Source organism: Brotomerdimonas butyrica (assembly GCF_025567305.1).
Lineage (GTDB): Bacteria > Bacillota > Clostridia > Peptostreptococcales > Anaerovoracaceae > Lentihominibacter > Lentihominibacter butyricus.
On sequence record NZ_JAOQJP010000004.1, the window covers coordinates 1 to 57,671 of the forward strand.

The window sequence follows — 57,671 nt, forward strand, 5'->3', positions numbered from 1 at the left end:
GTTGTGATAGCTGCTGTAAGTGTTGTCTTACCGTGGTCTACGTGACCGATTGTTCCGATATTGATATGCGGTTTAGTTCTTTCAAACTTCTGTTTTGCCATTTTTATTCTCCTCTCTTTTCAAATCCGCTCATGCGGATCAAAAGACTTCCGCTGAAACAGTCATGCTGCTTCAGATATGGAAGCATTACTTATTGATAGAATCAAGTAAGCTGTCCGGTAATTTTTCAAAGTGGTCAAACTGCATAACGTATACACCTCTGCCCTGTGTCTTTGAACGCAGGTCTGTAGCGTATCCGAACATCTCTGACAATGGCACATAGCCTCTTACAGCTACAGCACCGTTGTTCATGTCTGATCCTTCTATTCTACCTCTTCTTGAGCTGATGTCTCCGATTACATCTCCCATATATTCTTCAGGAACAGTAACTTCGACCTTGAATATAGGCTCAAGCAGTACAGGTTTTGCTTTCTTTGCAGCTTCTCTGAATGCCATTGATGCAGCGATCTTGAATGCCATTTCGGAAGAGTCGACTTCGTGATATGAACCATCGTACAGCTCTACACCGACATCTACAACCTGGTATCCAGCTACTGGACCAGTCTGCATCGCTTCTTTGATTCCTTCTTCGATCTTTGGTATATATTCCTTAGGAATAGCACCGCCGACGATGGAGTTCTTGAACTCGAATCCTTCTCCCGGCTCTCTCGGATATACCTTGATCTTAACATGTCCGTACTGACCACGACCACCTGACTGCTTTGCATACTTGTGATCGATATCTGCTTCTGAAGTGATCGTTTCCTTGTATGAAACCTGTGGCTTACCAACATTGGCTTCTACCTTGAACTCTCTAAGGAGTCTGTCCACGATGATTTCAAGATGCAGTTCGCCCATTCCGGCGATGATCGTCTGACCTGTATCTTCGTTTGTATAAGTCTTGAATGTAGGGTCTTCTTCTGCAAGCTTTGCAAGAGCTATACCCATCTTTTCCTGTCCTGCCTTAGTCTTCGGCTCGATAGCGATCTCGATTACAGGATCAGGGAATTCCATTGACTCTAATATGATCTCATGTTTTTCGTCACAGAGAGTATCACCTGTTGTTGTGACCTTAAGACCTACTGCAGCTGCGATATCGCCTGAATATACCATTTCGATATCTTCTCGCTTGTTGGCATGCATCTGAAGTATTCTTCCTACTCTCTCTTTCTTGCCTTTTGTTGAGTTGTATACATAAGAACCTGATTCCAGTGTTCCTGAGTAAACTCTGAAGAATGCGAGCTTGCCCACAAACGGGTCAGCCATGATCTTGAAGGCTAAAGCTGAGAATGGACCATTATCATCTGCAGGTCTTTCTTCTTCCTCTTCTGTACCCGGTACGATTCCCTTGATTGGCGGGATATCTAACGGTGACGGCATATAATCAAGTACTGCGTCAAGCATCATCTGTACGCCCTTGTTTCTATATGCCGAGCCACATGTCATAGGGATCATTTCCCCTGCGATAGTAGCCTTTCTGATAACCTTTTTGATTTCAGCTTCTGTGATCTCCTCACCTTCGAGGAATTTCATCATAAGCTCTTCATCCATTTCAGCAACAGACTCGAGTAAAGATTCCCTCCATTCATCTGCCAGATCCTGAAGATCTGCAGGGATATCAGTTTTCTCGAATTCCTTGCCCAGGTCATCCTTATATATCTCTGCTTTCATTTCTACCAAGTCGATGATTCCTATAAATGAGTCTTCTTTACCTATTGGTAACTGGATAGGTACAGCGTTAGCCTTTAATCTATCCTTTACCATGTTTACGACCCTGAAGAAATCAGCTCCCAGGATATCCATCTTGTTTACGAATATCATTCTTGGAACACCATACTTTTCTGCCTGTCTCCAAACAGTTTCGGACTGAGGTTCCACCCCACCTTTTGCACAAAGTACAGTAACGGCTCCATCTAATACTCGGAGTGAACGTTCTACTTCTACGGTAAAATCCACGTGTCCCGGTGTATCTATGATATTAATTCTGGTATCTTTCCATTGGGCTGTAGTAGCAGCAGAGGTAATTGTGATACCACGCTCCTGCTCCTGTTCCATCCAGTCCATAGTTGCCGCACCCTCGTGAGTCTCGCCAAGCTTATGAGTTCTTCCCGTATAGAACAGTATTCTCTCCGTGGTAGTCGTTTTTCCGGCATCTATATGTGCCATGATTCCTATATTTCTAGTCTTTGCTAACGGAAAACTTCGTTTTGACATATTATCCTCCTTTCTGCTCTGTATCTTTCTGTCAATCGAATCATAAGATTACCAGCGATAGTGTGCAAACGCCTTGTTCGCTTCTGCCATCTTATGAGTGTCTTCTTTCTTCTTAACTGATGCACCTGTATTGTTTGCTGCATCGATAAGTTCTTTTGCCAGTCTGTCTGACATAGTCTTTTCGCCTCTTGCTCTTGTGTACTTAGTAAGCCATCTGAGTCCCAGTGTCTGACGTCTGTCAGCTCTTACTTCGATAGGAACCTGGTAGTTTGCACCACCTACACGTCTTGCTTTTACTTCAAGAACAGGCATGATGTTGTTCATAGCTTTTTCAAATACTTCCAAAGGTTCTTCGCCTGTATCGTTCTTTACTTTTTCAAAAGCATCATAAACGATTTTCTGAGCGACTCCCTTCTTTCCATCCAGCATAACACTGTTGATAAGCTTTGTAACTACAACGCTTCCGTATACCGGATCTGGAAGAACTTCTCGCTTTGGTACGTTTCCTTTTCTTGGCACGTCTCTTCCCTCCTTGTTTGATTTTAAGTCGGTACTCGTCAGCAGTATGCGGTTTTACTTCGGACAGCTGATACCGCTGCCTTACTCCGTATACTGTTTCCGTGGTGCCCTTGTATTTATCTATATTCCGGATCATCGATCCGTTCAATTCATAAAAAGGGCACTTAAAATTTACCGATTACTACTTCTTAGGTCTCTTAGCTCCATACTTGGATCTAGCCTGCTTTCTGTCTGCTACACCTGCAGTGTCTAATGTTCCTCTTACGATGTGATATCTTACACCTGGCAGGTCCTTGACTCTTCCGCCTCTGATGAGTACAACACTGTGCTCCTGAAGGTTGTGTCCGATTCCAGGGATGTATGCTGTTACTTCGATACCGTTAGTAAGACGAACTCTCGCAACTTTTCTCAGAGCTGAGTTAGGCTTCTTAGGAGTAACTGTCTTTACAGAAGTGCAAACGCCTCTTTTCTGCGGCGAATTAACATCTGTAGCAACTCTTCTTATCGAGTTCATACCCTTGTTAAGAGCTGGTGCAGTTGACTTCTTCTCACTGCTTGTTCTGCCCTGACGTACTAATTGGTTAATTGTAGGCATCCTTTTTCTCCTTTCCTGTTAAAATAAAATATGTTAGCTTTGAACAATAAAGCCCAAAGCTAACATCTATTCTATCACGCTTATTATCAGTATGTCAACAATAATCCATTTCAGATCATTGAATACTTTTTCCTATTTTTCATAAGGGTGCAGTCTGTCTTTGAATGAAGACTCAGTAGCACCTCTCTGGTCTTTTCTTGCGATAAATAAGCTTCCTGTAGCCTTGCCGCACAGTACAGGCGGTTCACAAGCTGTTGCGGCAGTTTCAGGTGTCGCGATGCTTGTGAGATCAGCATCAGTTCTGTCTAACTGAGTAGCGACCTTCCATGCTTCAAACTGGCAAGTGTATGACTGGTTGCCTACTTTTTCGATCCAGCCATGATATTCCATGAAGTCTCCAACGTATACAGGAGCCAGGAATTCGATTTCCTTGTATCCTAAGAATAAGCTGATATCTCCATCAACATATACCATCAGTTCCGTACCAACGTCGCCCCACTGGTCAACTATTCTCGCGCCGTTTACTAATCCGCCTACATAATGTGCATCTTTTGCACTCATCATAAGATGATGAACTACTTTCTTACCAACCATGATTTTTTCCTTCTCTTTCCTCTGTAAAGAATATTATCAAATAAGTCCGTCAGCTGTCTTATTATATTAATAAAGCAGTTTCATCCCTTGATATTTGAGACAAAACTGCTTTACATTCTAAGTTTTTATAAAGCTAAAGTCTGCTTAAAGTTTCATATAAAACTAGTCAGCGAATACTTTTGCAGGATCGAGCGGTTCTACGTCCAGCTTCTTAACGATCTTTGAAACATTTACCATGTGTATGTAGTCAACGTTTCCAGCTAAGATGTTGTTACCCCAAGTTCCGCATCCTTCTGATACTGCAGGTGATAATGCGTTAGTTTCAGGACCCCAAGCATCAGGTGTAGGCTGGTTAACCAGTACACGTGCTACAGGAATCTTTTCTCCGAAGTAAAGGATGTGATCTTCATCGTTTGAGTAGATACCAGCTGTGTGACCTGTACCGCCATCTTCTTCCATGTTTCTGATAGCCATGTCAACAGCGTCTTCAAACTTGTCATAGCTCTTTAATACTACAACAGGTCCCATGATTTCCTTACCGAGGATATCATCTTTACCAACGCCTTCTATCTTAAGGCCGATAACCTTAGTTCCTTCTGGGAGGTTATATCCAGCAGCTTCTGCGATAACGTTTGTGTCTTTACCAACTAAGCCCGGTCTAACTTTTCCGTTTTCGAATAAAGCATCTCTGAACTTAGCAACATCGTCAGCGTTGTCAAATACTACAGCGCCAGCTTTTCTGAATTCTTCGAAGAATTCAGCTTCGAGATCCTGTGGGTAAAGTAATAAGTTGTCTCCGTCGCAAAGGATTCCGTTGTCACTTGCTACAGCGATGATTGAATTCTCAGCAGCGTCCTTAAGGTCATATCCTCTGTCGATGATTACAGGAGGGTTTCCTGGTCCTACGCCGTATGCAGGAGTTCCGCTTGAGTAAGCAGCCTTAGTGAGTCCGGATCCGCCAGTAGCGATAACCAGATCACAGTTAGCCATTAATTCCTGTGATTTTTCGATAGTAACGTCGTTAACGATCTGGATAAGGTCTTCAGGAGCACCGTTCTTAGCTAATGCTTCACGAATGAGATCAACAGTCTTTGTTGAAGTCTTTTCTGCACGTGGAGCAGGTGAGATGATGATAGCATTCTTACCCTTTAATGCGTGCATGAAGTTTCCTAAAGGTGTAACTGTAGGGTTAGTTGCTGGAGTGATAGCTCCGATAACACCGATTGGGTGAGCAGCTTCAATGAGACCGATTGAAGGATCTTCATTGATGATACCTACAGATTTCTTGTCTTTGAGATAATCCCAGAAAGCAGCAGCTGTTCCTGTGTTCTTGCCAATTTTGTCTTCATAGCTTCCAAGTCTTGTTTCTTCAACAGCCATTTTTGCTAAAGGCTCTGCGTTTTCATAAATGATTTTTGCACTCTCGTAAACAAGTTTATCTACCTGTTCCTGAGTGTAATCGCTGATCTGTTCGAACGCTGCGCGCGCTCTGTCAATTTTGTTTTGAATAGTCATACTTATCAATCTCCTTTTTCATTCTTACTATTCTCGAAACTACTAAAAACCAAATTAGCTGTATCTGGTCTTTGTATTATCTCAATATTGTCTTTATTTTAGCATTTAGCCATCTTACTGTCAAGGTGTATGGAATGTATACATGCAATTTTTCTAACAAATCAAAAACCTCTGGAAATTTCTTTTTGAATTCCCAGAGGCCTGATTTTTCAACGTTTATAGCGTTTTTTATAATTTGGTCTTATGGGCCTGCAGCCGGTGACTACTCCCAATCTATGCCGTCATCAGCACTCGCCATGCCGCCTTCGGCTTCTGCCGCAAATTCCTCTGCAGCTGCTGCATTTTCATCCGTCTCCATAGCCGGAACGATATCTTCCATATCCTCGTCTTCCTCTTCCTGAAGCTCCATCTCACGCTGCATAGCCTTGTATGCATCAATGAGCGCAGTATTTACACCGTAATCCAGATCGATGGATCTGTACTTCTTCATGCCGGTTCCTGCAGGTATCAGCTTACCGATGATAACGTTTTCCTTAAGGCCCTGCAGCTTATCGTTCTTGCCCTTGATGGCTGCGTCCGTGAGAACTCTCGTAGTCTCCTGGAATGATGCTGCCGACAGGAAGGAGTTCGTTGCCAGCGAAGCCTTTGTGATACCGAGAAGCAGCCTTTCTGCTTCAGCCGGTCTTCCGCCGTTCGCGATCGCAGCTTCATTCGCCTCATCGATCTCGATCTTGCTGTACTGCCCTCCCGGAAGAAGTCCCGTGTCTCCTGCATCGTTGACCTTGAGCTTCGAAAGCATCTGTCCGACGATGACTTCGATATGCTTGTCATTGATATCTACACCCTGCTGTTTGTATACGCGCTGTACTTCCTTGAGGAGGTACTGATATACACCTTCAACGCCGTTCAGCCTCAGGATATCCTTAGGGTCGAGAGGGCCCTTGGTGATGTTGTCACCAGCCAGGATATATTCTCCTTCTGTAACGCATATCCTTGCGCCGTAAGGGATCTCGTATATCCTTTCTTCCTCGCCTCGCACCTTGACCTGCGTCTTGTTATCCATCGTAGGATCTATCGAAACTACAGTTCCGTCAGCTTCACATATCACAGCAAGACCCTTAGGCTTCCTTGCCTCGAACAGCTCCTCTACTCTAGGCAGACCGTGAGTGATATCCGATCCGGCAACGCCGCCTGTGTGGAAGGTTCTCATCGTCAGCTGAGTACCAGGTTCACCGATCGACTGAGCTGCAGTTATACCTACAGCTTCACCGATATTAACACCTTCGCCTGTAGCAAGGTTTCGTCCATAGCACTTAGCACATACACCTGTTCTGCTGTGGCAAGTCATTACCGATCTTATAGCAACGGATTCTATTCCCGCAGCCTCTATGGCTCCTGCAGCATCCTCGCTGATCTCGCAGTCCTGCTCTACCAGAAGTTTGCCTGTCTCAGGATGATAGATGTCAAGCAGTGCTGTTCTTCCGATTATACGATCCTTCAGCTTTTCTATGACTTCCTTGCCGTCAGTGAATGCTTTTACTTCTATACCTTCATCCGTTCCGCAGTCATCTTCTCTTACGATAACGTTATGCGAAACGTCTACCAGTCTTCTCGTCAGGTAACCGGAATCGGCTGTTCGCAGAGCCGTATCGGCCAGACCTTTTCTGGCTCCGTTCGTCGAGATGAAGTATTCCAGTACGGAAAGCCCTTCTCTGAAGTTCGCCTTGATAGGGATCTCGATAGTCTTACCTGTAGCATTTGCCATCAGACCACGCATTCCGCCGATCTGTCTTATCTGATTCTTACTACCTCTCGCTCCGGAGTGTGCCATGATAAACAGATTGTTGAGCGAATCCAGTGAATCCATCAGCGCATCTGCCACATCATCAGTAGTCTTGTTCCAGATCTCTATTACTTTTTCATATCTTTCTTTATTGGATACGAGACCTCTTCTGTAAGCCATCTCGTATTTGTCTACCAGTTTTTCAGAAGCATCTATGATCTCTTTTTTCTTTTCAGGGATCTCCATGTCGGAAATACTGATCGTGATCGCTGCTATAGTCGAATAATGGAAGCCCATATCCTTTATATAGTCGAGCATGATCGCAGTCTCCGTATTACCGTGTATTCTGTAACATCTGTCGATGATCTGTCCGAGCTTTTTCTTGTCGCACAGGAAATCGATCTCAAGCGAATACGGATCAGCCTCTCTGTCTTCTACATAACCGAGATCCTGAGGTATCTTCTGGTTGAATATGAATCTTCCTACTGTCGATTCTACCAGTTTTCCTCTCGTGTCATTTTCGCCGGCATACATCCTTACCTTTACTCTTGCATGGAGTCCGACCATACCTGTCTGGTATGCCATCAGCATCTCCGCGATATCTGTAAACACCTTGCCGTCGCCTTTTTCAGCATCTGACGTTCTCTTGCCTTCTTCCTGTCCCGGATGCGTCAGATAGTAGCTTCCCAGGATCATATCCTGTGTAGGCGTCGTGATCGGAGATCCGTCCTTAGGCGCCAGGATGTTATTTACGGAAAGCATCAGGAATCTCGCTTCAGCCTGAGCTTCTACAGAAAGAGGTACGTGTACAGCCATCTGGTCGCCGTCAAAGTCGGCATTGAATGCCGTACAAGCCAGCGGATGCAGCTTTATAGCCTTACCCTCTACCAGAACAGGCTCGAACGCCTGTATACCGAGTCTGTGAAGAGTCGGGGCACGGTTGAGCATTACAGGATGTTCCTTGATGACTCCTTCGAGCACGTCCCATACCTCAGGTCTTACTTTCTCGACCATTCTCTTGGCACTCTTGATATTGTGAGCGTTGCCGTTTTCCACGAGCTTCTTCATGATGAACGGCTTGAACAGTTCGAGCGCCATCTTCTTAGGCAGACCGCACTGATAGAATTTCAGCTCCGGTCCTACTACGATTACCGAACGTCCCGAGTAGTCTACACGCTTTCCGAGAAGGTTCTGTCTGAATCTCCCCTGTTTTCCCTTGAGCATATCCGACAGAGACTTGAGCGGTCTCGATCCCGGACCTGTCACAGGTCTTCCTCTTCTGCCGTTATCTATGAGAGCGTCAACAGCTTCCTGGAGCATTCTCTTCTCGTTTCTTACGATGATGTCCGGAGCTCCCAGTTCAAGGAGTCTGTTGAGTCTGTTGTTTCTGTTTATAACACGTCTGTAAAGGTCATTCAGGTCTGAAGTGGCAAACCTTCCGCCGTCGAGCTGTACCATAGGTCTCAGATCAGGCGGGATAACAGGAATGACTTCAAGTATCATCCACTCAGGCCTGTTGCCTGACATCCTGAGAGCTTCGATGACTTCAAGTCTTCTCACGATCCTGACTTTCTTCTGACCTGTTGCATTCACAAGGTTTTTGCGGAGTTCTGCAGAAAGTTCGTCAAGGTCTATCTGCGTCAGCAGCTCTCTGACTGCTTCCGCACCCATTCCTGCCTTGAATTTGTTTTCAGGATTGTCCTTTGCCTCTCTGTACTGGTTCTCCGTCAGTACTTCCTTGTATGCGAAGTCCGTGTTTCCCGGGTCAGTTACTATAAAGTTTGCAAAATACAGTATCTTCTCCAGCGTTCTCGGTGAAATGTCGAGGACAAGTCCCATTCTCGACGGGATGCCCTTGAAATACCATATATGAGAAACGGGTGAGGCCAGTTTGATATGGCCCATCCTCTCTCTTCTGACTTTCGCTTTTGTTACTTCAACACCGCACTTGTCGCACACGATGCCTTTATATCTTATTCTCTTGTATTTTCCGCAGTGACATTCCCAGTCCTTTGTCGGTCCGAAGATCCTCTCGCAGAAAAGTCCGTCCTTCTCCGGCTTGAGGGTTCTGTAGTTTATAGTTTCGGGTTTCGTAACCTCTCCGTAGGACCAGTTCAATATCTTCTCTGTAGATGCCAGCCCGATCTGCAGAGACTCGAAATTATTCAACTCATAATTATTGTTATCACTCATCGGTCACTTCCCCTTTCCTATGCTTCTTCCGACGGTTCTGTTTCAGCCGTTTCATCTTCTTCGGCGTCTTCATAGTCGTCATCATCTTCTTCGACGATCATGATCTCCTCATCATCGTATGCTTCATCGTCTTCCGGTTCTGCCCCCTCTATGTCGACATCTACCATGTTCTCTATATCAGGGATATCTTCCATCTCACTCGTTTCCTTGATCTCGATCTCTTCATTGTCTTCTGTGAGGACTTTGACATCGAGGCATAGACTCTGCATTTCCTTGATGAGTACCTTGAACGACTCAGGAATACCAGGCTCAGGAATGTTCTCGCCCTTGACGATAGCTTCGTAAGTCTTTACACGACCCACTATGTCGTCGGATTTTACAGTGAGTATTTCCTGAAGAGTATAAGCTGCTCCGTATGCTTCCAGAGCCCATACTTCCATCTCTCCGAAACGCTGTCCGCCGAACTGCGCTTTTCCGCCCAGAGGCTGCTGCGTTACAAGTGAGTACGGACCCGTACTTCTCGCATGGATCTTGTCGTCAACGAGATGGTGGAGCTTGAGCATATACATGTAACCTACCGTTACAGGATTATCGAAATACTCTCCTGTTCGTCCATCTCTAAGACGCAGCTTACCGCTCTTGTCATATCCGTTTTCCTCAAGAAGCTGTATTATATCTTTCTCCGTCGCACCGTCGAATACAGGCGTTGCGATGTACCAGTCTTTTGTCTTTGCAGCGAGACCGAGATGCACTTCGAGTACCTGACCGACGTTCATTCGCGAAGGTACGCCGAGAGGATTCAGCATGACCTGAAGTGACTGGCCGTTTTCCAGGAACGGCATATCTTCCTCAGGAAGTATCCTCGAGATTACACCCTTGTTACCGTGTCTTCCCGCCATCTTGTCTCCGACGCTTATCTTTCTCTTTGTTGCGATGTAGCATCTTACGAGCTTGTTGACTCCAGGAGGCAGCTCATCGCCGTTTTCTCTGGAGAACACTTTTACATCCACTACTATACCTGTCTCGCCGTGAGGCACTCTGAGCGAAGTATCTCTTACTTCTCTTGCCTTTTCACCGAAAATAGCTCTGAGAAGTCTTTCTTCCGCCGTAAGCTCCGTCTCGCCCTTAGGTGTGACTTTACCTACCAGTATATCTGACGAATTTACTTCTGCACCCTTTCTGATGATACCTTCTTCGTCGAGATCCTTGAGTGCATCCTCGCCCACGTTAGGTATTTCTCTAGTTATTTCTTCAGGTCCGAGCTTCGTATCTCTCGCTTCTGCTTCATATTTCTCTATATGGATCGAAGTGAGCACGTCTTCCATAATAAGTCTTTCATTGAGTATGATAGCGTCCTCGTAGTTGTAGCCTTCCCATGTCATGAATCCGATGAGCAGGTTCTTTCCGAGAGCGATCTCTCCGTTTTCTGTAGACGGACCGTCAGCAATGACTTCTCCCTGCTCTACATGTTCGCCGTTGTATACGATAGGTCTCTGATTGATACATGTACCCTGGTTCGAACGTTTGAACTTGAGGAGTGTGTACTCGTCTTTCCCCTCTCCGTCGTCTCTGAGCACAACGATCTTGTCTGCATCGACAAAATCGATCGTTCCTGAATGCTTTGCTATTATAACTACGCCTGAGTCCTTTGCAGCTTTATGCTCCATACCTGTTCCTACTATAGGCGCTTCTGTCACGAGAAGAGGCACTGCCTGTCTCTGCATGTTGGCACCCATCAGGGCTCTGTTAGCGTCGTCGTTTTCGAGGAACGGTATCATCGCAGTCGCAACAGATACTACCTGTTTAGGCGATACGTCCATGTAGTCTACAGCTTCTCTAGGTACCAGGTCGATTTCTCCGCCTTTACCTCTGGCTGCAACCTTGAGGTTCACGAAATGCCCTTCTGAATCGAGCGGTTCGTTCGCCTGTGCCACGATCTTGTCCTCTTCATCATCCGCTGTGAGGTAATGGATCTCCTCTGTTACTCGGCCTGTCGCCTTGTCGACTACTCTGTACGGAGTTTCGATAAAGCCGTATTCATTGACGATACCATATGTCGTCAGCGAGCCGATCAGACCGATATTCGGACCTTCCGGCGTTTCTATAGGACACATTCTTCCATAATGTGAATGATGTACGTCTCTTACTTCGAATCCGGCTCTTTCTCTGGAGAGTCCTCCAGGTCCGAGTGCCGAAAGTCTTCTCTTGTGTGTCAGTTCAGCCAGCGGATTGTTCTGGTCCATGAACTGTGAAAGCTGTGAACTTCCGAAGAACTCCTTTACAGCTGCAGTTACCGGTCTTATGTTCATAAGTCCCTGCGGAGTGACCTCAGAGATATCCTGAGTCGTCATTCTCTCTTTGATAGTTCTTTCCATTCTGGAAAGGCCTATCCTTATCTGATTCTGCAGCAGTTCTCCTACAGTTCTCAGTCTTCTGTTGCCCAGGTGGTCTATATCATCTATGTTTCCTATGCCGTAGTTGAGGTTGAGCAGGTAGCTCACCGACGCTATCACGTCTGCAACCAGTATATGCTTAGGAGACAGCTCATTCTTCCTATATCTGATAGCCTCTTTTACAGACTCCTGATCTTCGTTCTCGCGAAGTATATCCATCAGTACAGGGTAATAGACCTGTTTAGGCATTTTGATATCTGAGATATCAAAATCTATATATGAATCGATATCAACGAATTGATTTCCTATTACTTTGGTCACTTTTCCGTCATCTGCAGGACTCTTGACCATTACAAATTCAACTCCGGCATTTTCTATCTGTCTTGCCAGTTCCTTGTCTACCGTCTGATCCTTCTCAGCCAGGATCTCTCCTGTATTCGGATCTATGACGTCTTCAGCCACTGCATTGCCGACAAGTCTGTTGAAAAGCCCCAGTTTTTTGTTGTATTTATATCTTCCGACCTTAGCCAGATCATAACGCTTAGGATCGAAGAACATCGAATTGAACAGCGACTGCGCACTTTCAAGCGTAGGCGGTTCGCCAGGTCTCAGTTTCTTATATATCTCCTTGAGACCTTCCTCATAATTCGTGGTCGTATCCTTTTCCAGCGTTTTCAGCAGTCTTGGCTCTTCACCGAAAGTATCCAGGATCTCCTGATTGCTTCCCATTCCCATCGCTCTGAGAAGGGTCGTCACAGGCTGCTTTCTCGTCCTGTCGACTCTGACAGAGATTATTTCATTGGAGTCGGTTTCATATTCGAGCCATGCCCCCCTGTTAGGGATGACTGTTGTGAAAAACAGGTTCTTACCTGATTTGTCTATTTCTTTATCATAATAAGGTCCCGGTGAACGCACGAGCTGAGTAACTACAACTCTCTCCGCACCATTGTAGATAAAAGTACCCTTTTCAGTCATCAGTGGGAAATCTCCCATGAAAACTTCCTGTTCCTTTACTTCTCCGGTTTCTTTATTTACCAGACGTACTCTTACTTTCAACGGAGCTGCATAGGTAACGTCTCTCTCCTTACACTCTTCCTGGCCGTATTTAGGCGGATCTGTAAGGGAGTAGTCAATGAATTCGAGAACAAGATTGTCCGCATAATCCTTGATCGGCGAAACATCCTCAAAAACTTCGCGAAAACCTTCTCTTACAAACCAATCATATGAATCCGTCTGAATCTGTATCAGATTTGGCATTTCTGCCACTTCATTGATTTTCGAAAAGGTCATTCGTTCTTTTCTACCTAATTTTATCGGATTTGGCATAGTCATCACTCCTTATATCTTTAACAAATTACATTTGCAGGGCAGTTTATTATGATACCACATTGTTGTCAAACCGTCAATAGTTTTTGGAATATTTTTCATTTTCTTCACATAAGTATACCGAAAACGGTTTTCTTAAAAAAACGGCAGATGACGCGAAGTCATCTGCCACAGTGCTTTTTCTTCTGAAAATGCGAGCTTATTTGAGTTCAACAACTGCTCCAACTTCTTCGAGCTGTGCTTTGTATCCTTCAGCTTCTGCCTTTTCGCATCCTTCTTTGAGGTTTGAAGGAGCTCCGTCAACCAGTTCCTTAGCTTCCTTAAGTCCTAAGCCTGTGATCTCTCTTACAGCCTTGATAACCTTGATCTTTTCTGCTCCAACTTCCTTAAGAACTACTGTGAATTCAGTCTGCTCTTCGCCTGCTGCTGCTGCGCCGTCTGCTGCTGCAACTACAACGCCTGCTGCTGCTGATACGCCGAATTCTTCTTCACAAGCCTTAACCAGCTCGTTTAACTCTAAAACTGACATTTCTTTTATAGCTTCAATTATCTGATCTTTGTTCATTTTATTTCTCCTTTATAATTATTTCAGTATATATGATCTATACCGATAACTTCTGTTGAGCCTGTACACAGAAAAGCTTCATACGCTTATGCGCTATGCTCTTTCTGCAAAGGTTCGCCCATCCATACGCCGCAAAGTAAGCGCTTACGCTTCTTTCTGCTCTGCGATCTGTGAAACCACTCTTGCAAAGTTTGCGATCGGTGACTGGATGCTTCCCATAAATTTTGAAATGAGAACATCTCTTGACGGAATCGATGCGAGCTGCTGAATACCTTCTTTGTCATAGTATTCACCTTCTACGATACCACCCTTGAATTCCATCTTCTTGTATTCTTTGATAGCTCCGTCCAGAACTCTTGCTGGTGCAGTAGCATCATCATAGCTGAATGCAAATCCGCTCGGTCCTGCGAGAGTGTCCTTCAGCACTTCGTATTCAGTGCCTTCGATAGCTCTGTTAACCAGTGTGTTCTTGTAAACAGTGTAGTCAACATCTGCTTCGCGGAGTTTCTTTCTCATAGCATCTGCTTCTGCAACTGTGATTCCGATGTAATCAACAACTACAACAGATGTCGCTCTTTCAAACTTGTCTTTTATTTCGTCAATTATTACTTGCTTCTGTTTGTAAGCTTCTTTCATTATCGCGCATTCTCCTTTCTAAATAATCTTTTTTCAGGTACGCTATAAAATAGCCTTGCTATCCGCGTGACAGCAAGGCAAATGTATTTACATTGTACCTCGGCGAGGTCTCCGTTTAAAGCCGGCATATACTGTGATATCAGTGCCAGCTCCTCGCTGTCTACGGTCTATAATATTCTGTTCCGTTTGAGATCTAACCCAGCTTTAAAGGGTTGATCTTCACTCCAGGTCCCATAGTAGATGTAACAACTACGCTCTTCAGATACTGACCTTTTGCTGCTGCAGGCTTAGCCTTTATGATAGCACCGATAAGTGCATTGAAGTTGTCAGTCAGCTTCTCAGGTCCGAATGAAGCTTTTCCTATAGGAGTATGGATGATGTTTGCCTTGTCCAGACGGTATTCAACTTTACCAGCCTTGACTTCTTCGATAGCCTTTGCAACATCCATAGTAACTGTGCCTGACTTAGGATTAGGCATGAGTCCCTTAGGTCCCAGAATCTTACCTAATCTACCAACAACACCCATCATATCAGGTGTCGCAACAACGACATCAAAGTCAAACCAGCCTTCACTCTGGATTTTCTGAGCCATTTCTTCAGCTCCTACGAAATCAGCACCGGCTTCTTCTGCTTCTGTAGCCTTAGGGCCCTTTGCAAATACCAGAACTTTCTTCGTTTTACCAACTCCGTGCGGAAGCACGATAGCTCCTCTTACCTGTTGATCGGCATGTCTGCCGTCAACACCTAATCTTGCGTGAAGCTCAACTGTTTCATCAAACTTGGCTTTTGCGCTTTTTACAACGATTTCCATAGCCTGATCAACGTCAAACAATTCAGCTTTGTCGAATTCTTTTACAGAATCCTGATACTTCTTTCCTCTTTTAGGCATTCTTTCCTCCTTGTGGTACTCACAACCGCATCCCTGACCGTCACTGTCCGCTTTCGAACATTTCATCGATCTCTGCGGTCTCCCACTCTGTTTTAGTCTTCAATAACGATTCCCATACTTCTTGCAGTACCCTTGATCATTTCTGTTGCTGCTTCAAGGCTTGCTGCATTAAGATCCGGCATCTTTGTCTTTGCAATCTCCTCAGCCTGTGCTCTTGTGAGAGTTGCAACCTTAGTTTTGTTAGGTTCACCTGAAGCTGATTCAAGACCTGCTGCCTTCTTGAGTAATACTGCTGCAGGCGGTGTTTTGCAAATGAATGAAAACGAGTGGTCTGCATATACAGTGATTACTACCGGAATTATCATTCCAGGCTGATCCTGTGTTTTAGCGTTGAACTGCTTACAGAAATCCATAATGTTAACGCCGTGCTGACCTAAAGCTGGTCCAACAGGAGGTGCAGGGTTTGCATTGCCGGCAGGAATCTGAAGTTTGATATAACCTTCGATCTTCTTAGCCATTACTGTTATTCTCCTTTCTTTATTATTCCCCTACGGGGTCATAGATTTAATATGAAAGCCGCTTTGATCAGATCTTGTCGACCTGAGCAAAATCGAGCTCTACTGGCGTGTCTCTTCCGAACATCGACACCTTGGCTTTGAGCGTCTGTTTTTCCATGTTGACTTCTTCGACAACTCCCATGAAGTTTTCAAAAGGTCCGTTGATAACTTTCACCGTATCGCCGACATCGATATCCAGATCGATATATATTTTCTCGATACCCATTCTTCTCACTTCCTCTGTAGTGAGCGGGATAGGATCCGAGCCGTGACCCACGAAGCCTGTAACGCCCTGTGTGTTTCGCACAAGATACCAGGATTCATTTGTCACTATCATCTTTACAAGAACATATCCCGGGAACATTTTTCTGGTCTTCACCTTACGCTGTCCGTTTTTGACCTCGACTCTGTCTTCGGTCGGTACGATCACGTCCAGAATAAGGTTCTGCATACCTCTGTTCTCAACGATTTTCTCGATGTTCACTTTGACCTTGTTTTCATGACCGGAATAAGTGTGAACCACATACCATTTGGCTTCGCCGTCACCCCTGAGACCTTCCAGTCCTTCAAGGTTTAATTTTTTACCTTCATTGTTTTCACACATTGTATCTTTAAGCTCCTATCTTGCACGCTTTAGAAACATACTGCCTTTATAGCTGCCAGTACGCCTGTGTCAACTGCCCAAAATACAACTGCAAAGGCCGCGCAGGTAACAAGCACTACGGCTGTGAAAGATCCGAGCTCTTTCTTTGTCGGCCATACTACTTTTTTCATCTCGAGCTTTACGCCCTTGAAATATTCCTTTACGCTTCCTTTCTTCCTTTTACGGGTAGATGCTGCTGCAGCCCTCTGTCTGACTGTTGTGGTATTGTTGCCTTTACCCTTTGACGTTTTTGCCATGGCAATTCTCCCTTACTTCGTTTCCTTGTGAAGTGTGTGTTTTCTGCAGAACTTGCAGTATTTGTTCATTTCTATACGGTCAGTAGTGTTCTTCTTGTTCTTTACCGTATTGTAATTTCTCTGCTTACATTCTGTGCATGCAAGTGTAACCTTTACTCTCATTTTATCTGTCCTCCGTTTAACTTAAAAGTAAGAGCAGCCTCTGCCCTTAATTGATTATTTACATAAAGTCGCTAAATAATTGTATATTACAGCGGTGTCAATGTCAAGATTTTTCCGCAAAAAAGCAGGCCGCAGGGCCGTCTTCTTCATCTGCATATATGTTTTTGCGTTTTTGCCCTCCAGGCTGTCATGTATAAAAATATGCAAACAGGACTCTGCCTGTCTGCATATTTCCGTATCACTTACATTTTTATATGCTTATATGGTGATAGTGTCTGCTCTGATACCGCTGTTCATGCGATCCCGCGACCTGTACGGTCACAGTTCTTACAGTGAGAGACACTTCTTAGGGCACTTGTCAACGCATGCTCCGCACTTAACGCACGCATCTTCATCGACTTTCCAGACTTTCTCTTTTCTGTCGACTGTTAAAGCATCGCAAGGGCAGTTCTTTGCACAAAGTCCGCAATATACACATACATCCAGATCACACGTGAGTTTGTCTTCACCTGATGCAGCATCTGCTTTCTTTTCACCGTCTGCCGGTTTGTCCGCTGCCTTTTTAGGTTCAGGCTTCTTGACCTCGACATCTACTGAATCGACAACTTTCTCTGTTTCCGGCTCAGTATACTTAGGATTCATGTCGAGACACTTCTTAGGACAAGCTTCGACGCATGCTCCGCACTGTATGCACTGCATTCTGTGGATCTCCCACTTTCCGCCTTTTCTGTCTACATTGATTGCATCTGCCGGACATTTTCTTCCGCAGATACCGCAAAGTATACACTTGTCAGCGTCGATGTCGATACTTCCTCTTGTTCTCTCCTGCCATTCTCTTTCCACTACAGGATACATGAGAGTTGCAGGCTTCTTGAATGTGCTTTTTAATACTGTTTTGGCAAATTTAAAAGCTCCCATTAACTCTCACCTACCTTTCTGTACAACTTATGCATGGGTCGATCGTGAGCACCATCATAGGCACGTCAGCCAGATCGCAGCCCTGCAGGATCTTAACTAATGCAGGAATATTCATGTTGGTCGGTGTTCTGACACGCATCCTCTGTAAGAATTTAGTGCCTGCACCCTTTGCATAGTAATATGCTTCGCCTCTAGGCTGTTCAAGTCTCACCATGTATTCACCTTCGACATTTCCCTTTACAGGAACATCTACAGGACCTTCAGGAATCTTGTCTACAGCTTTCTTTATCAGTTCGATCGACTGGAATATCTCGCCGATCCTGACTTTACATCTAGCATAGCAGTCACCGGCTTCTTCAAGTACAGGTTCAAAATCCAGTTCCTTGTATACGCCGTGATTGTTAGTCATTCTCATATCCTGATCGACACCGGATCCTCTCGCCACAGGACCAACTGCACATAATTCGATCGCATCTTCTTTTGAAAGTACGCCGACGCCGCACATTCTGTTCTTTACAGAATCATCTTCGATGAATACGTCTGTGATCTCTTTGATCTCAGCTTTTATTCCTTCCAATGTTTCTGCGATCTCTTTAAGTGTATCGTTGTCGATATCCTTTCTCATACCGCCGACTTTACAGATGGAGAATATAACTCTGCCGCCTGTAGTTTTTTCCAGGATGTCAAGAATAGTTTCTCTTATTCTCCAGCAGTGCATGAACAGGCTCTCGAAGCCGAATGCGTCTGCGAGGAGTCCCAGCCACAGAAGATGGCTGTGGAGTCTTGACAGCTCATGGAGTATGGTTCTGAGGTATTCTGCTCTCTCAGGGATTTTTATATCCATAGCTCCCTCGATCGATGCTGCAGCTCCCCATCCGTGACCGAAACTGCAGATACCGCAGATACGCTCTATAACATATACCATTTCGGTATATCCCCTTTTTTCCACCAGCTTTTCCAGTCCTCTATGGATAAATCCGATAGATGGAATGGCTTCCACTACTGTTTCATCCTCGACTACCAGGTCGATATGAACAGGCTCCGGAAGTACCGGATGCTGTGGTCCGAAAGGAATTATAGTTTTCTTACCCATATTAATTACCTTCCTTTCCTATTTCTTCGGATTCCATGGAGTAGGTTCTGCAACCTTGAAGAAGTTGCCCTCATAATCAAGCTCCATATGCATGAACTTGATACCAAACAGGTCATGCATCTCATTCTCATAGATAAATGCAGGCCAGTATGTTCCTGTTATACTTTCAACCTTTTCCTCCGGTGAAATAACCAGTTTTAAATTCGTCAGGCTGTAGTCCTTGTCAAATGAGTAAATGATTTCGATCTTATCATCCACTACAGTTGCACATGCCTGACCGAATCTGTATCCTTCAGCCTTTAAATCCTTAACTTTCGTCAAAAGCTGGGAAAGCTCTACAGGCGTGAAGTTCTGTGGTACATCTACTCTTTCGCGCATTAGTTTTCCCCTCCTTTTTCTTCCTCAGCAGTTTCTGTATCTTCTTTTTCTTCGGCAGTCTCTTCCTCAGCAGTTTCTGTCTCTTCTTTTTCTTCGACAGTCTCTTCTTCTGCAGCTTCCTCAGCCTTTTCAGCTTCTTTTTCTGCAGCTTCCTCTCCTGCTTCAGCGATCTCTTCGAGTTCTTCAGCCTCTTCTTCTGCGATCACTTCTATGTCTTCAGCATTCTTGAGCTTATCTCTCTTTTCCTGAAGAACTGCCAGGCCTTTTACAACACCGTCTATGATAGCTTCCGGTCTTGCTGCACAGCCCGGAACGTAAACATCTACCGGGATAACAGTATCAACGCCGCCTAAGATATTATAGCACTGCTTGAACACGCCTGCCGAGCACGCACATATACCTACAGCCACTACGACTTTCGGCTCGGGCATCTGCTCGTATATCTGTTTTACAACATCTTTATTCTGTTCGTTAACGGATCCTGTAACAAGAAACACATCTGCATGTTTAGGGTTTCCTGTATTTATGATACCGAATCTTTCCACGTCATACATAGGTGTAAGACATGCCAGGACTTCGATATCGCATCCGTTACAGCTGGATCCGTCATAATGGATGACCCATGGTGATTTTGCAATATATGACATTTCTACACCTCCTTTATACTATCAGATACAATACGAAAATATTTATCACGCCGCATACGAGCGCCACGATCCATGCCGATTTGAAAGCGAACTGCCATTTCATTCTTGCGAAGCAGTTGTCGATGAGCACTTCAAAGAAGTAAGTCAGCAGACAAACAACCACGCCGATAACAGTTCCCCATACAGTGCCGTTGGCAAAGAACAGGAATACGAAACCAAGCAGGAATACGTTTTCATACCAGTGTGATATCTCGATCCATCCCAGAGTTCTTCCTGAGAATTCCGTCGTAAGACCTCTTACCAGCTCCTGGTGAGCGTGATGTGACATACTCAGGTCAAACGGTGATTTTCTGAACTTTATAGTCAGGATGAATACGAATCCGATGAATATACCGATAAGCGGAAGGAACGGCATCGATACTCCGCCAAGGATATCTTTTACTGCGAAGCTTCCGCAGTACATGTAAAATCCTATCGCTGTCATCAGAACCATAGGCTCATATGCCATCATCTGCAGCAGTTCACGTTCAGCTCCCACCTGTGCATAAGGCGAGTTCGATGAAAATGCCGCAACAATCAGGAACGCACTTGCCACTGTGAGCGTAAAGATCACGAGCAGCAGATCTCCTCCTGCGAAGAAGATCGCACCTGACGCCATAACGAAGATGACGAAAATCAGAACATAGTAATCCTGCACTCTCGTTACAGTCTGTTTTTCCTTTTCGAAGAGCTTGAGCACGTCATAGAACGGCTGAAGAACAGGAGGACCTACTCTTCGCTGCATTCTTGCCGAAAGCTTTCTGTCCAGTCCTGCAAGGAAGCCTCCTACGAAAGGAGCCAGGATCAGGTATGCGATTACAGCTATTATCGTCTTAATAATCATTATGCAGCACCTCCTGTCAGCAGGCTTATAAGAGTTCCGACCATCATGCCTATACCGATAACCAGCATTGCAGTCGTCAGTATGCCGCCTACAAGGTTCATCTTCTTTTCACCGAAGTATTTCTCCATATGCCAGTTTCTAAGGGTGAACGATACATCTTTACCCATAGATCCGCGGTAAGTTCTGTTGTCCCCCTCGTTTACACCTGCAAGGTATATAGGAACGATCTTTTTCTTCGATTTTCCGAAACCGAATCCTGTTATCAGAATCAGTACTACCAGCATAACAACCATTACGATCATGTTGTTTGAAGAAAGCACTGTCGATGCGAGGCCTCCGAATACGCCTTCAAGATAAGGAACGAGCATGTACATCGAAATGACAGGGAATATGAGACATACCACGATAGTAAGTCCGACCAGCGTTCCCTGAACGAACCATTCTTCCTTATGTACATCCTGCTGTATGTTCTTTTCATTTGCAACGATAGCTGAAAGCTTACCCATCCACTTGATCCAGTAGAATGCTGTCACGGCACTTCCGAAACAGATTATCCCTACGAGGATGAAGTTTCCTGAATCTACAAATGATGTCATTGCCGCCCACTTTGAAATGAGCATACCGAAAGGAGCCAGGAACATTCCTGCGATACCGATCATCATGAATGCTGCCAGTCTAGGCATTCTCACGAAGAGACCATCCATGTCCTCGATATCTCTGCTTCCGATATTGTGTTCTGCAGTTCCCACGCATAAGAACAGCAGTGACTTTGTAACAGCATGGAATATGATCAGCATGACGCCTGCCCATACAGACTCAGCTGTGCCTATACCACCGCATGTTACGATAAGTCCGAGATTTGCTATAGTTGAATATGCCAGCACTCTCTTGGCGTTACTCTGCGAAATAGCCGCAAACGATGCCATCAGGAATGTGATACCTCCGACCATCATTGTCATGATTCCTGCGAAGTTGCTCATTCCGAGTACCGGAGCCAGCTTTATTATCATGAATACACCGGCTTTAACCATTGTCGACGAGTGAAGTAATGCCGATGTAGGTGTCGGTGCCACCATAGCGCCGAGCAGCCAGCTGTTGAACGGCATCTGAGCCGCCTTTGTGATGCCTGCGAATGCAAAGAATGCAGCAGGGATCGCAACCACTCCGCCATATACCGATCCGATCATGAGCATAGTGCTCAGTTCTATAGTTCCGAACACCTGACCGAGAATAACGATACCTACGGCAAATCCGAGACCGCCGAGAAGGTTCATGATCAGAGCTCTGAACGCATTGTTCGTAGCTTCCTTCGTCTTTGTGAAGCCGATGAGCCAGAATGATGAAAGGCTGGTGATTTCCCAGAAGAAATACATCCAGATCATGTTGTTTGAAGTTACCAGACCGACCATCGCGCCAAGGAATATAAACATTACGAAGAAGAACCAAGGTCTTCTGTCCTTTTCATCTGCGTGATGATGCTGGAAATCCTTCATGTAACCCAGCGCATAAACTGTTATCAACGAACCAATAATTCCTATGATCAAGATCATGATCATTGAAAGTCTGTCAACATACATGTTGTTCTGGACTTCAATGCTGTGACCCTTAGTAAGTTCAAACCACATGATCAATGGAGTCTGAATCACAGCAAAAAGTGATGCCAGGTATTTCTTATGCTTGATACCTATTATGATGATATACAGCGCAAGGAGCGCTTCTATAGCCATCATGACATAGTTTATAGCCTCGTAGTGGAGCTCGAATGTGTCTCCGCCCGATTTGAAATACTGGACAGCCACGAAGATAGCTGCGGCAGCGATTACAAGAGCTGCAAATTTTACCACAACATCTCTGACTTTATCCTCTTTGCTTACTAAAAGAATCACGGCAATAATTATTGGAAAACCAATAAGAAAAAGTATAGTGCCCATACAATCCTCCTAATAAAAATATAACTGGTGAGATAAATTAACACGTTTATTATACATATATGTATGTGTAATAATCAAGCTAAAACGAATATACAGAATAATCTAAAAAATTATTTTGCACATAATTCAGAAACTCAGCAAAATCGTTGAAAAATCAAGACAATCTAGTTTTCCGCCAGGATGGATTTTTGCCATAAACCGGCATCGTTTCCATCGCAGAAACACGCGCATACACATCTGAATCACGCTACTCCGTGTGCGATTTCTGACAAAACAGGAGACCGGCCACTGTACCGGTCTCCTTGCGTTTTTTGTATCTATTTGGTCTTTATTTGCGTTTTAAAAGCTGTTCCCGAAAGCCTATTTTTTCTTTGCAGGCTCTACCTTCTTTGAAACGAAGTACAGAACGATGCATGCTACTGCGCATACTGCAGTGAGTATATGCAGACCTGTTCCGATAACGCCTACGATAGAATCCACATCTACATTTGAAAGTATTCCGTCGAAGTAGTCACTCGACTCCCATGCATCTGCAGTTCCCCATCCTTCATACCAAGGCATGAATACGCATGCTATCACGTTCATGACAGTCATGAGGAAGAACAGGAATGCCATCTTTCTCGTATCTCCTACACCGAGACCAGTCTTAGGATTGAGCGGATAAGCAACAGGATCCTTCTTCGTAAGTCCGCCGTACATCCTTCTCCAGATGAAGTAGAGTATAGGACCTGAAATTATTCCTATCATTCCGCCCAGATAGTAGTCCGAACCGTTGATGAAGAATGCGAATATCGCTACGCAGATAGGCACGATGCATATGAGCGCCAGGAATCCGAATCCGCCGGGAACCTTGAACTTGTATTCGTCTGCAGGGATCTTCTTTCTGAGCACCATAGCTGAAAGATATACCATGATATACGAAGCAACCAGCAGGCATACGTCCAGTACGATGATGAATCCGAACGGAAGCATACACAGAATGAGGTTCACGATACCTACCGACAGTACAGCTACATAAGGTACGCCGTGCTTCTTGTCGCATTTTACAAGGATCGGCGGTGCGAGATAGTCATCAGCCAGAGAGAAGAATCCTCTCGAACCTGATGCTATGTATGTATTGTAGATCGAGCACTGTGCGAGGATAGCAACCAGTACGAAGAACACGCCCATCGCAGGGCCCCAGAATGTTTCGCATACATCTGCATATCCTACCATTCCGGCTTCTGTTCCCCAGTTTTCCCACTGTCCGAGTGAACCGAGCCCACCGATAGTAGGCAGGATATATACTGCCATGATGAGAGGTACAGTAAGCATAGTTCCCTTAGGTATTACCTGAGGATTTGCGACCTCTCCTGCGATAGTTGACATCGATTCATATCCTGAGTACATCCACATGCCGATCGAGATACCTCCTGCTATGTAGAAGAACCAGTCGCCGATTCCCTCTGCAGGCTCAGCCGTGATCTGGAACGATATATCCGTACCGCCGCCCCAGTTCATGAATCCGCATATGGCAACGAGACCGAAAGCGACCATTACCAGGATCGATAATATCGTACTTACGATACCTACGTCCTTTACTCCGCGTACATTGATATATGTAAACACGATTATCATCAGTGCCTTTATGGCAAATTCACCTACACTTCCGAGATCCCATCTCGATGCAGCGTAGCCGCCTGCCAGTATAACATAAAGTGTATTGTCGATGTATATGGAGATAGTTCTCCACCATCCTGCCTGGAAACCCCAGAACTCGCCAAAGGCTTCCTGCACCCATTTGTAATAACCACCTTCCTGAGGTCGTACTGAACCCAGCTCTGAAGCTACCAGACCAAAAGGCAGTCCCCATACGAAAGGCAGTACGCAGAGCATGATTATCGTCAGTCCCGGACCGCATTCAGGGATCATTTCCTCGATACCGTAGCAGCCTGCAGCTACCAGACAGAATATCATGAATACTACTGTCGAGACTTTGATGTCATGCTTTTTCAATCCGTGTTCGCCTGTATCAGCGACCTGATTGTTCTGCTGTTGACTCATTTTTTCCTCCTTAATAAACAATATATAGTAACAATTACAGGTATCATTTTAAACATTCAGAAAAAACATTTCAACAACTTTCAGTTTATTCAAACGAACACAGCAACTACGTGCATGTTTAGTGTCAAGTTAGTTGTTTTCGTGTTATTTTTCCTCCGCTCGACACTAAAACAGTATAAGAGATCGTTTTTTACAAAAAATAAAAGACGATTCTCATCGCCTTTCAATTCACTTTTATGCACTTTTCAGTATGTCTTCATATATCAGAGCGGCATCAGGCCAGACAAACATTAAAGCTCTCTCCTGCCTTCGACTGCCTTGAGCAGAGTCACCTCGTCGGCATATTCCAGATCCCCGCCAACAGGGATCCCGTGAGCTATCCTGGTCACCTTTATACCCGACGGCTTGATCAGCCTCGCTATGTACATGGCTGTCGCCTCTCCTTCAATGTTAGGGTTAGTCGCTATTATCAGCTCTTTCACCGCCTCATCCTGAAGTCTTACGATCAGCGACCTGAGATTGATATCATCCGGTCCGATCCCGTCCATCGGCGAAATAGCGCCGTGCAGTACATGGTAGTACCCCCGGTACTCCCTTATCTTTTCCATGGCTACCACATCCTTGGGACTCTCCACTACACATATCGTGCTCTTGTCGCGGCTGTCGTCAGAACATATCGCGCACGGATCCGTATCCGTGAGGTTGCCGCAGACCGAGCAGTACGTCATCGACTTTTTCGCATCGCTTATCGCATTCGCAAGCTCCATCGCAGATTTTTCATCCATCGACAGTATGTGAAAAGCGAGCCGCTGCGCGGTCTTGCCGCCTATGCCCGGCAGCCTGGAAAGTTCATTTATCAGCCTGTTCAGCGGTTTTGCATAATACTTCATTTTAGAGTCCCGGTATTCCAAGACCTGCAGTCAGCTTGTTCATCTCGTTGCTCGAGATCTCCTCCATCTGTCTCAGCGCTTCGTTAGCAGCTACCATTATGAGATCCTGCAGCATCTCGATATCGTCAGGATCCACTACTTCAGGCTTGATCTGGACATCTTTTATCTCTTTCTTGCCTGTCACAACGACAGTTACCGCTCCGCCGCCTGAAGACGCCGACGTCTCCATTTCGTTTATCTCATCCTGCAGCGCGTCGATCTTCCTCTGCATAGCCTGCATCTGCTGCATCTGTTTCTGCATGTTTCCCATGCCCTGCGCCTTAGGCTTCTTGCCCGCTCTCATTCCTTTTCCCATGATTTCTCCTCCAAATATCAGTTACTTTATTTCAACATTTATGCCAAGAACGCTCTCCGCCTCCCTGGCCATATCCTCTACCGACATCCCGCGCACCGATACCTCAGTTCCTGCAAGCGTGATGTTCATAGTACGGCGTTTCCCCGTATGCTTCTCCATCAGCGACTCCAGCAGCTCTCTGTTCTTCTCCGCATGCCGCTTGACCGGCTCCGAATCCGCAACGACAGTGAAGTCATATTCGCCGACCGATGCAAGGTGTCCGCCGCTTCCGATTATATAGAAACTGCCCTTTGCCGCTTCGCCATCCTCAAACACAGCCTTCCATAGCTCATCCAGATCGAATCCCTCCGCACCGTTTCCCGCCGCTTCATTTTCAGGCACTTCCCGCGCTGCCGCGTCCGGTGTTTCATCTGCATTCTTTTTTTTGTAAAGGTCTTCACCTGGTTCTGTTCTCGCATCAGGAGCACGTCCCGCTGTATCCGGTATGCCCGCTGGCGCAGCAGATGCTGCGCTGACTGCCGGCGCAGGCGCCGGCATCTGGACCTGTGGCGCCGCCGGCGCCGCAAACCCGCTTCCCGCCGCACTTCTCAGATTAGATGACAGATTAACAACTGCCAGCTCGAGAAGTATCCTCGGCTGCGTCGACCATTTAGCCTCGCGCATAGTCTGCGAAAGCTCCAGTATCCCGCGGTTTATATCAGCCAGCTCGATGCTGGCGCTCTGTTTCCTTATCCTGTCTATATTCTCCACAGACATGTTTATCACATCCTGCGGATCCCTGATGAACTTCGCCATCAGCAGATTCCTGTAGTGATTCACCCAGTCACGCATGAACTGCCTGACATCCTTGCCGTCCGACAGCACATGATCCGTCAGTATCAGCGCATCTGCAGTCTTTCCTTTTCTGACAAGATCCGTGAGCTCAGTAAAAGTCTCTTCGCCCGATGCACCGAGGAACTCCAGCACATCCTTTGCTCCCACAATACTTTCACCGCCCGCTATACACTGATCCAGTATGCTGAGGCCGTCCCTGACCGATCCGTCGGCATTTGCCGCTATGATACGCAGCGCGTCCTCTGACACGTCTATCGACCGCTTCGCGCATATGTCAGCCATGCCCTTTATCAGCACAGATTCCGGCACTCGCCTGAAATCAAGTCTCATACACCTTGACAGTATCGTTGCCGGCAGCTTCTGCGGCTCCGTAGTCGCCAGTATGAACACCACGTATTCCGGCGGCTCCTCCAGCGTCTTGAGCAGCGCATTGAACGCCCCCGAAGACAGCATGTGGACCTCGTCTATTATATAAACTTTTTTCCTGCCCGATGCCGGCGGATACTTTATGCTCTCCCGAAGCTCTCTGATATTGTCGACACCGTTGTTCGACGCGGCATCTATCTCTATCACATCGAGGTATGTGCCTTCCTTTATGCTGCGGCACACGCTGCACCTGCCGCATGGTCTTCCGCCCTCTTCGGCTATGCAGTTCAGCCCCTTTGCCAGTATCCTCGCCGTAGTCGTCTTGCCGGTACCTCTCGTCCCGCAGAACAGATACGCATGGCTTGTACTGTCGGTCGCTATCTGGTTTTTAAGTATCTTTACGATATGCTCCTGCCCGAGTATCTCATCGAACACCTCCGGGCGATAAGCTCTGTACAATGCTGTATACATACTGTCCCTCTCTCAAAACAACTTTGCTGACGACTGTTCAAATCATCACAAAAATAATAAATTGCCCTTTGAAAGCTCCGCAGGCGTAGGAGAAGGCTTATCTGCGGCACATAAGAGCTTCCGCTTATTGCTGCTTCCTTCCGGACCTGACAAGGTTCACGGCGTCCTATTGCGCAGGACCCAAACCATGCAAGCGGAACCATCAAAAGGCAATTTATCTGTATTATTATATTATTTTTATCGATCTTCGTCAAGGCTTTTCGCGATCATAATCCGGCGCTATTTGCCGACCACCTTGTAAAGCTCGTCGGCATACGGCGGATCAACTTCGGAGATCTCACCTCCGCATGTCTTCATTATACCGAAGCTCTCGTCCTTTATCCTGCCTATGACAGTGCATCTGACTCCGGCCTTTCCCATCGCTGCGAGCATATCGTCCTTTTTGTCCTCAGGCGTCACTATGACCATGGATCCGCTGGATATCAGGCGCATAGGGTCGATATCGAAATTCCTGCAGATCTTTTCCGTCTCAGACTCCACAGGGATCTCATCCTCCCAGATCTCTGCACCTTTATGAGCGATCTGGCACATTTCCCACACAGCTCCCATGATGCCGCCTTCCGTGACGTCATGCATGCCGTGCGTTCCTACAGTTCCTGCAGCGACGCCCTCCGGCACCACGCTTACAAGATCAAGGAATGATTTCGCACGATCTATTTCTTCCTTTGTCAGCACATCCTCGAGCTGCTTCTCATAGTCGCACGCGATTATCCCGCTGCCTTCGAGACCGACCGACTTGCTCATCATGATGTAGTCGCCTTCGGACATGTCGTTGCCGCTCTGCGAATGGCCGGCGAGAGCTCTGCCTATCGCCGTCGACACTATGACCGGCTGCTTCACCGCCGGCGTTATCTCCGTATGTCCTCCGATTATCTCGACTCCGAGGCTTCCGGCTGTCTCCGCAGCCTGTCCCATGATATGCTCCACATCCTGCTCCTGCGTGCCTTCCGGCAGCATCACAGCCAGCATGATACCCAGAGGCTGCACTCCGTTTGAAGCTATATCGTTGCATGTTATGTGTATCGAAAGTCTGCCGATATCGCTCACCGCCGCAGTTATCGGATCAGTCGACATGATGCATTCATAATCTCCGTAGTCCACTACCGCGCAGTCCTCACCGATACCCGGCCTCACCTTCACATCGTCGCTTCTGTATGTTATCTTGTCAAATACGAGTTTCTTCAGCAGATCACTGTCTAATTTCCCTGTTTTAAGCATAGTATCATTCCTCTGTCATCTTCAAAAATTCTTCTTCAGTTATGATCGGGATGCCGAGCTCTTTGGCTTTTTTGTTCTTTGACGATCCCGACGTTATATCATTGTTTATGAGATAGTCCGTTTTGCTGCTGACCGCAGACGACGTCTTCCCTCCCGCAGCTTCCACTGCGGCCTTCACTGCATCGCGGTTTGCAAAATGCTTCACTTTCCCGGTTATCACGAAGGTGAGTCCTTTGAGCTTTTCGCTTCGTCCTTCGTCAGGCTCCCGCTCGAGCTGCAGCCTGTCCAGCAGGTCATCGATCAGTCGTTTCTTCTCTTCATCGTGGAAAAATTCAACGTACGCTTTCGCCATGACTTCGCCTATACCGTCTATGGACACGAGCTCCTCTTCGGTGAGGCTGCTGATCTTCTCCCAGTCGTCATCGCATTCACGCGCGATCATCTTCGCATTCGCGACGCCTATGTTCGGTATACCCAGGCTGAAGAGCAGACGCGCAGGCGTTGTCCGGCTCGCCTTTTCCGCTGACTTCAGCAGGTTTTCGAATGATTTCTCGCCGAAACCGTCCATCGTTATTATGCGATCTCTCCATTTTTCCATATCGAACAGATCAGCGAATTCTCTGACCATGCCTTCATCAACTAGCTTTTCAAGCGTAGCCTCCGACAATCCTTCGATGTTCATCGCATTCCTGCTCACAAAGTGTGTGAACGACTTGATCCGCTTGGCCGGACACGCACTGTTAGGACAGTGCAGAGTCTCCACGCCGCTGTCGTCCTTTATCACAGTGCCGGTCCCGCACACAGGACATTTCTCCGGCGGCTTCAGACTGCCGCTCTTCGTCAGATTCTCTGCGATCTGCGGTATTATCATATTAGCCTTATACACCTTTATCTCGTCACCGATACCGAGCTGCAGCTCCCTGACTATACTGAGATTGTGAACAGACGCTCTGCTGACTGTAGTGCCCTCCAGCTCCACCGGATCGAACACCGCGATCGGGTTGATGAGTCCGGTACGCGATGCATTCCACAGCACCTGCCGCAGATGAGTCTCCCTCATCTCATCCTTCCACTTGAAAGCTATGGAATCGCGCGGGAACTTTGCAGTAGATCCCAGTGATCTGCCGTACTCTATATCGTCGAATATCAGCACCAGTCCATCGGAAGGCAGCGGAAAATCCGCGATCTTTTCCTCGAATCCGTTCACCGCATCCTCTATATCTGCCGCAGTGACTCTGACATAATCGACCGTATCGAAGCCCTGCTCGTACATCCACTGCATCTGCTGATGTCTGTATTCAAGTCCGGCGCCGCCTTCCGCCAGTGAAAACGCATAGAACTTCACGTGGCGCTGAGCCGTTATCTCGTTGTTTAGCTGTCTTACAGATCCGCTGCAGAGATTTCTCGGATTCTTGTACTTCGCATCCGCGTCGCCTATCGTCCTGTTTATCTCTTCGAAGTCAGCATAGCTTATCACTGCCTCGCCTCTAACAGTGACTGTGCCCTTTTCAGGTATCTCCAGCGGTATGTTCTCGAACTTTCTGGCATTGCTGGTTATCACCTCGCCCGTGATGCCGTCGCCTCTCGTCACCGCTTTTTCGAGCCTGCCGTTTTCATATGTGAGCACCGTCGTGAGGCCGTCGAGCTTCCATGAAAGCAGTCCCTCATGATCGCCAAGCCATCCGCGCAGCGCGTCGATCTCCTTTGTCTTGTCCAGAGACAGCATCGGAGACGGATGACGTTCCTTCGGCAGTCCGCTGAGCACCTCATACCCGACATTTACCGTCGGACTCGAGGAAAGCACTATCCCGGTCTCTTTTTCCAGTTTCTCGAGCTCGTCATACAGGCTGTCGTATTCCTGATTAGTGATCAGCTCCCGGTTTTCCTGATAGTAGGCTTTCGCCGCTTTATTAAGGAATGCTACTTTCTCCTCGATGAGTTTTCGCTTGTCTTCCATATGTGATACACCTCTTCTTTTATCCTCTCACGGGACCCTGCATCAGAGCTTTTTCAGCGGTGCGAATCCCACGGCGAGCTTTTTCGTTCCATCGCCGAATTTCACTGTCACGATCTTGCCGTCGCATGAAACGACCTCGCCTTTACCGAATTTAGGATGAGATACGAGCTCTCCCGCACTGAAATCGTCAGAAGCCGCACCCACGTTTTTCTTCACCTGCTGCCTTGCATATTTCAGCTGATCGAACGGCCTGAACGGCTGGCTTTCGGTTATCCCGTCAGTGAACATGCCGTCTGCGTTGTGCTTCTTTTTCTCGAATACCGCATCGCCCTCTATCAGCTTCTTGTCGAGTTCGCGAAGGAACTGAGATTCTCGCGTATAATCAGTCTTGCCGTAAAGAGTCCTGCGCTCCGCACTCGTCAGCCACAGCCGCTCCTTTGCACGCGTCATTCCCACGTAGCACAGGCGTCTTTCCTCTTCGAGTCCGTCTTCCCTGTCGAATGCGCGCCATCCCGGGAAAAGTCCGTCTTCCATGCCCGGCAGGAACACGAACGGGAATTCCAGACCCTTGGCGCTGTGCATAGTCATCATCACGACCGCATTCTCATCCGCGTCGTGATTGTCCACCTCGGCAAGAAGCGCGATCCTTTCCATGAACTCCGCCAGTGTGATATTCGGATCCTCTTTCTCATAATCGTAAATAACCGATCTGAACTCCAGCAGGTTCTCTATGCGGCTCTCCGCCTCGAGCGTGTTCTGATCCTCCAGCGCCTTGAGATAGCCGGACTTCACAAGCACTCCGTCATAAAGATCAGAGATCTTCATATCGTCTTTTTCACCGCTGTACGCATCTATCAGCTCCCTGAAAGTTTCTATATTTCTCGAAACTTTCGACGAAAGCGAAGATATCACTTCCATGTCGCCGAGAACGTCAAAAATACTTTCGTTCCTGACTGATGCCAGCGTCCTGAGCTTTTCCACGGTCTTGCCGCCTATGCCTCGCTTCGGCTCGTTTATCACTCTCATGAGCGCCAGATCGTCGGCATGATTCTGTATCAGCCTCAGATAGCACATTATGTCTTTTATTTCTTTTCTGTCGTAATATCTCAGTCCGCCGAGCACTCTGTACGGTATCTCGCGCCTTGATAATGCTTCTTCGAACGTTCGTGACTGTGAATTCGTCCTGTACAGTATCGCGAAGTCGCTGTACGGATGCGATGATGACTTCATCCTGTTGATCTCGCTCGCCACGAAATACGCCTCGTCTCTCTCGTCTTCAGCGCGAAAATACACGATCTTATGGCCCTCCTCGTTGTCGGTCCACAGCTTCTTCGCTTTTCTTCCTCTGTTGTTTTCTATCACCGAATGAGCCGCATCGAGTATCGTCGATGTCGATCTGTAGTTCTGCTCGAGCTTCACGACTTTCGCATCTCTGAAATCCTTTTCGAACTCCAGTATGTTCCTTATATCTGCACCTCTCCACTGATATATGCACTGGTCGTCGTCGCCGACCACACATATGTTATTGTGCGCCTCTGCGAGCATCTTTATGAATGTGTACTGCAGTCTGTTCGTATCCTGGTACTCATCGACCATTATGTATCTGAACCTGTTCTGATATTTCAGCAGCACAGCTTCGTCCTTTTCGAAAAGGCGCACTGCATTGAGAAGCAGGTCGTCGAAATCCATCGCATTGTTTTTTTTGAGCGTATTTTCGTAGCTGCCGTACACTCTCGCTGTCATCTTGTCCTTGATATCATCGCCGAAGATATTCGTGTATTCCTCGCTCGATATGCGGTTCTCCTTGCATTTGCTGATTATTCCCAGAAAATATGACGGCGTGTAGCGTTTGCCGTCTATATTGAGTTCCTTTATTATGTTTTTAACGAGTGTCTTCTGGTCTGTCGGGTCATATACGGTAAAATCCCTGCCGTATCCCAGCACTTCGGCGTGCATCCTGAGTATCCTCAGGCATGCCGAGTGGAATGTCATGATCCAGGAGCTCAGTCCGCCTCCCAGCAGTTCCTCGACTCTCGTCTTCATCTCTTTCGCAGCCTTGTTTGTGAATGTCACCGCAAGTATATTGTACGGATCGACATGCTTCTCCAGTATCATATATGCGATCCTGTGAGTCATCGTGCTCGTCTTGCCGCTTCCGGCTCCCGCCAGAATAAGAAGCGGCCCTTCAGTATGCATAGCCGCTTCTCTCTGTTTTTTGTTGAGTTTATCCAAATAATCCATGTCAAATATCCCTGTCTAAATTATAAAGCTCCACAGCAGACTGTACATGAAATTCACACACGGTGTGATGATCATGCCTGTTATTCCGAATATTATCAGTGCGATCAGTATCCAGTTCCCGTATCTGTAAATAGTCCAGTAAAGCTCCGTATGTCTGATGTTGAACAGCTCCGTGACCACTGAAAATCCGTCAAGCGGCGGGCAGGGTATCAGATTGAACACCATCAGCACGAGATTTATCCTTATCACACATATTATGATCTGCCACAGGATGTACCCGACACTGCCCGACAGGAATCCCGGCACCGTCATGTAAAGTATCTTCGCTATCATCGAAAACACGATCGCTACGAGCAGATTCATCGTTACACCCGCCAGTGCAACGAACAGTTCGTCACGTCTCCTGTTTTTGAAATTGGCAGGATTTATCTGTACAGGCACGCCCCATCCGAAACCTGCGAACAGCAGTGCTGCAAGCCCTACCGGATCGATATGCGCCAGAGGGTTTATCGTCACCCTTCCCTGCATCTTAGGAGTCGGATCTCCCAGCTTGTATGCCACCTTCGCATGCGCATATTCATGAAAGGAAAGTCCTACTATGATCCCGGGCAGCAGTATCAGTTCGCTCATAAGCCACTGCAGCGGATGTGCGAACGCCCCGCTCCTTAGCGAGTTCATCAGCAGTATCGCTATCAGTATTATAAAAGAAATATCAAAGTTACGTCTCAATCGTATACCTCCGATCCTGTTAATACAAAAAAATTCCGTTTTTATAGTATATCATCTATCATGAAAAATTAACAGCAAAACACCGTGAAGACTTGATGAAAGATAGCGCTTTACATATGTAAAAAGCGCACATTACCAAGCTGTGCGCTTTTGCATCGTTCTGAATCCATTATACAGACCGTGCCGCTACGATATCACCTTGTGTATCAGCGCCACTCTGCTGTTTATGTCACATTTCCTGTAAATGTTTATCAGGTGCTTGTTGAGTGTATGATCGGCTATGCACAGTGATTCACATATCTCACTGTTAGTCATGCCTTCCTTTACCACCTTGAATACCACCTCAGTCTCCCTTTTCGTCAGGGAATACTGCTCTGCGATACCATGTATGCGATCCTCGAGCTTCGCGCCGGAATCACTGCCCGCGCCTCTCGATTTCCGGAATTCGTGATGAAGCCTCAGACTAAGATGCCTGTTGATGAGTTCCATCATGTACAGTTCCTTGTCGCTGAAATCGCCCTGCTCCGTACTTCTCCCCAGCACTATCGCACCGAGAAACTTCTTGTCGTAGGCACTTATCACCTGCATGCTGTACTTCACATCGAACGCCGCATACGTATCGTTGAAATAGCCTGTCGTACGGATCTCATCATCGTCTATGAGATCCATTTCTCTGTATACATCTCTTTTCCCGACCAGCATTATCCATTTGCCGAAATCCTCTTCCTCGTATTCGTCTATGTAGCGGTTTATCGCGTCGATCTGCTCATGGCTTGCCCCGTTTTCCTCACCCTGCACATAAACTACAGGATGTGCCAGCAGATGCTCTCCTGACATATCCGCAAGATGAAATACCGAAAAATTATTCGGTATCAGCTGGTATATATACGAGAGCAGCGTCTTTCTCTCGTTTAAAAAATCATCATCATTGTGGATGAAATAAACAATATCGTCGATGAATGCCCATTCTCTCTGTTCAAGTTTCTTCATAGCTGTCCTCCATACGATCTGTTCCCCGACTGCAGTCACTCCTGTTTTTTACGCATCCTTATTATTATACTTATTGACAGGGATAATGTAAATACAGTATCAGACAACTTTTACAACAGTATCGGACGACCTTTACAGAAGCATTCTGTCATTGTCTATTTCAAATTTTTCCACGAGCTTCTCGACTGTCATGCTGTCACGCTCCGCACCGCTTATATCCATCTTTATCTGCCCTCCCTGCATCAGGATCGTCCTGTTGCCGTGCTCGAGCGCAGCTTTCATATTGTGAGTTATCATCATGGTACACAGCCCGCTGTTCTTCGCAAAATAGTCAGTAAGCTCCAGGACTTTTCTGGCCGCTGACGGATCCAGCGCTGCTGTATGCTCATCGAGAAGAAGCAGCTTCGGTTCGGCAATCACTGCCATGAACAGCGTCAGAGCCTGCCTCTGCCCGCCGGACAGAAGTCTTACCTTCTCTTTCATCCTGTTTTCGAGCCCCATCCCGAGAAGCGTGAGCTTTTCCCTGAAAAGCTCTCTGTCCGCCTTGTTTATTCCTGCCTGGAATCCGCGTTTTCGCATCTTGTTATACGCGATCGACAGGTTTTCTTCTATAGTCATATCGAACGCAGTCCCCTTCATAGGATCCTGGAAAACGCGCCCTATCAGCTTTGCTCTCTTGTGTTCCGGCAGTCCCGAGATCTCTTTGCCGTCTATTTCTATGCGGCCGCTGTCCACAGGGAAAACGCCTGCGATAGAATTCATCAGTGTCGATTTACCGGCGCCGTTGCTTCCGATTATAGTTATGAAATCGCCGGGTTTTCCGTGGAAATTCACGTCATCCAGCGCTTTCATCTCGTTTATCGTGCCCTTTCCGAACACTTTGGTGAGATGTTCTATCTTAAGCATTCTTCTCACCTCCCTTTGCTTTTTTCTTTCTCAATGAGAAGTTCTCTCCCAGCATTCCCATTGCCAGTGCGATCGTTACGATGACAGCCGACACGAGCTTGAGATCTGTCGGAGGCATTCCCAGATAGAGCGCCACACCGATGACCATCCTGTACACTACAGCGCCGAGAGCCACAGCTATCAGTCTTCTCATCAGGCTGCCAGTTCCGAACAGCACTTCACCGATTATTACAGATGCCAGGCCTATGACTACCATACCGGTACCCATGCCTACATCTGAATACCCCTGGTACTGTGCGAGCATTCCGCCTGCAAGACCCACGAGTCCGTTCGATACGGAAAGTCCCAGGAGTTTCATATTGTCGCTGCTTATACCTGCAGCTCTTACCATATCTTCATTATCTCCGGTCGCTCTCAGCGCAAAGCCCTTTCTAGTCTTGAGGAATCCGAACATGAGCACTATCACAACGGCTGCGATCAGCGCACCCAGCACGATCGAGCTCCATTTGAAACCGGGCATGACTTCCGCCATCTTCTTGTAAATGGTTGGCGCACTGTTTAGGTTGATATTTGCTTTTCCCTGTATCCTGAGGTTTATCGAATATATTCCCAGCATCACGAGGATACCTGCCAGAAGAGGCTGTATCTTGAGCTTCGTATTGAGCAGAGCCGTTATCGCGCCTGCGCCCATGCCGAAAATGAATGCCAGCACCAGTCCGATGATGCATACCAGCGTCTGTACCGCGGGATCCATGCCTGCCGCGTGGCTGCACACTACAGCCGAAACAGCAGCACCTGTAACGATGCTGCCGTCGACTGTCAGATCCGGCGTGTTGAGCGTCCTGAATGACAGGAATACGCCTAGCGCCAGTATCGAATATATAAGACCCAGTTCTAATGCTTCAAGTAATGTGACTATTAACATTTTATAAATCTTCCTTTGCTAAGTCTGTTGCTTTATCAAGAATATCCTGCGGAATCTTTATTCCCATGTCGGCCGCAGTCTGGCTGTTGATGTACATAGCCATCTCATCCATCGTTCTTACAGGCATTTCTGCAGGATCAGCGCCCTTGATGATCTCTACTATCATCTTTGCAGTTTCCTGTCCGAGATATTCATAATCTACTCCGTATGTTGCGAATCCTCCGTCTTTTACCATGGAGTCAGCACCTACATAGAACGGAACTTTTGCATCGATGAATACCTTGTTTGCAGTTGCTATCGATGAAGCTACCGTATTGTCTGTCGGCGAGAACACGATGTCGCACTTTTTAGCGAGGTTCTGAGCTGCCGGCTGGATCTCGTTTGCACTTGTTATCGCTGATTCAACGAGTTCGAGTGAATTTTCAGCTGCATATTCTCTGAGTGCCTCGATTGCTGCTACCGAGTTGGTTTCGCTAGAGTTGTAAAGAGCTCCCACTGTCTTGAATCCCGGTGTGATCTCTTCTGCAAGACCCATTATCTTTTCAACTGATATAGCATCCGATGTTCCTGTAACGTTTCCGCCCGGCTTTTCCATATCTGAAACGACTTCTGCCGCAACCGGATCTGTAACTGCCGAGAACACGATAGGGATCTCATCTGTCTCACTCATAGCAACCTGTGCTGCAGGCGTCGTGATAGCCACGATGATATCTACCTTGTCTGCAACGAATCCCTGACAGATAGTCTTGAGATTCGACTGCTCATTCTGCGCATTCTGATAATTGATCTCGATGTTGTCTCCATCGACATAGCCTTCCTCTTCGAGCTGAGCTATGATCGATTCTCTTATCTGGTCGAGTGATGTATGCTCAACAAGCTGTACGATACCTATTTTTATCGTATCCCCATCGCTGCTGCCTGAATTCCCGCAGCCTGTCATAACTACTGACATCATCGATACCATCATCAGCAGTACCATTACGATCGCCAAACTTTTCTTTTTCATTTCCTCTCCTTCGCGCAGCCTCATACTGCGCTCTCCTTTCCTTTACGATTATCTTCCGGCTTTTACGCCGTTACTACATGTCACACTTCTGCAAATCTGCGGGTCGCGCATAAAAAGTCTGTTTCGCCGAATTCTGATCAGCAGCAGACTTCTCTGAAGCTTCGTCATTTCTCTATGAGAAATTTCCTTTGCTATAAAAAAACGCCTGTCCTAACTCAAGGACAAGCGTATGCCTGCGGTACCACCTTGTTTAATGCAAAATGCATTCTCTCTGCAGAGTGCTATCACACTCTTTGCCCGTTACGCCGGCATCGCGTCTCAGCTACTAAGCGCATCTGCAGTATTTACAGCTGCGTTACAAAGCACTTTTCACCTTGCCCTCGGAGGCCCATTTACTGAAACTGCATCTGCCCGGATCCCACCGCCCCGGACTCTCTGAGAAACCGTTTTTCAGTTTTACTTCCTCGTCTTCAGTTTAGTATTAATATGTTGATATACTACCACTTGTTTTTTTATGTGTCAAGATAAAATTTAACGGCACTGCGGCAGCAGAGCTGCAGCGCCTGCACTATCTGCCATCCATATTTCTAGGCTTCGTCCTTCGCCGCAGCTTTCCTGTGTCTGCGCCTTCTGACAAAAATGACTATGATCACGGTCAGGATCACCAGAGCCGATGCCACGCACGAAACCAGCGCAAAAACGTTGTTCGGCTGTTTTAACAGATCCGAAATGTCACGGCTGTCGATCTTAGTCTTGCGATCGTGAGTCGTGCTGTAATAATCAGGCACTATGTCTCCTTCGAATGAATCGATATACGATGCGAGTGCATACCATGCCTTCAGTTCGCCGTCTCCGTCGTTTATTATATGCTCCTCAAAATCGTCTATCAGTTCACCGTTCTCATCCTTCGGATCGATCTTCAGCAGCCCGAAAGACTTGCTCTTTACCGTTCCAAGCATCTGACACGAGTACAGATCTCCTACAACGCTGTATAGCCTGTCGTCCTGTATCTCTTCAGTCTTTTCTCCATCATTGAAGCTTACGTCGACCGCTCTGTTCAGTATAAGTCTGTGAGGGTTCCAGGAATATTCCAGTCCCGCACAGTAAAGTCTTGCGACGCCCATGAAATCCGAAATACTTGCATCCACTTCTGCCACAGCTTTGAGCTCCCTGCCCGTCAGATACACCTTGACCAGCGGATATCCGGCACTGCCGTCCTTTCCATAACCGAGCGAGCTCACGTTGAATGCATCTGTCACCGTGATATCACCCTTAAGGAAGCTGCCGCGCACCACTCCGTGAGGCACCACGGTCACGTCAGGTGTTTCCCCGGTCGCTTCATTTACCGCATACTTGTATGAGTCAGCGATCAGATCCCCGAGAGGCTCTTCACCCTGCTTAAGTCCGAACTGCTCTATCGATGGGAAGTCGATATCGTTGTATGCGAGCACCTGATCTGCGCTGTATCCGTATCCGCTGAAATACTTTTCATCTACCAGCGAACGGTAATAGCCGAGCTGCTCATCTACGGAGCTGTCTCCTGCGATACTCTCGTCCAGCGGTATCAGCTCGTATGACGCAAGCTCGTACCTGCCGTCATCGCCGCGCTTGAGAGTGATATGTCCTGCATTGCGGTTATAGCTGCCGCATGAAACTATGTATGAATTTCCCACCTTAACAGCCTCTCCAAGCACGGTATGAGTGTGACCGCTGATTATCAGATCGATGTCCGGAACCTCTTCCGCCAGCAGATAGTCCTCCGTCTTTTCCAGCGTGTCTTTCTCATTTTCCACTGTGCCGCTGTGCGACAGACATATTATGATATCAGCATCCTCGTCAGCTTTTATCTTTTCGACGACCTCTGCCGCCGTCTCTCTCGGATCCTTGAAGAGCAGTCCGCTCTCAGGCGCATAATCCACTGCAGATTCGCCTATTATCCCGAACACTGCCGCTTTTATCCCGTTATGCTCGATAATCATATAATCCTTCACACCGTAGCTGTCGAACGAATCTTTGAGCAGCTGCGCGTCGTCCCTGAGCTCCTCGTCGGCCAGCGTCGCCTCCCAGTCTATGTTCGCGATCAGCATAGCCGGTGTGCTGTCATCTGCCGCTGCGGCATTCATCATCGATGCCAGCCCTGCCGCTCTGTAGTCGAACTCGTGATTTCCGAGCGTAGTCGCCTCGAATCCGAGAAAACCCATCATTTTCATCTCCGAAGCTTCTTCGGAGAATATCGTCTGGTACGGCGTACCCATCGAAAAATCGCCTGCATCGAGCAGGAATGTATCCGGATACTGCGCCTTTACACTGTCTATCGCTGTCTTCAGCTTTGCAAAGCCGCCGATCTCGACTACCTGGCCTTTTTTCTGCACCCTGTCCTTATCCATATGCGAATGCATATCATGTGTAAAAACGACCGATACGGTATCCGTACCGGTCACTTTATCATCTGTTTTTCCATATGCTTCACTGCCCTGAAAACCAGCTGTAAAAACTGTGACAGCCGCCAAAATAACGGCTGTCATGAATGTAAATATCGCTCTCGATCTTTTTTTCATTTATCTGATCTCCCTGCACATATACTGCAGTCTGACTTCACTGTTATTTTCCATGATCTTCTCCAGCGCGCTTATGTCACTGCCTGAAGAAAACGCCTCGGCAAACCTGTCGAAGCTCTGCACCAGTCCGTCCAGCAGACTTGCCTGCGGCTGATATCTGAACTCATAGATATCGCAGTGCTCAAGCCCGAATTCCTCTATCATATCGTTCACGGCATCGTCGTATGTATCCACCACGCCGTCGATCAGCTTTACGGATTCCGCCTGTTTCGCAGTGTATATCCTGCCGTCAGCGATACTTTTGACATAGTCTGTGTCAAGCCCTCTGCCGTCGGCCACTATCGAGACAAACTGCTCGTACGATTCATCTATCATACTCTGGAATATCTGTTTCTGCTCATCGGTAAGCGGCGATGTCATGCTTCCCATCGCCTTGTTTTCTCCGGAAGTTATCGTCTCCGCCTTTATACCGTACTTCTCCAGCAGACCTGACACATCGTAAAGCGTGCCCATCGTCACTCCGATCGATCCCGTCCTGCAGTTTCTGTTTGCAGTGATCCTGTCGGCAGACGCCGATATGTAATACCCGCCGGAAGTCGCCTGTGATGCAAAATACGCATATACGGGGCGCCCGGTGGTCTCCTGATATTCCTTTATTTTCAGATACAGTTCATCGCTTTCATATACTCCTCCGCCCGGAGTATCCACATAAAGCATCAGCGCCTCATTGTCACTGTTGTCCATCATGCCCTGCACCGCGTCGAGCGCAAACTGATGGTTGTACGTATCGTCGCTCTCACTTATCGTTCCTTCGACATAGAGTACTCCGACATGAGATCCTCTCACTGATGCTGCGCCGCTGACATCTCCGGCACTGCCTATCATGGATGACATCGACGCCATAAATGCGATGATGCCTCCCAGAAGCAGCAGCCCGCCGATGATGCAGGCTATTATTATCAGCGCCTTGTTCCTGCTTTTTTTCGTATTTCCATGCCATGCATCCTGTGCTGCATGATACTCAGGATGCGGCTGTCCGGCGCCTCCGCCGTACGGAGGCATGCCGCTGTTAAAACTGTTGTTGTTCATATCGATGATCTCTTATCCTGTAAATCACGCCTATATGCTCTTGTCCGCGATCTCCCTGAGCAGCTTTGCCTGCAGTTCGTCAGGAGTCATCTCGCCGAGCTCGCCGGCCTTGCTGGATCTTACAGTCAGGTTTCCGGCTTCGACTTCTCTCTCGCCGATGATGCACATGTACGGAGTTCTCTCGTTTCTGGCTTCTCTGATCTTATATCCGATCTTTTCGTTTCTTATATCTGCCTCAACACGGAGACCTGCGTCCTCGAACTTCTTAGCCACTTCGAGAGCATAGTCTGTGAACTTCTCTGTCACTGTGAGCAGCTTCACCTGTACCGGTGCGAGCCAGAGCGGGAATTTACCGGCGAAGTGCTCAATGAGGATACCGATGAATCTCTCTATCGATCCGAATATTACTCTGTGTATCATTACAGGTCTGTGCTTTTCACCGTCAGGGCCTACATATGTGATATCGAATCTCTGCGGCATCTGCATGTCGAGCTGGATAGTACCGCACTGCCATGTCCTGCCGAGCGAGTCTTCCAGGTGGAAGTCGAGCTTAGGACCGTAGAATGCGCCGTCTCCTTCATTGATGACGAACGGCACTCCTATGCTTTCCATAGCCTCTCTGAGTGCTGTCTCTGCAGTTTCCCATTCCTCGTCGGTTCCCATCGAGTCTTCAGGTCTTGTGGAAAGCTCGATATGGTATGTGAATCCGAACATATTGTAAACGTCATCGATGAATTTCACCACGCCGATGACTTCGTCTCTGATCTGTTCAGGCAGCATGAAGATATGCGCATCGTCCTGAGTGAATGTCCTTACTCTCATCAGTCCGTGCAGCGCGCCTGAAAGCTCATGTCTGTGCACCTGTCCGAGTTCTCCCATCCTGATAGGGAAGTCTCTGTATGACCACATCTTTCTCTTGTACACGAGCAGTGAGCCCGGACAGTTCATCGGTTTTATCGCATAGTCTTCACCGTCTATCTTCGTGAAGTACATGTTGTCCTTGTAGTGATCCCAGTGTCCTGAAGTCCTCCAGAGCTGCTCGCTCATGATGAGAGGAGTCTTGATCTCCTCGTATCCTCTCTTTCTGTGCTCGCTCTTCCAGAAGCTTTCGAGCTCGTTTCTTATGATCATACCCTTAGGCATAAAGAACGGGAATCCCGGTGCTTCTTCGTAAAGCGCGAACAGATCCATTTCCTTTCCGATCTTTCTGTGGTCTCTCTTCTTTGCCTCCTCGAGCTTGGCGATATAGTCATCGAGCTCCTGCTGGCTAGGGAAGCATGTTCCGTATATCCTCTGCAGCATAGGTCTGTTCGAGTCACCTCTCCAGTATGCACCTGCCACGCTCTGCAGCTTTACAGCCTTTATCTGTCCTGTCTTTTCCATGTGAGGTCCGGCACAGAGATCGACGAAATCTCCCTGCTGATAAAATGAGATGGTCTCGTCCTCAGGCAGATCTTCGATCAGCTCTACCTTGTAGTCCTCGCCCTTGTCAGCCATGAACTTTATCGCTTCTTCTCTAGGCAGTTCGAATCTTTCCAGCGGATAATTCGCCTGTATGATCTTCTTCATTTCCTTCTGGATCTTGAGAAGATCCTGGTCATTGAGCTTGTGCTCCATATCGAAATCGTAGTAGAATCCGTTCTCTATCGCAGGTCCGATCGCCAGCTTCGCATCCGGCCACAGCTTCTTGACAGCCTGTGCCAGGATATGTGAAGTCGTATGTCTGTAACGCAGTCTTACCTGTTCGTCTTCAAAATTTATTTTTTCCTTTGCCATTTCTTCTTCTCCTCTTTATCTCTCGTATTTATCAAGTGCAAGCTTTATCAGCCTGTCAATAAGTTCATCGTACGGTATGCCTGACGCCTCCCAGAGCTTCGGGTACATGCTTATGCTCGTGAATCCCGGGAGCGTGTTTATCTCATTGAAAACGACTCTGCCGCCGTCCTCGAGGAAAAAGTCCACTCTCGACATCCCCGAGCAGCCCATCGTCTCGTAGACGCTTATCGCCTTGTCCTTTATCTCCTGTTCTTTTTCGGGCTCAAGATCCCTTACGATCGCCGTCTGCGACTTGCTGTTTTCATATTTCGCATTGTAATCGTAAAACTCATTTGCAGCAAAGATCTCACCTATGCACGATGCCTGCGGCTCTTCGTTTCCGAGCACTGCCACTTCGATTTCTCTGCCTGTTATCGCTTCTTCCACGAGCACCTTGCAGTCCTCTGCGAATGCCAGATCAAGAGCCTTTTCGAGATCCTCCGCACGCTTCACCTTGCTTATGCCTACCGACGATCCCGCATTTGCAGGCTTTACGAAAAGCGGATATGTATCTGCAAAGAAACTGTTCACCGCTTCAAGCTGAGCATTTCTGTCTCTGTCGTACGCTGTCTGATGCACTACATAGCATCTCGCCTGATCCACGTATCCGCGATGCTCTATCATCGCTTTCGTTATCGCTTTGTCCATCGACGCAGATGACGCTGCTGTATCAGAGCCTATGAAAGGTATACCGGCCAGCTGGAGCAGTCCCTGCATCGTACCGTCCTCACCGTTCTTGCCGTGAAGCACCGGGAACACCACATCTGTTCTGATGACTTCAAACGTGCCGTCTGCATTCTCCGCCATGATCCCGCCTGTGCCGCGGTCCGGCACGATGAATGCTCTCCTGTTGTTCTCATCCTGTTCCCATGAACCATCGCTGATATCAGAAGCAGGTGAATCTGTCAGAAACCAGTTCCCCTCCTTCGTGATGCCTATGGTCCTGATGTCATATTTCTCTCTGTCTATATGTTCGAGCACGGAAGCTGCCGATACACATGAAACCTCATGCTCAGACGATATCCCGCCGAACAGTATCACTATAGATTTTATAGTTTCCATAAAACTGCCTTTCTGCTCTCTAGTAGTAATAATAACCATAATAACCTGTCACTGCCGATATCCACTCGCTTATATCCAGCACGTCCTGCGTAGGCTCGTATCCATCCTGCGCGAAGAAGTCCTCATGAAGCTGCGTCACATTGCTGTCCAGTGTGACCGGTATGTTATAGTACACATCTGAATCCCAGTCATCGTGATCATACGGCCAGCCCACACTGTCCGTCATTTCGTATGACGTCAGCTTGAGCACCATTCCCATCATGTCCGCAGATGACATATTCGTCTTTATCTCAGGGAGTATCTCTTTTGAGATCTTTTTGAGAGAGCTTATCTTCATCGTCTTCGCCTTCTCGAAAGTAGCCTTGACGACGATCTTCATTCTCTCGTTTCTCCTGAAATCTCCTGTAGCGGCATCTTTTCTTATTCTGGCATATGTCACCGCCTGGTTTCCGTTGAGAGTCTGCATTCCCGGCGATGATATCTTTTCATTAGAGCCGCCTATCGTATTATAAGTATCCTCTATATACTTATTCATTTCGTCTATTTCTGATTCCTGTATCTCGATATCCAGTCCGCCGAGCGCGTCTACCGTGTCAGCAACTGACTTCCAGTTAACTACGACCACTTCCTTGATATTGAGATCGAGATTTTTATTAAGCACGTACAGCACCTGGCTCGGACCGCCGTAAGCATATGCATGCGTGATCTTGTCCAGTCCGATGTCGTCACCCATGTCGAGCATCGTGTCTCTGTAGACCGAGAACAGTTTGATCTCATTTGTCTCCTTGTTGATGCTGGCTATCACGATAGCATCGCTCCTGACATCCTCATCGCTTGACATATCTCTGGCATCAACGCCGAGTATCGCTATATTCCTGTAATTACTGAGCTCTGCATCAACCTGCGGATCGATGCCTATAGCATCCGGATCCAGTTCCACTCTGCCCACATTGTCGAGAGTGCTTTTTACCGCCGTAAGACCGGCAGCGATGACGCCGCCTATGCCGAGAACGAGGATAAGCACGACTATCAGTGCGATCTTGAGCCCGCGCCTTTTCTTTTTGCCGCCTCCGCCGTTTTTTCCGCCTTTTCTGCCGTTCGGCGCATTCGCAGCATCATTTTCTTCTCCGGGCCTGTCTCTGTCATCCCTGTTCGTTCTGCCCGGTCTTGCTATCGTCCCGCCGCTGTTTACACGTTCGCGTTCTGAAAGATACCGCTCCTGCAGTTCCTTTCTGCCCCTTTCCGACTCGGTTCTGCTTCTCTTCCTCATCTCGGAGCTTCCATACGGTGTATCATCTATAGAGCTCCCGCTCCTGTAAGGCTGTTCATTCATATACTCGTGCTTAGCCTGGCGCCTGATCGCCTCGTACTGTCTGCGCTGGTCCATCTCCGACTGTCCGGTATCCGCCTGCCTGTGCCTGCCGCTGCGCTCATAGTAATAAGTCCCGTCGACGTATTGCCCGCCGGAACTTCGCTTTTTCCTGCTGTTGCCCGCATAATATTCACCGTAAAGGCTGTCGTCTTTTATATGTCTGCTCCGATCACTGCTTCTGCTGCTGCGGTTCTCTCTGAGACGCAGGTACTCCTGATATGCCTGATCTTTTGAGCTTGTATTATCGTCCCTGTATTGTCCGTTTCCCGATGTGTTTCCGTAACTGTTCCATCTGTCATCGTTCATTCATTTACTCCTTTCACATCACAGACCATTATACCAACAGAGGCTGTTTAAATCAATAATCGCAATGCTTTTGCCGATGAAAGTTGTGTGAAATATAACGTCTTTCATCATGCCTGTTCCACTTCTTTTTCTATCCTGTTTTTCAGGAGACTGTGGAGCTTTTCAGCCTGCTCTCTGTCCCTGTCTTTTATGCAGCAGTAGAACTTGACCTTCGGTTCTGTCCCCGACGGTCTGGCTGCCGCCCACGATCCGTTGCTGAACATGAACTTGAGCACATTAGCTTCTGCGACGCCTTCTGCTCCTCTGCTGTAGTCTCTTAGCTCGGCCAGCTCACATATATCCGCAAATACGCTCTCGCCCTCGCTTCTGAATCTCTTCATGATCGAGGCTATCCTGTCCGCACCTGCCGCGCCTTCGAATACGAACGACAGCTGATCGTCTATATAATATCCGTGCTCTGCAAACAGATCTTCGAGCACATCGATAAGAGTCTTGCCCTGCTGTTTCCAGTATGCCGCCATCTGACACATCACGAGCGACGATGATATACCGTCCTTGTCTCTGATATGAGTCCCGGTAAGATATCCGTAGCTTTCCTCATACGCCATCAGTATCTCATCTTCACGGTGCCTGTTCATCTCGGCCGCGAGATCCTTGAAGCCTGTGAAGGTCCTTATAGTCTCCACGCCGTATGAAGCTGCGATATCCTGCCCCATATCACCTGTGACTATCGAGGTTATCAGCTTCTTTCCCGCAGACTGTCTCATCCTCGCCAGGAAATCCACGAACAGTGCACCCGTCTGATTTCCCGACAGATACACGATCTTTCCGTCATGCATCACACCGGCGCCGATCCTGTCGCTGTCAGGGTCTGTGCCTATTATGATGTCCGCGCTGATCTCCTTTGCCTTTTCTTCAGCTATATAAAACACTGCTGTCTCTTCGGGATTCGGCTTTCTCACGGTAGGAAAATCACCGTTGTAGTCAGCCTGCTCCTTTACGAGCGTGACATTGCTGAAGCCTGCGCGCCTCAACGTTTCCAGCACGTATTCGCGGCCCGATCCGTGAAGCGGCGTGTATACGACACTGAGGTCAGACGCCGCTTCAGGCGCAGTATCCACACCACACTTCTGTACGGCATCCATGAATCTGTCTATGACATCCTGACCGATATATTCTATATTAGGATCGTCCTCATCCGAAACCGGGATCCCCAGTTCGTCATCGAGATTCTCGATATTCTCCGATATCTTCGCCGCAGATTCCCTGCCGAGCTGACATCCGGTGTTGTCATACACCTTGAAGCCATTGTACGCAGGAAGATTGTGACTCGCCGTTATCACGATGCCGCCGTCGCATTTCAGATCTCTCACGGTGAATGAAAGCAACGGCACAGGCGAATACCTGTCGAACAGCAGCGCCTTTATGCCCGAAGCAGCCAGCACTCGCGCCGCTTCCTTTGCAAACTCATCCGAATGATTTCGCGTATCATACGCGATCGCCACCTTTGCGCCCTCTCCGAGGATACCTGCAAAACCCTTTGCAGCCATGCGTATAGTGTATCTGTTCATCCTGTTCATGCCGAGGCCCATCACGCCGCGCATTCCCGCAGTCCCGAAGCTGAGCTTCCTGTAAAATGCATCCGATATCTCTTCCTCGCTCATTTCTGCGAGCACATTTTTTTCACTTTCTTCAAGATGAGGGCTTTCTGCCCATTTTTCATATATTTTCCTGTAATCCATATTTTTCTTCTCCCCAAATACAAAAAATCGCTGACCAAGAAAATTCAGGCCTGTAAAGATGCACATGCCTGCCAGCATCGCCGCGTTTTCACGCAGCCTCACAGGACTGTCCGCCATGACTGCCATGACCAGAGGCTTTGCAGCCCCGTAAGCCGCCAGATAGCAGACCGCTATGTTCACTGCGAATCTGATACCGCTTTTCAGCACCTTTCCGCTGTACCCGAACGTTATCTTCCTGTTCAGGAAATAGCTCAGGACGCTGACCGCCGTATAATTCACCGCCGACGATACCCAGTACGAGCACCCGAATATATTGTAGAGTCCGAACATCACCGCCATTCCGGCCAGAGTGTTCACGACTCCTGTACAGGCAAACCTGAAGGCCTGTCCGTATATCGTCTTATCCATCTGTCTCTATTCCCGCATACGCCAGTATCCTGTCCGTCGCATGTCCGTCGCATGAAGACATGAATTTATCTGCAAACTGCTCTACCGCTGCACTGTCAAACCCTTCTTCGCACTTTTCTATGCATTCCGCTACCCGCCCGGTGGTATCCACTACAGGGCCGGGAGTAAGTTCTTCATAGTCGTAGTAAAATCCTCTCCAGTCATTGTAAAGCTCCAGGTCGTATGCAAAGAATATCATCGGTCTTCTGAACAGCGCATACTCGAATACAAGCGACGAGTAGTCGGATATGCATACGTCAGCCGCACACAGAAGATCGTCTATCTCCAGTTTTTCCGTTATATCATATGCAAAGCTGCTGCACTCCGCCGGTATCCCGGGTCTTTCCTTGATGAAAGGATGATGCTTTATCAGCAGCACATACCGGTCGCCGAGCCTGTCCATCATATACCTTATATCCAGTCTGTCCGGAGCCTTTGCATGTGTCACATCCCCACGAAAAGTCGGAGCATACAATATCACCTTCCTGCCGTATGCTGCCGGCACCGCTTTATGGACTTTTCTCACCGCCGCTGTGACAAATCCACTGTCAAAGAAGACATCCGTCCGGCTTATGCCTGTAGCTTTTATTATGCCGTCATCAACACCCATAGCTTCCTTATATGCCCATATCACCTCAGGACTGCTGACAGACACCAGGTCCAGATTCCTGTAGAGCGGATATTTCTGCTGCTGTGCTCTGCTGCTTCCAAATTTCAGGTCAGCCGTACTCAGACCGAATCTCTTGAATGCGCCGCAGCCGTGCCACAGCTGTATGACCGTCGTCTCCGGGCGTTTTTCAAAGCACGCGAAAGCATTGTTCGCCTCGCTCAGGAAGACATACTCCGCAGTCGCCATGTCTTTTAAAAATGCTTTGGTATTTTTAACGTTTTCACTTCTCGGCCCTGTGCCTTCCATCAGGAAGTGGCATCTCACGTCATATGAAGGATCTTCAGATATCCTCCGGTAAACTTCTCTCATGCTGTTTCCCAGAGTCTTCCCCCTGACTTCAAGGAAGATGACTTTCCTGCGCTGCAGAGGGAGCCCGCAGTATTTCCTGTACTGACGCGGATATATGAGTCTGAGTATGATAAACTTGCCGAGATTCGTTATCAGTTTTTTCATCATTTCTCCTCTGTTTCAGCAGCCCCTACTGTCTGCCTACCGATTTTTTTATCCTGTTTATGAGGGTCCTGAATTCTTCACGTTCCAGCACCGCGTTCACTGCCAGGAACATGATCATGGCAGCCAGCGCTACTATGACTGCACAAATGAACCAGTGCACGTAGCCCTCGACAGCAAGTCCCATCACGGGCCTGCCTGCAAGTGAAAGCAGTATAAGGACCGCGAGATTTCTTATTATACGCCTGAGCGTGCGTTTCCATGACCCCAGGACGATCCTGGTCGTGTTGTAGTACACTATGTCTATGCCTCTGTAAAGAAACGAACAGAAGCTTCCTATAAGAACGCCCAGCATCCCGTAAGGCTTCACCAGTAAAAGTGAAACCGATATTATTATGATCACTTCAAGGACCGCGCGCCATCTCGTCTGTTTGTAGTGGCCCGCAGCACATATAAGCGTTATCGACGGTATCCTGATATTCTGAGCTATGCCGACGAGCACGAACATGAATGCGATCTCGTCTCTCACATAGACAGCATCGGTGAACGATTTAGTGTAAAGCTGTATGAACGGCATTATCAGCACCGCCATACACGTATATGCCCAGAAAACGACCATGTATGTCAGATATTCGTAGTTCGAATATGCGTTATCGAGCGCTTTCCTGTCGCCCTTGGACAGCAGCTCTCCGAATCCGGACTGCAGTCCGCTGTTGAACGACCCTACCAGCAGCGATATGGCATTCGCGATCATGTTGTACACGCCGTACACGCTGACTTCGATCAGCGCTTTCGTTCCCATGAAAACTGTCATCACGACGACTGAAGTGTTGTTTACGATGACTCCGGTTATCTGATGCAGCAGCGCCGCCCATCTCTGGTTGATAGCATCGTAGTTCGGCTCCGCGTTGAAATCAAGGAATTTGTAGTGCTTTCTCACATATATCCAGATAAGGATGAATCTAAGTATATATATCACTGTGGCAACGAATTTTACCAGCAGCACATTGCAGCCTTCCATGATTAGCCATACTGTGATAACAGTATTCAGTACTGTACCCAGCGTCTGTACCAGCATCATAACGTAGCCCTTCTGGTTTGCCATCAGCAGCACTTTGTATTTGCCAAGGAACAGGTAATCCACGAGATTGCTCGTTGCCAGTATGATTATCATGAAGCGCGTTATTCCCGGCTGTATCTGGTTCTGCACCAGCATAGGATACAGCACGACAAGAAACACCAGCAGCAGCACGTATGCTATCCCTGACCTGTAGTAGAACCGCTTCGTCGCCGACAGTATCCGGTTTATCTCGTCAACATCGTTGTCAGCCAGCGGTTTGTAAAGCCCGACTATCGACGCGGCGCTGACTCCGGCTTCCACCAGTGCCAGATATGAGATGAACTGTGTCACGGATACGATCATCCCGTTCATCGCCGATCCGTAGGCTATGATAAAAAAGCGGGGTAGAATAAGCCCCGACAAAGCGACGGTGATCTGCAGTATTAAGTTTGCAAGTATGTTTTTTAATGCTTTTCTGCTTCTCATAATATATTTATCTGAAAGCGGCAGGCATGCTGCCGTCAGTCTTCAGACCATCAGTGAAGATACTCCTTCCATGTTAATATAAATACTCTTTATTATATCCCCATAACAGCACAGAATCAAGGTTTTGCGCTTTTTTACACACATTGCACACATTGATGCTCGCGCTGCAGCCTGCATTCCCGCAGCTGCCCTTTTGCACGATCAGGCGGAACGGCACGCATCGTTCTGCCGCGCTCATTCTTCCATCAGCTCCAGCCTTGATGCAGACACTTCATATGCGATTTTTGTCACAGCCTCGCCTTCATCTGTGAATTTCCTGTATTCACGGCTCTGTATGCGGCCTTCGAGTCCGACTTTGTCTCCCACCTCCAGGCTGCCGCCGTAGACTGCGTTCCTTCCCCATGATATCGTCGGGATATAATCGGACTTGTTGTACATCCTGTTCACTGCTATCATCAGGTCACAGATCTCTCGTCCCAGCGGTGATGTACGTCTCACAGGCGGCTTGCATATGTATCCTTCGAGCATGACGCGGTTCTCATACTCGCTGCTGCTTTCTTCCCCATACATCACATGCCTTGCAAATACCGTGACCTCCAGTCTGTTATGCCCCTCTGATTCACGGTTGTATGTCCTCACCTGCCCGCATAATTCCATGAACTCATCCGGCTGCGGTATGCGGTCTTCCATAAGCTTTTCCGGTATTATCACCCTTATCCTGTCCTCATATCCGCTCCGCCGCAGTATGCCCATCACCGTCAGATAAAAAGCTTCTCCACATGTTTTATGACTGAACACCGGCTCAGAAAGCACCTTTCCTGCCAGATGCACCATATTCTCTTCATTTAGATATCCCATTAAAAAATCCCCCTCCAGGCATATTCTGTTAAATCATATGCATCTGCAAGGGGATTTTATACATACATTCTAGTCGTATTTCCATGTAGCTTCGGAAACAAACACTTTGAGCCTCCTCTTGAGTACGCTGAACTCCAGCGGCAGCTTTTCACCGTGTTCTCCGTCTATGTCCGTGCTTATATCAACGTCCGACTCTATCGTGAGCTTTTCGGTCTGGAAACAGAGCACGTGCTTGTTGTTAGGGTGTCTTCCGTGCACTACTTCAAAAAGCAGCGGTCCGAATTCCACGATCGGCATTTTCTTGAAAGCTATCACGTCGAGCTTGCCGTCATTCATGTAGGAATCCGGTGAAAGCTTCCTGAACCCGCCTGCCGATTCGCCGTTCATCACTACCATGAAGTAGATGTTTTCCTCGTAAACAGTATCCGGTGTAGTCAGCTTTACAGGAAGCGCACGTATCTGCGGTATCTCTGTGACAGCCTTGAGATAATAAGCCAGAGTTCCTATCGCATTCTTGAGATTAGGATCAGTCTTCTGGCTGACGTCTATCAGCGCGCCCATCGCCGCGACGTTTATGAAGCACTTGTTGTTCACTACGCCCACGTCCACCTGTGTCGTCTTTTTTCCGAGCGCTATGTCGAGCTGATAATCTATATCAGACGGCAGTTCGAAATAGTATGCGAAGTCATTCGCCGTTCCCGCAGGAAGTATCGCCAGCGGCAGATGTATGTCATATTTCACCATGGCATTCACACACAGGTTGATGGTCCCGTCGCCTCCGGCCACAATGATCCTGCTGTACTGCTCCTGATCTATCTCCGACAGTACCCTGTCTATCATTATACCCTTCGCGGCTCTCACCGGAATGAGCTGGTATCCCTCCTGCTGGCATCTGTCAACTATATGATCGAGATTACTCTTGAATATACCGTTTCCTGCATGCGGATTGTAATAAAGCAGGATTTTGTTAGCTTTACCTGTATCTGTCATTTTTAAGCATCCTCCTGATCTCACTTATGAGGTACAGCGACCCCGCAAACAATACTGCGTCATAATCTTTCCATATCTTTTCGGCTTCAGCGATGCTCGCTGCGGCATCCCCCGATGCGATCACCTCCACACCCGCATCCGCAAGGTATCCGGCGAGCTCCTCTGCTTTGAATTTTCTCGGATTGTCCGGCTCAGTAGCTATGATATCCGTCGTTATATCCATGAAAGCGTCCAGTATCCTGTCCGTCTGTTTGTCAGCCAGCATCCCGGTCACGAGAAGGATCTTCTTTCCTTCGAAGTACTTTTTCATCGTATCGCGTAGAGCAGCTGCTCCTGCTTCATTGTGCGCTCCGTCAGCTATGATCACAGGTTCGTGTTCCTGTGAACAGCCTTCACGCAGTATCTCAAAACGCCCCGGCTGTACAGCATTTTTAAGACCTCTGTAAAGTTTTCCGCGTTCGACCTTTATGTCTCCTGACTTTCTCAGCACTTCTATCACCGCAAGCGCTGTCTTCAGGTTTTCTCCCTGATGCTTCCCTACCATTGAAAGCTCCACATCGCTGTAATCCGTACCCCAAAGTTCCATGCTGACCGTCTGCGAAAACGGCGTTTCGCCGTTTATCATGAACTTTACCTTCGAAACGTCATAAAGCCTGCCGGACTTCTCGTATGCGGTCCTGGCTATCACTGCTGCAGCCCCGTGATCCGTCACATTTGATATCACTGGCACGCCCGGCTTGATTATGCCGGCCTTGTCCGCAGCGATCTCCTCAAGCGTGTTTCCGAGCCTGTCCATGTGATCGTACGATATAGAGCATATCGCGCAGGCCATCGGCTTCTTCACGACATTAGTGGAGTCGCCCCTGCCTCCCAGTCCTACCTCCAGCACTACTATATCTGCGTTTTTTTTCGCAAAATACAGAAATGCGATCGCCGTTATCACTTCGAACTCTGTCGGTGAATCCATGCCTTCGGCTGTCATCTCTGCCGCAGCGGCAAGCACCCGGTCAGAGTACAGCGTCAGATCATCGTCGGAGATATTCTCCCCGTCGAGCCTTATCCGTTCATTGAAGCTCTCGATGAACGGCGACGTGTAAAGTCCGACGCAGTATCCGCACTCTGCGAGCCCGCACTCCAGGAATTTGCATACCGAACCTTTTCCGTTCGTCCCGGCGACATGTATCACCCTGAGACTGTCCTGCGGATCCCCGAGCTTTTTCATCAGCACGCTCATCCTTTCAAGTCCGAGCACGCTCCCGAATCTGCTGAATTCATGTATCTTGTTTATAGCTTCGATCATTTTACCTTTTTCTCTACCACTGCAAGCCTGTCGCAGACCTTTGCGAGCATTTCCTCGTACTTGACCTGCTTTGCCTTTTCTTCGTTGATGACTTTCTCAGGAGCCTTCTTTATGAAGCCTTCGTTGGAAAGCTTGCCGACTACTCTCTTCACTTCGCCCTCGAGCTTTTTCTTTTCCTTCCTGAGTCTGTCGAGCTCTGCCTCGTAGTCCATGATATCATCGAGCGGAATGAATATCTCTGCGCCTGCGACTACTGCTGACATTACTTCTTCAGGAACGTCCGCCTTGCTTGCCGCAAATGTGATATCAGTGATGTTGGCGATCTTTGTTATATATCTCTCGCCGGCCCTGACTACTGGCTCCTTGCCGTCTGCGCACAGGATGACTGCTGTCAGCTTTCTGCTCGGTGCAGCATCGGCCTCTGCTCTGATGTTTCTGATGCTCTTTATCACGGCCATCGCCATTTCAAGCTTCTCTGTCTCTTCAGGGAAAGCCAGTTCTTCACTGTAAATCGGCCAGCTTTCCTTGATCAGGAAGTTGTCAGGATTGTCTGCAGATGCTTCTTCCTTAGGCAAATATGCCCATATTTCCTCGGTAATATACGGCATGAACGGATGGAGCAGTCTGAGCATGTCCTTGAGCACTTTTACGAGAACTGCTCTTGCGACCATCTTGTCCTGCTCGTCATCGCCGTACAGTCTGCCCTTGACGATCTCGATGTACCAGTCGCAGAACTCGTTCCAGATGAGATCGTATGCTCTCTGTCCTGCAAGTGCCAGGTCGAATTTCTCCATCGTTTCCGTTATATATTTAACTGCGTCGTTGACTCTGGATATCATCCACTTGTCTTCGTCCTGCAGCGCAGCACTGTTCAGATCTGTCAGCTCTGCCATCTCTCTGAAGCTGCCGTCTTCATCCTGCAGGTTCATGATAACGAATCTCGATGCGTTCCAGAGTTTGTTCGCAAAGTTTCTCGCTGATTCGAGCTTATCCGTCTTGAATCTCATGTCATTGCCCGGCGTTATGCCCGTCGTGAGCATGAATCTCAGTGCATCGGCTCCGTACTGGTCGATTATCTCCAGCGGATCGATGCCGTTGCCGAGTGATTTGCTCATCTTCCTGCCCTGGGCGTCTCTTACGAGGCCGTGTACGTAAACATACTTGAACGGCACTTCTCCTGTCGTTTCCAGTGCCGAGAACACCATTCTCACTACCCAGAAGAAGATGATATCATATCCTGTCACGAGCACGTCTGTCGGATAGAAGTACTTGAGATCTTCCGTCTCTTCCGGCCAGCCGAGTGTCGAGAACGGCCAGAGTGCCGATGAGAACCATGTATCGAGTACGTCTTCATCCTGTTTGATGTTCGTGCTGCCGCACTTGCTGCACTGATGAGGCGCAGTTTCCGCAACCATCAGCTCGCCGCAGTCCTGACAGTAGTATGCAGGGATCCTGTGTCCCCACCAGAGCTGCCTCGAGATGCACCAGTCTCTGATCTCCTCGAGCCAGTGGAGATATGTCTTCTCGAATCTCTCAGGCACATGCTGAAGAGCTCCGCTCTTTGCCGCTTCGATAGCAGGCTTTGCCAGTTCTTCCATCTTTACGAACCACTGATCCGAAAGCATCGGCTCAACGACAGTCCTGCATCTGTAGCATTCGCCTACAGGGATGACTTTTTCCTCGGTCTTCACGAGATATCCTGCCTCTTCAAGGTCTTTTACCCACGCTTTACGGCATTCGTATCTGTCCATGCCTTCGTATTTGCCTGCAAGGCTGTTCATCGTAGCATCAGGATTGATGCACGATATGTTCTCCAGATCGTTTCTCTGTCCTACCTCAAAGTCGTTAGGATCGTGTGCAGGCGTGATCTTTACAGCTCCCGTTCCTTTTTCAGGATCCGGATAAGGGTCGGCTATGATCGGGATCTCCTTGCCTACGAGCGGAAGGATGACATTCTTTCCGACCATGTCCTTGTATCTTTCATCGCTCGGATGCACTGCTATGGCAACGTCACCGAACATCGTCTCAGGTCTTGACGTCGCAACGATGATTCCCTCTCCGCCATCTGCAGCAGGGTATCTGAAGTACCAGTACATGCCGTTTTTGTCCTCATGCTCTACTTCAGCATCCGAAAGCGATGTGCCACACTCCGGACACCAGTTTATCAGTCTGTTCCCCTTGTAGATCAGACCTTTTTCGTAAAGTCTCACGAAGAAGTGGTTTACCGCCTTGTTGCAGCCCTCGTCCATCGTGAAGCGCTCTCTGCTCCAGTCGCATGAGTCTCCGAGCTTTCGGCACTGCTTTGTAATCTTGCCGCCGAATTCTTTTTTCCATGCCCATGCTCTCTTGAGGAATTCCTCTCTGCCCAGATCTTCCTTCTCCAGACCTTCTTCCTCTCTGATCCTGTTGACTACCTTTACTTCTGTAGCTATGCTGGCGTGATCGCTTCCCGGAAGCCACAGTGCACTGTAGCCCTGAAGTCTCTTGAATCTGGTCAGCACGTCCTGCAGGGTCTGGTCCAGCGCATGTCCCATGTGCAGCTGCCCCGTTATGTTAGGCGGCGGCATCACGATCGTGAACGGCTTCTTGTCAGGATCGCATTCTGCTCTGAACGCTCCGTTCTTTTCCCACATGTCGTAGATCCTGTCTTCGAATTTTTTAGGATCATATGTTTTATCAAGGTTTTTTTCCATATTCCGTATCTCCTTTACTGCCCCGGTATCATGAACTTACTGCCTGAGGCCTTTTCTTCTCTGTTCTTCGCGGCGCTTCTTCATCACCGCACCGTATATGCCTGCTGCTATGCTGAACGCCAGCATCACTGCAGCGATAACTGCGTATATCCTGTATATGCCGCCGAATCTCTCGTATCCCACCTGCTCCGCTCCATCTGCGGTGACCCGGTACTGATACAGATCCCAGCCTGTATCGAGATTCACATCGATATGCTCCTCTCCGTTCGACATCAGTCCTTCTTCGTAATTATAATTATCCGCAAAATGTGAAAATACTGCAACTCCGAAATCATCGCCTGCTCTGAATGCATACATCGATCGTATACCGTGCTCCTCCGCTGCAGTGATCTGTATATCGTCAGCTTCGGACTCCTTCTCGATTATCGCCGTGACTTCACTACCGGGATGCCCCGATATGTACGTGACCGCTGTCGGGAACAGGAAGAACGCTGCAAATACAAGCCATATGACTATTATAAAGTTTTTCACTACTCAGCCTCGCTCTCGTTCTCCATATCACGTTTCATCGAAGCTACCATTTCAGTTGTAAAGCACACATTGTCGCTCATCGGGTTTATCGTAAATCCCGCTATCCCGCTCTGCGGCATCAGCAGTATCGCCGCGAGATCATCAAAGTTCACGATCATGCTGTGCTGATCCTTTTCGATATCACATCTCAGCATTTCCTCTCCGTCAGTGAACACAGGGTAGTAGAGATCACCGTTCGTAGCCTTTATAAGCTCGAAGCTGATCCTCGTATCCTTCTCGAGCACGACTTCTTCAAGAGCCTTGTCATACTCGGGATCCTTGTCCATCGAGACCGGTATCAGCAGCTTTGCTCTGACCACCTCATTCAGAAGCCTTACCGAGTTTTCCATCCCCGGATCCTTCTTCGCGTTCTGTATAGCTTTTTTCAATTCCGGGTTTCTCACCGGCTTAGCCTGTTCCATCTTAGAAATCCTCCTATTTTTCCAGAATATATGCTTTAAGCCCCGGACGGCCTGTATCTC

Annotated in this window: 46 protein-coding genes, 1 other RNA gene, 2 pseudogenes and 1 other annotated feature (1 of these 50 running past the window's edge); all 49 genes and pseudogenes read right to left on the reverse strand. The window is 47.8% G+C overall.

Annotation, left to right across the window (positions count from 1 at the left end; translation table 11 throughout):
- Nucleotides 1-101 (reverse strand): GTP-binding protein (locus OCV59_RS03735; RefSeq protein WP_147592537.1); only part of this gene is annotated, 101 nt, incomplete at its 3' end.
- Nucleotides 102-186: 85 nt separating this feature from the next.
- On the reverse strand, nucleotides 187-2,253 hold the full coding sequence (fusA, locus tag OCV59_RS03740; RefSeq protein ID WP_147593172.1) for an elongation factor G: 2,067 nt from the start codon (nucleotides 2,251-2,253) through the stop codon (nucleotides 187-189).
- 48 nt (nucleotides 2,254-2,301) lie between these two features.
- Complete coding sequence (gene rpsG / locus OCV59_RS03745) at nucleotides 2,302-2,772, reverse strand: 30S ribosomal protein S7 (RefSeq protein WP_147593173.1); 471 nt, start codon at nucleotides 2,770-2,772, stop codon at nucleotides 2,302-2,304.
- A gap of 181 nt (nucleotides 2,773-2,953) precedes the next feature.
- Nucleotides 2,954-3,367, reverse strand: a complete 414-nt coding sequence (rpsL, locus tag OCV59_RS03750) for a 30S ribosomal protein S12 (RefSeq protein WP_147593174.1) — start codon at nucleotides 3,365-3,367, stop codon at nucleotides 2,954-2,956.
- 132 nt (nucleotides 3,368-3,499) lie between these two features.
- A complete protein-coding gene (locus OCV59_RS03755; protein WP_147593175.1) occupies nucleotides 3,500-3,961 on the reverse strand; it encodes a hotdog fold domain-containing protein in 462 nt (153 codons plus the stop codon).
- 162 nt (nucleotides 3,962-4,123) lie between these two features.
- Nucleotides 4,124-5,476 (reverse strand): aldehyde dehydrogenase family protein, encoded by a 1,353-nt coding sequence (locus OCV59_RS03760; protein ID WP_147593176.1) that lies wholly within the window; start codon nucleotides 5,474-5,476, stop codon nucleotides 4,124-4,126.
- 262 nt (nucleotides 5,477-5,738) lie between these two features.
- Complete coding sequence (gene rpoC, locus OCV59_RS03765) at nucleotides 5,739-9,452, reverse strand: DNA-directed RNA polymerase subunit beta' (protein WP_147593177.1); 3,714 nt, start codon at nucleotides 9,450-9,452, stop codon at nucleotides 5,739-5,741.
- 17 nt (nucleotides 9,453-9,469) lie between these two features.
- On the reverse strand, nucleotides 9,470-13,171 hold the full coding sequence (gene rpoB / locus OCV59_RS03770) for a DNA-directed RNA polymerase subunit beta (RefSeq protein ID WP_147593178.1): 3,702 nt from the start codon (nucleotides 13,169-13,171) through the stop codon (nucleotides 9,470-9,472).
- 199 nt (nucleotides 13,172-13,370) lie between these two features.
- Nucleotides 13,371-13,736: a 50S ribosomal protein L7/L12 gene (gene rplL, locus OCV59_RS03775; protein WP_147593179.1), complete on the reverse strand. Its 366-nt coding sequence runs from the start codon at nucleotides 13,734-13,736 to the stop codon at nucleotides 13,371-13,373.
- 144 nt (nucleotides 13,737-13,880) lie between these two features.
- Complete coding sequence (rplJ, locus tag OCV59_RS03780) at nucleotides 13,881-14,372, reverse strand: 50S ribosomal protein L10 (protein ID WP_147593180.1); 492 nt, start codon at nucleotides 14,370-14,372, stop codon at nucleotides 13,881-13,883.
- 37 nt (nucleotides 14,373-14,409) lie between these two features.
- Nucleotides 14,410-14,556, reverse strand: a sequence feature (ribosomal protein L10 leader region).
- A gap of 9 nt (nucleotides 14,557-14,565) precedes the next feature.
- Nucleotides 14,566-15,261, reverse strand: a complete 696-nt coding sequence (gene rplA, locus OCV59_RS03785) for a 50S ribosomal protein L1 (RefSeq protein ID WP_147593181.1) — start codon at nucleotides 15,259-15,261, stop codon at nucleotides 14,566-14,568.
- Nucleotides 15,262-15,353: 92 nt separating this feature from the next.
- Complete coding sequence (gene rplK, locus OCV59_RS03790) at nucleotides 15,354-15,779, reverse strand: 50S ribosomal protein L11 (RefSeq protein WP_147593182.1); 426 nt, start codon at nucleotides 15,777-15,779, stop codon at nucleotides 15,354-15,356.
- A 67-nt stretch (nucleotides 15,780-15,846) separates the two neighbouring features.
- Nucleotides 15,847-16,422 carry a transcription termination/antitermination protein NusG gene (gene nusG, locus OCV59_RS03795; protein ID WP_147593183.1) on the reverse strand — a complete coding sequence of 192 codons (576 nt, stop codon included), beginning with the start codon at nucleotides 16,420-16,422 and terminating at the stop codon, nucleotides 15,847-15,849.
- A 29-nt stretch (nucleotides 16,423-16,451) separates the two neighbouring features.
- The gene (gene secE / locus OCV59_RS03800) at nucleotides 16,452-16,718 is read right to left on the reverse strand and encodes a preprotein translocase subunit SecE (RefSeq protein ID WP_147593184.1); all 267 of its coding nucleotides are present in this window, start codon (nucleotides 16,716-16,718) and stop codon (nucleotides 16,452-16,454) included.
- Between the two features lie 12 nt (nucleotides 16,719-16,730).
- Nucleotides 16,731-16,880 carry a 50S ribosomal protein L33 gene (gene rpmG / locus OCV59_RS03805; protein WP_147593185.1) on the reverse strand — a complete coding sequence of 50 codons (150 nt, stop codon included), beginning with the start codon at nucleotides 16,878-16,880 and terminating at the stop codon, nucleotides 16,731-16,733.
- A gap of 327 nt (nucleotides 16,881-17,207) precedes the next feature.
- Nucleotides 17,208-17,798: a 4Fe-4S dicluster domain-containing protein gene (locus OCV59_RS03810; protein WP_147593186.1), complete on the reverse strand. Its 591-nt coding sequence runs from the start codon at nucleotides 17,796-17,798 to the stop codon at nucleotides 17,208-17,210.
- Between the two features lie 10 nt (nucleotides 17,799-17,808).
- Nucleotides 17,809-18,891: a hydrogenase large subunit gene (locus tag OCV59_RS03815; RefSeq protein WP_147593187.1), complete on the reverse strand. Its 1,083-nt coding sequence runs from the start codon at nucleotides 18,889-18,891 to the stop codon at nucleotides 17,809-17,811.
- Between the two features lie 18 nt (nucleotides 18,892-18,909).
- Complete coding sequence (locus OCV59_RS03820) at nucleotides 18,910-19,269, reverse strand: NADH-quinone oxidoreductase subunit C (RefSeq protein WP_147593188.1); 360 nt, start codon at nucleotides 19,267-19,269, stop codon at nucleotides 18,910-18,912.
- Nucleotides 19,270-19,496: 227 nt separating this feature from the next.
- Nucleotides 19,497-19,916 (reverse strand): annotated as a pseudogene (locus tag OCV59_RS03825) (NADH-quinone oxidoreductase subunit B family protein); the annotation flags it as partial.
- Nucleotides 19,917-19,929: 13 nt separating this feature from the next.
- Nucleotides 19,930-20,799 carry a respiratory chain complex I subunit 1 family protein gene (locus tag OCV59_RS03830; RefSeq protein ID WP_147593190.1) on the reverse strand — a complete coding sequence of 290 codons (870 nt, stop codon included), beginning with the start codon at nucleotides 20,797-20,799 and terminating at the stop codon, nucleotides 19,930-19,932.
- On the reverse strand, nucleotides 20,799-22,730 hold the full coding sequence (locus OCV59_RS03835; RefSeq protein ID WP_147593191.1) for an NADH-quinone oxidoreductase subunit 5 family protein: 1,932 nt from the start codon (nucleotides 22,728-22,730) through the stop codon (nucleotides 20,799-20,801). Before OCV59_RS03835 ends, OCV59_RS03830 begins: the two co-directional genes overlap by 1 nt.
- Before the next feature lie 360 nt (nucleotides 22,731-23,090).
- A complete protein-coding gene (locus tag OCV59_RS03840) occupies nucleotides 23,091-24,773 on the reverse strand; it encodes an APC family permease (protein WP_147593192.1) in 1,683 nt (560 codons plus the stop codon).
- A gap of 290 nt (nucleotides 24,774-25,063) precedes the next feature.
- Nucleotides 25,064-25,663 carry a recombination mediator RecR gene (gene recR, locus OCV59_RS03845; RefSeq protein ID WP_147593193.1) on the reverse strand — a complete coding sequence of 200 codons (600 nt, stop codon included), beginning with the start codon at nucleotides 25,661-25,663 and terminating at the stop codon, nucleotides 25,064-25,066.
- A gap of 1 nt (nucleotide 25,664) precedes the next feature.
- Nucleotides 25,665-26,018 carry a YbaB/EbfC family nucleoid-associated protein gene (locus OCV59_RS03850; protein ID WP_147593194.1) on the reverse strand — a complete coding sequence of 118 codons (354 nt, stop codon included), beginning with the start codon at nucleotides 26,016-26,018 and terminating at the stop codon, nucleotides 25,665-25,667.
- Nucleotides 26,019-26,039: 21 nt separating this feature from the next.
- Nucleotides 26,040-27,689, reverse strand: a complete 1,650-nt coding sequence (dnaX, locus tag OCV59_RS03855) for a DNA polymerase III subunit gamma/tau (protein WP_147593195.1) — start codon at nucleotides 27,687-27,689, stop codon at nucleotides 26,040-26,042.
- Nucleotides 27,690-27,734: 45 nt separating this feature from the next.
- An RNA gene (ffs, locus tag OCV59_RS03860) (signal recognition particle sRNA large type) lies at nucleotides 27,735-27,955 on the reverse strand.
- A 13-nt stretch (nucleotides 27,956-27,968) separates the two neighbouring features.
- Nucleotides 27,969-28,967, reverse strand: a complete 999-nt coding sequence (locus tag OCV59_RS03865; RefSeq protein ID WP_147593196.1) for an AIR synthase family protein — start codon at nucleotides 28,965-28,967, stop codon at nucleotides 27,969-27,971.
- A 4-nt stretch (nucleotides 28,968-28,971) separates the two neighbouring features.
- Nucleotides 28,972-30,924, reverse strand: a complete 1,953-nt coding sequence (gene ligA / locus OCV59_RS03870) for an NAD-dependent DNA ligase LigA (RefSeq protein WP_147593197.1) — start codon at nucleotides 30,922-30,924, stop codon at nucleotides 28,972-28,974.
- Nucleotides 30,925-30,966: 42 nt separating this feature from the next.
- Nucleotides 30,967-33,165: an ATP-dependent helicase gene (locus OCV59_RS03875; RefSeq protein ID WP_147593198.1), complete on the reverse strand. Its 2,199-nt coding sequence runs from the start codon at nucleotides 33,163-33,165 to the stop codon at nucleotides 30,967-30,969.
- Nucleotides 33,166-33,180: 15 nt separating this feature from the next.
- Nucleotides 33,181-33,894 (reverse strand): site-2 protease family protein, encoded by a 714-nt coding sequence (locus OCV59_RS03880; RefSeq protein WP_147593199.1) that lies wholly within the window; start codon nucleotides 33,892-33,894, stop codon nucleotides 33,181-33,183.
- 186 nt (nucleotides 33,895-34,080) lie between these two features.
- Nucleotides 34,081-34,884, reverse strand: coding sequence for a helix-turn-helix transcriptional regulator (locus OCV59_RS03885; RefSeq protein WP_147593200.1), 804 nt, complete (start codon nucleotides 34,882-34,884; stop codon nucleotides 34,081-34,083).
- A 132-nt stretch (nucleotides 34,885-35,016) separates the two neighbouring features.
- Nucleotides 35,017-35,790, reverse strand: coding sequence for an ABC transporter ATP-binding protein (locus OCV59_RS03890; protein ID WP_147593201.1), 774 nt, complete (start codon nucleotides 35,788-35,790; stop codon nucleotides 35,017-35,019).
- Nucleotides 35,783-36,715 carry an ABC transporter permease gene (locus OCV59_RS03895; protein WP_147593202.1) on the reverse strand — a complete coding sequence of 311 codons (933 nt, stop codon included), beginning with the start codon at nucleotides 36,713-36,715 and terminating at the stop codon, nucleotides 35,783-35,785. Before OCV59_RS03895 ends, OCV59_RS03890 begins: the two co-directional genes overlap by 8 nt.
- 1 nt (nucleotide 36,716) lies before the next feature.
- Nucleotides 36,717-37,721: an ABC transporter substrate-binding protein gene (locus tag OCV59_RS03900; RefSeq protein ID WP_147593203.1), complete on the reverse strand. Its 1,005-nt coding sequence runs from the start codon at nucleotides 37,719-37,721 to the stop codon at nucleotides 36,717-36,719.
- Between the two features lie 587 nt (nucleotides 37,722-38,308).
- Complete coding sequence (locus OCV59_RS03905) at nucleotides 38,309-40,279, reverse strand: bifunctional metallophosphatase/5'-nucleotidase (protein ID WP_147593204.1); 1,971 nt, start codon at nucleotides 40,277-40,279, stop codon at nucleotides 38,309-38,311.
- The gene (sppA, locus tag OCV59_RS03910) at nucleotides 40,280-41,368 is read right to left on the reverse strand and encodes a signal peptide peptidase SppA (RefSeq protein ID WP_147593205.1); all 1,089 of its coding nucleotides are present in this window, start codon (nucleotides 41,366-41,368) and stop codon (nucleotides 40,280-40,282) included.
- Between the two features lie 30 nt (nucleotides 41,369-41,398).
- Nucleotides 41,399-43,153: pseudogene (thrS, locus tag OCV59_RS03915) on the reverse strand (threonine--tRNA ligase); the annotation flags it as partial.
- A gap of 6 nt (nucleotides 43,154-43,159) precedes the next feature.
- Entirely contained in the window at nucleotides 43,160-44,245 is a 1,086-nt protein-coding gene (locus tag OCV59_RS03920; RefSeq protein ID WP_147593207.1) for a D-alanine--D-alanine ligase family protein, read from the reverse strand.
- A gap of 19 nt (nucleotides 44,246-44,264) precedes the next feature.
- Nucleotides 44,265-45,923 (reverse strand): LCP family protein, encoded by a 1,659-nt coding sequence (locus OCV59_RS03925; protein ID WP_147593208.1) that lies wholly within the window; start codon nucleotides 45,921-45,923, stop codon nucleotides 44,265-44,267.
- A gap of 107 nt (nucleotides 45,924-46,030) precedes the next feature.
- Complete coding sequence (locus OCV59_RS03930) at nucleotides 46,031-48,073, reverse strand: GtrA family protein (protein WP_147593209.1); 2,043 nt, start codon at nucleotides 48,071-48,073, stop codon at nucleotides 46,031-46,033.
- Nucleotides 48,066-49,235 (reverse strand): CDP-glycerol glycerophosphotransferase family protein, encoded by a 1,170-nt coding sequence (locus tag OCV59_RS03935; protein WP_262584100.1) that lies wholly within the window; start codon nucleotides 49,233-49,235, stop codon nucleotides 48,066-48,068. The genes OCV59_RS03930 and OCV59_RS03935 overlap by 8 nt, the downstream gene beginning before the upstream one ends.
- 25 nt (nucleotides 49,236-49,260) lie before the next feature.
- The gene (locus OCV59_RS03940) at nucleotides 49,261-50,778 is read right to left on the reverse strand and encodes a lipopolysaccharide biosynthesis protein (protein WP_147593211.1); all 1,518 of its coding nucleotides are present in this window, start codon (nucleotides 50,776-50,778) and stop codon (nucleotides 49,261-49,263) included.
- A 234-nt stretch (nucleotides 50,779-51,012) separates the two neighbouring features.
- Nucleotides 51,013-51,636 carry a single-stranded DNA-binding protein gene (locus OCV59_RS03945; RefSeq protein ID WP_147593212.1) on the reverse strand — a complete coding sequence of 208 codons (624 nt, stop codon included), beginning with the start codon at nucleotides 51,634-51,636 and terminating at the stop codon, nucleotides 51,013-51,015.
- A gap of 69 nt (nucleotides 51,637-51,705) precedes the next feature.
- Complete coding sequence (locus OCV59_RS03950) at nucleotides 51,706-52,626, reverse strand: YegS/Rv2252/BmrU family lipid kinase (RefSeq protein WP_147593213.1); 921 nt, start codon at nucleotides 52,624-52,626, stop codon at nucleotides 51,706-51,708.
- Nucleotides 52,610-53,926 carry a bifunctional folylpolyglutamate synthase/dihydrofolate synthase gene (locus tag OCV59_RS03955; protein WP_147593214.1) on the reverse strand — a complete coding sequence of 439 codons (1,317 nt, stop codon included), beginning with the start codon at nucleotides 53,924-53,926 and terminating at the stop codon, nucleotides 52,610-52,612. The genes OCV59_RS03950 and OCV59_RS03955 overlap by 17 nt, the downstream gene beginning before the upstream one ends.
- A complete protein-coding gene (locus tag OCV59_RS03960; protein WP_147593215.1) occupies nucleotides 53,923-56,619 on the reverse strand; it encodes a valine--tRNA ligase in 2,697 nt (898 codons plus the stop codon). The genes OCV59_RS03955 and OCV59_RS03960 overlap by 4 nt, the downstream gene beginning before the upstream one ends.
- A gap of 36 nt (nucleotides 56,620-56,655) precedes the next feature.
- Nucleotides 56,656-57,150, reverse strand: coding sequence for a hypothetical protein (locus tag OCV59_RS03965; protein ID WP_147593216.1), 495 nt, complete (start codon nucleotides 57,148-57,150; stop codon nucleotides 56,656-56,658).
- Entirely contained in the window at nucleotides 57,150-57,611 is a 462-nt protein-coding gene (locus OCV59_RS03970) for an SseB family protein (RefSeq protein ID WP_147593217.1), read from the reverse strand. The genes OCV59_RS03965 and OCV59_RS03970 overlap by 1 nt, the downstream gene beginning before the upstream one ends.
- A 13-nt stretch (nucleotides 57,612-57,624) precedes the next feature.
- A protein-coding gene (gene larC, locus OCV59_RS03975) for a nickel insertion protein (protein WP_147593218.1) crosses the window boundary here: on the reverse strand, nucleotides 57,625-57,671 show its final stretch. It continues 706 nt past the right edge of the window; 47 of the gene's 753 nt are visible here — the last part of the coding sequence; its start codon lies off the right edge, out of view — the gene reads right to left on this strand; it ends in the stop codon at nucleotides 57,625-57,627.

Excerpts from the sequence above, each read along its gene's own strand:
- OCV59_RS03815 (WP_147593187.1), bottom strand. The coding sequence starts at position 18,891 with ATGGGTAAGAAAACTATAATTCCTTTCGGACCACAGCATCCGGTACTT.
- OCV59_RS03810 (WP_147593186.1), bottom strand. The coding sequence starts at position 17,798 with ATGGGAGCTTTTAAATTTGCCAAAACAGTATTAAAAAGCACATTCAAG.
- sppA (WP_147593205.1), bottom strand. The coding sequence starts at position 41,368 with ATGAACAACAACAGTTTTAACAGCGGCATGCCTCCGTACGGCGGAGGC.
- rpsL (WP_147593174.1), bottom strand. The coding sequence starts at position 3,367 with ATGCCTACAATTAACCAATTAGTACGTCAGGGCAGAACAAGCAGTGAG.
- OCV59_RS03955 (WP_147593214.1), bottom strand. The coding sequence starts at position 53,926 with ATGATCGAAGCTATAAACAAGATACATGAATTCAGCAGATTCGGGAGC.
- rplK (WP_147593182.1), bottom strand. The coding sequence starts at position 15,779 with ATGGCTAAGAAGATCGAAGGTTATATCAAACTTCAGATTCCTGCCGGC.
- OCV59_RS03865 (WP_147593196.1), bottom strand. The coding sequence starts at position 28,967 with ATGCTTAAAACAGGGAAATTAGACAGTGATCTGCTGAAGAAACTCGTA.
- OCV59_RS03940 (WP_147593211.1), bottom strand. The coding sequence starts at position 50,778 with ATGAGAAGCAGAAAAGCATTAAAAAACATACTTGCAAACTTAATACTG.
- OCV59_RS03960 (WP_147593215.1), bottom strand. The coding sequence starts at position 56,619 with ATGGAAAAAAACCTTGATAAAACATATGATCCTAAAAAATTCGAAGAC.
- OCV59_RS03830 (WP_147593190.1), bottom strand. The coding sequence starts at position 20,799 with ATGATTATTAAGACGATAATAGCTGTAATCGCATACCTGATCCTGGCT.
- rpoC (WP_147593177.1), bottom strand. The coding sequence starts at position 9,452 with ATGAGTGATAACAATAATTATGAGTTGAATAATTTCGAGTCTCTGCAG.
- rpmG (WP_147593185.1), bottom strand. The coding sequence starts at position 16,880 with ATGAGAGTAAAGGTTACACTTGCATGCACAGAATGTAAGCAGAGAAAT.
- OCV59_RS03755 (WP_147593175.1), bottom strand. The coding sequence starts at position 3,961 with ATGGTTGGTAAGAAAGTAGTTCATCATCTTATGATGAGTGCAAAAGAT.
- OCV59_RS03945 (WP_147593212.1), bottom strand. The coding sequence starts at position 51,636 with ATGGGATATCTAAATGAAGAGAATATGGTGCATCTGGCAGGAAAGGTG.
- OCV59_RS03930 (WP_147593209.1), bottom strand. The coding sequence starts at position 48,073 with ATGGATAAGACGATATACGGACAGGCCTTCAGGTTTGCCTGTACAGGA.
- OCV59_RS03875 (WP_147593198.1), bottom strand. The coding sequence starts at position 33,165 with ATGGATTATTTGGATAAACTCAACAAAAAACAGAGAGAAGCGGCTATG.
- rplL (WP_147593179.1), bottom strand. The coding sequence starts at position 13,736 with ATGAACAAAGATCAGATAATTGAAGCTATAAAAGAAATGTCAGTTTTA.
- OCV59_RS03970 (WP_147593217.1), bottom strand. The coding sequence starts at position 57,611 with ATGGAACAGGCTAAGCCGGTGAGAAACCCGGAATTGAAAAAAGCTATA.
- rplA (WP_147593181.1), bottom strand. The coding sequence starts at position 15,261 with ATGCCTAAAAGAGGAAAGAAGTATCAGGATTCTGTAAAAGAATTCGAC.
- rplJ (WP_147593180.1), bottom strand. The coding sequence starts at position 14,372 with ATGAAAGAAGCTTACAAACAGAAGCAAGTAATAATTGACGAAATAAAA.
- recR (WP_147593193.1), bottom strand. The coding sequence starts at position 25,663 with ATGAAGTATTATGCAAAACCGCTGAACAGGCTGATAAATGAACTTTCC.
- OCV59_RS03900 (WP_147593203.1), bottom strand. The coding sequence starts at position 37,721 with ATGAAAAAGAAAAGTTTGGCGATCGTAATGGTACTGCTGATGATGGTA.
- secE (WP_147593184.1), bottom strand. The coding sequence starts at position 16,718 with ATGGCAAAAACGTCAAAGGGTAAAGGCAACAATACCACAACAGTCAGA.
- OCV59_RS03895 (WP_147593202.1), bottom strand. The coding sequence starts at position 36,715 with ATGTTAATAGTCACATTACTTGAAGCATTAGAACTGGGTCTTATATAT.
- OCV59_RS03935 (WP_262584100.1), bottom strand. The coding sequence starts at position 49,235 with ATGAAAAAACTGATAACGAATCTCGGCAAGTTTATCATACTCAGACTC.
- OCV59_RS03850 (WP_147593194.1), bottom strand. The coding sequence starts at position 26,018 with ATGGGAAAAGGAATGAGAGCGGGCAAGAAGCCTAAGGCGCAGGGCATG.
- OCV59_RS03890 (WP_147593201.1), bottom strand. The coding sequence starts at position 35,790 with ATGCTTAAGATAGAACATCTCACCAAAGTGTTCGGAAAGGGCACGATA.
- fusA (WP_147593172.1), bottom strand. The coding sequence starts at position 2,253 with ATGTCAAAACGAAGTTTTCCGTTAGCAAAGACTAGAAATATAGGAATC.
- OCV59_RS03905 (WP_147593204.1), bottom strand. The coding sequence starts at position 40,279 with ATGAAAAAAAGATCGAGAGCGATATTTACATTCATGACAGCCGTTATT.
- OCV59_RS03820 (WP_147593188.1), bottom strand. The coding sequence starts at position 19,269 with ATGCGCGAAAGAGTAGATGTACCACAGAACTTCACGCCTGTAGAGCTT.
- OCV59_RS03950 (WP_147593213.1), bottom strand. The coding sequence starts at position 52,626 with ATGACAGATACAGGTAAAGCTAACAAAATCCTGCTTTATTACAATCCG.
- OCV59_RS03925 (WP_147593208.1), bottom strand. The coding sequence starts at position 45,923 with ATGAACGATGACAGATGGAACAGTTACGGAAACACATCGGGAAACGGA.
- OCV59_RS03840 (WP_147593192.1), bottom strand. The coding sequence starts at position 24,773 with ATGAGTCAACAGCAGAACAATCAGGTCGCTGATACAGGCGAACACGGA.
- dnaX (WP_147593195.1), bottom strand. The coding sequence starts at position 27,689 with ATGTATACAGCATTGTACAGAGCTTATCGCCCGGAGGTGTTCGATGAG.
- rpoB (WP_147593178.1), bottom strand. The coding sequence starts at position 13,171 with ATGCCAAATCCGATAAAATTAGGTAGAAAAGAACGAATGACCTTTTCG.
- ligA (WP_147593197.1), bottom strand. The coding sequence starts at position 30,924 with ATGGAAGACAAGCGAAAACTCATCGAGGAGAAAGTAGCATTCCTTAAT.
- OCV59_RS03920 (WP_147593207.1), bottom strand. The coding sequence starts at position 44,245 with ATGGAAACTATAAAATCTATAGTGATACTGTTCGGCGGGATATCGTCT.
- OCV59_RS03760 (WP_147593176.1), bottom strand. The coding sequence starts at position 5,476 with ATGACTATTCAAAACAAAATTGACAGAGCGCGCGCAGCGTTCGAACAG.
- OCV59_RS03885 (WP_147593200.1), bottom strand. The coding sequence starts at position 34,884 with ATGAAGAAACTTGAACAGAGAGAATGGGCATTCATCGACGATATTGTT.
- OCV59_RS03835 (WP_147593191.1), bottom strand. The coding sequence starts at position 22,730 with ATGGGCACTATACTTTTTCTTATTGGTTTTCCAATAATTATTGCCGTG.
- nusG (WP_147593183.1), bottom strand. The coding sequence starts at position 16,422 with ATGTGTGAAAACAATGAAGGTAAAAAATTAAACCTTGAAGGACTGGAA.